We start from the raw sequence: 57,105 nt of genomic DNA on the forward strand, positions 1-57,105 counted from the left end.
CAGGTGCTGGCACCCGTGGTCCGCGGCCGCAAGGGCGAATTCGTGGACCTCTTCAAGGAACTCACCGCCAAGGGCTACTCGCGGGCCCGGGTGGACGGCGAGCTCGTCCACCTGAGTGATCCGCCGAAGCTGGGCAAGCAGTTCAAGCACACCATCGAAGTGGTGGTGGACCGCCTCGTGGTCAAGGAAGGTATCAGCCAGCGCCTGACCGACTCGGTCGAAACCGCCCTCGGACTGGCGGAGGGCCGCATATTGGCCGAATTCGTCGACCTCGAAGCAGACGATCCCGAGCGGATCAGGGCGTTCTCAGAACACCTCGCCTGCCCCAACGAGCACCCCCTGGCGATCGACGAGATCGAGCCCCGCTCCTTCTCATTCAACAACCCTTTCGGCGCCTGCAGCGCGTGCAGCGGCATCGGCACCAAGCTGGAGGTCGACGAGGAACTCCTCATCCCCAACCCGGAGCTCTCGCTCTCCGAGGGGGCCATTGCGCCGTGGTCCCTGGGCACCGCCACCACGGAGTACTGGAACCGGCTGCTGGCCGGTCTCGCCGAGGAACTCGGCTTCTCCATGACGACGGCGTGGGAGAAGCTCGACGCCGACGTCCGGCAGACCGTCCTGCACGGCAAGGACCACAAGGTGGTGGTGCAATACCGCAACCGCTTCGGCCGGGAACGCAAGTACAGCACCGGTTTTGAGGGCGTCGTGCAGTACGTCCACCGCAAGCATGGCGAGACCGATTCCGACTATGCGCGCGACCGCTACGAGGAATACATGCGCCAGGTCCCGTGCCCGGCCTGCAACGGTGCCCGGCTGAACCCTGCGTCGCTCTCGGTGCTGATCAACGGCAAGTCAATCGCCGAGGTCGCCGCGCTGCCCATGCGGGAATGCGCCGACTTCCTCGAAAACCTCGTCCTCACAGGTCGCGAGGCCCAGATCGCCCACCAGGTCCTCAAGGAGATCCAGGCCCGCCTGACCTTCCTCCTCGACGTCGGACTCGAGTACCTGAACCTGGAGCGGCCCTCCGGCACCCTGTCCGGCGGCGAAGCCCAGCGCATCCGTTTGGCCACCCAGATCGGCTCCGGCCTCGTGGGCGTGCTGTACGTCCTCGACGAGCCCTCGATTGGCCTGCACCAGCGGGACAACCGCCGCCTGATCGAGACACTCACCCGGCTCCGGGACCTCGGCAACACCCTGATCGTCGTGGAGCATGACGAGGACACCATCCACGAGGCCGACTGGGTGGTGGACATCGGACCGGGCGCCGGCGAGCACGGCGGCATGGTGGTCCATTCCGGGTCCTACCAGGAGCTGCTGGAAAACACGGATTCGCTCACCGGCGACTACCTCTCCGGCCGGCGGAAAATCGAGATCCCGAAGAAGCGGCGCAAATACGACAAGAAGCGCGAGCTCAAGGTGGTCGGGGCGAAGGAGAACAACCTCCTGAACATCGACGCCAGTTTCCCGCTGGGCCTCTTCACCGCCGTCACCGGCGTCAGCGGCTCGGGCAAGTCCACGCTGGTCAACGAGATCCTCTACAAGGTGCTCGCCAACAAGCTCAACGGCGCCAAGCAGGTGGCCGGCAGGCACAAGTCCGTCCAGGGCCTCGAACACCTGGACAAGGTGGTGCACGTCGACCAGAGCCCGATCGGCCGCACCCCGCGCTCGAACCCGGCCACTTACACCGGCGTGTTCGACAACATCCGCAAGCTCTTCGCCGAGACCACCGAGGCCAAGGTCCGCGGCTACCTCCCGGGCCGGTTCTCCTTCAACGTCAAGGGCGGCCGCTGCGAGGCCTGCTCCGGCGACGGCACCCTGAAGATCGAGATGAACTTCCTGCCGGACGTCTACGTTCCCTGCGAGGTCTGCCACGGCGCCCGGTACAACCGCGAAACCCTGGAGGTCCACTACAAGGGCAAGACCATCGCGGACGTGCTGAACATGCCCATCGAGGAAGGGGCCGAGTTCTTCGCGGCCTTCTCGCCGATCGCACGGCACCTCAACACGCTCGTCGACGTCGGCCTTGGCTACGTCCGGCTGGGCCAGCCCGCCACCACGCTCTCCGGCGGCGAGGCCCAGCGCGTGAAGCTCGCAGCCGAGCTTCAGAAACGCTCCAACGGCCGCAGCGTCTACGTCCTGGACGAGCCCACCACGGGCCTGCACTTCGAGGACATCCGCAAGCTCCTCATGGTGCTCCAGGGCCTCGTGGAGAAGGGCAACACGGTGATCACGATCGAACACAACCTCGACGTCATCAAGAGCGCCGACTGGATCGTGGACCTTGGCCCCGACGGCGGGTCCGGTGGCGGCCGTGTGGTCGCCTCCGGCACCCCCGAGCAGGTGGCCAAGTCGAGCGAGAGCCACACGGCCGCGTTCCTCGCCGAGCTCCTCGCCTGAACACCGGTCGCCAGGGACCGTGCGGCGGGCCCGGTAAGCTTCCGCCGCACGCGTCCCCGCCCGCAGGGACGTCTCCACCGGATGTATCCGCTGATGTATGGCGTGATGTAGTCCCTGATGTATTCCCGATGTATTCCTGAAGGAGCATGCGAATTTCTGGCAACCGCACACTCATGAGAAACTAAGCCGGTGACGCATACAACAGTGCCCGTAATCTTTGACCTTGACGGCACTCTTGTCGATCCCGCCGGGGGTATTACCGACGGTATCGCCGCGGCCCTCACCGAGCTTGGCCTGCCGGTTCCGGACAAGTCCCGGATGGACGCCATGATTGGGCCCAAGCTCAGCCATTCCCTGACGGAAATCGCCGGCGTTCCGGCCGCACAGCTGGAAGACGCCATTCGCATCTACCGTGCTCACTACGCATCCACGGGAATCGCGCAGAGCAGGCTGTACCCGGGAATCCGCGGCCTCCTCGAGGACTTCGTCGCCGCGGGGCGGCCCATCGCCGTCGCGACCCAGAAGCCGGAAGGGCTTGCCCGCACTGTCCTGGCGCACCACGGCATCGCCGGACTCTTCCACAGCATCCGTGGCTCCGCCGCGGACGAGGCCGCCAGCCCCGGAACGGGCTCCGTGCCCGACGGCTCTGTCCCCGAAGGCTCCGTTCCCGACGGCTCCGTTCCCGAAGGTAAGGCCGGCATCGTCGCCGCCGCGCTCTCGGACCTCGCTGCCGCGGACCCTGCGGCCGCCGGCCGGGCCGTGATGGTGGGGGACCGGGCACAGGACGTCGCCGGGGCCGCTGCGAACGGTCTGGACTGCATCGGCGTAGGCTGGGGGTTTGCGCCTGACGGCGAACTGCACGCGGCCGGTGCCGTCGAGATCGTGCACAACACCACGGCGCTCCACGCGACGATCAACCGGCTCTCCGAACGCCCGGGGACCACAGCCCTGAACGAGGTGCACACCGATGGCAATGTTTGACGCAATCCGCTGGACCACGCGGGGGCTTGTAACCACCACGTGCCGTCCCACGGTCATCGGCCTGGAAAACGTGCCCAAGGATGGGCCGTTCATTGTCGCCCCGAACCACCTCTCGTTCCTGGACAGCGTGATCGTCCAGGCCCTCATGCCGCGGCCCGTGGCCTTCTTCGCGAAGGCTGAATACTTCACCACCGGCGGCATCAAAGGCAAGGCCATGAAGTCCTTCTTCGAGGCCGTCGGCTCCATTCCGGTTGAACGCGGCGAGCAGGCGGCGAGCGTCCAGGCGCTGAAAACGCTGCTGGACATCCTCGACTCCGGCAAGGGCGTGGGCATCTATCCCGAAGGCACCCGCTCCCGCGACGGCATCCTGTACCGCGGCCGCACCGGCGTCGGCTGGCTGGCCCTCACCACCGGCGCGCCCGTAATCCCGGTGGGCCTGATCGGCACCGAACACTTGCAGCCCGCGGACAGCAAGTCCGTCAAACCGCAGCACTTCACCATGAAGGTCGGCGAGCCGCTGTACTTCGAGAAAACCGGACCGGACCATTCCCTGCCGGCCCGCCGCCAGGTCACGGACCGCATCATGGACGCAATCGCAGACCTGAGCGGCCAGGAACGCTCCAGCAGCTACAACCAGAGCAAGTCGGCCGAATAGCGCGCGGCTCCCGGCCCCCCGGGATCCGCCGGGCATGCGGCGGTGCACGTGCAACGGCACCGCCGGCGGCTCAGTAGACTTGATGTGTGGCAGATCCAGCGAGTTACCGACCCCAGACGGGTGAAATTCCGACCAATCCGGGCGTGTACCGCTTCCGCGATCCGCACGGCCGGGTCATCTACGTCGGCAAGGCCAAGAACCTCCGTGCCCGGCTGAACACCTATTTCGCCAACCCCGCCGGGCTCATGCCCAAAACCTATGCCATGGTCCACACGGCCAGCAGCGTCGAATGGACCGTGGTGGGCAGCGAACTCGAGTCGCTGCAGCTGGAATACACCTGGATCAAAGAATTCACGCCCCGCTTCAACGTGATGTTCAGGGACGACAAAAGTTACCCGTACCTCGCCGTGACGATGGGGGAGAAGTACCCGCGCGTCCAGGTGCTGCGCGGCGACCGGCGCAAGGGGACCCGGTACTTCGGCCCGTACACCGCCGGCGCGATCCGGGACACCATGGACACCCTGCTGCGGGTGTTCCCGGTCCGCAGCTGCAGCGCCGGGGTGTTGAAGCGCGCCGAAGCCAGCGGCCGGCCCTGCCTGCTCGGCTACATCGACAAATGTTCCGCGCCGTGCGTCGGCCGGATCTCCGCCGCGGACCACCGCGCCCTGGCCGAGGACTTCTGCACGTTCATGGGCGGCGAAGCCAAGCCTTTCGTCAACCGGCTGGAACGGGAGATGGCCGCGGCAGTTGCTGAGCTCGACTACGAACGCGCGGCCCGGCTCCGGGACGACATCGTGGCGCTTAAGAAGGTCTTCGAACGTAACGCCGTCGTCCTGGCCGAGGGCACGGACGCCGACGTCTTCGCCCTGCACGAAGACGAGCTCGAGGCCGCCGTGCAGGTCTTCCACGTCCGGGGCGGACGGATCCGCGGCCAGCGCGGCTGGGTGGTGGAAAAGGTCGAGGACTCCACCACCCCGGAACTGGTCGAACACCTGCTCCAGCAGGTCTACGGCGAGGAAGCCGGGCTCCAGGGCAGGTTGCCCCGGGAAGTGCTGGTGCCTGCCGAACCCAGCAACGCCCCGGAGCTCGCGCAATGGCTCAGCGGCCTGCGCGGGGCCCGGGTGGACATCCGCGTTCCCCAGCGCGGAGACAAGGCCGCCCTCCTGTCCACGGTCCGTGAAAACGCGGAGCACGCCCTCAAACTTCACAAATCCCGGCGCGCCGGCGACCTCACCATGCGCTCCCAGGCCCTGCAGGAAATCCAGGAAGCGCTCGAGCTTCCCGTGGCGCTGCTGCGGATCGAGTGCTTCGACATCTCACACGTCCAGGGCACCAACGTGGTCGGCTCCATGGTGGTGGTCGAGGACGGCCTGCCGAAAAAGTCCGACTACCGGAAGTTCGCCGTGACCGGCGCCGCGGCCACTGACGACACGGCGGCCATGCATGATGTGCTGACCCGCCGGTTCCGGCACTATCTTCAAGAAAAAGACGAGCAGGCGGCGGCCGCGGCCAAACCGGCGCACCAGGCCGCCCTGGACGCGGCAACCGCCGCGGCGGTCGCGGACTCCACGACGCCAACACCGCGGAGCAAATTCGCCTACCCGCCCAACCTCGTCGTCGTCGACGGCGGCAAACCGCAGGTCAATGCCGCCGCAAGGGCGCTGGAAGAGCTCGGCATCGAGGACGTGTATGTGGTCGGCCTGGCCAAACGGCTCGAAGAGGTGTGGCTGCCGGACAGCGATTTCCCGGTGATCCTGCCGCGCGCCTCGGCCGGCCTGTATCTGCTGCAGCGGATCCGCGATGAGGCCCACCGCTTCGCCATCACCTTCCACCGGCAAAAGCGCGGCAAGGCCATGACGGCCTCCGCCTTGGACAGCGTGCCCGGTCTGGGCGAGTCCAAGCGCAAGGCCCTCCTGGCGGAGTTCGGCTCCGTCAAGGGGATCAAAGCCGCGACGCAGGAGGAACTCACCGGCGCCAAGGGGATTGGCCCCTCCCTGGCCGCCGCGATCGTCCGGCACTTCGCTGGCGGCGGAGTCGAGGAAGCCGCCACGGTTCCTGCCGTCAACATGACCACCGGCGAAATTCTCGACGCTTAGCTAGTGCCGCCAAACTTAGCTAGGGTAAAGACTTGGGTACGGCACGGCAGCGGCATCACCGCGGCCCGCGCGCAAACCTGACAACAGCAAATCGCACAGGCAGAGATGGGGCTTCACTGATGGCAGAGTCGACGGCAGGATCCGAGACGGATGCGGACGGCATGACACCCGTCAAACCCGTCGAGGCTGAACTGCTCGTGGTGACCGGAATGTCGGGAGCCGGCCGCAGCACCGCCTCGGACGCCCTTGAGGACCATGGCTGGTACGTCGTGGAAAACCTGCCGCCGCAAATGCTCGGCACGCTCGCCGAACTGGTGTCCCGGACACCGCACTCCATGTCCAAGCTCGCCGTCGTGATGGACGTCCGGAGCAAGGAACTGTTCGTCGACATGCGCGCGGCGCTCCGCGCCCTGGAAGCCACCGGCGTGAGCTTCCGCGTCCTGTTCCTCGACGCCAACGACGACGTCCTGGTGCGCCGCTTCGAGCAGGGCCGCAGGCCCCACCCGCTCCAGGGCGGTGGCCGGATCCTCGACGGCATTGCCGCCGAACGCGAGCTGGTCCGTGAATTGAAGGACACCGCCGACATCGTCCTGGACACGTCCTCCCTCAACGTCCATGGCCTCGCCACCGCCATCACCGAACTCTTCAGCGAGACCGGGCCGGTGGCGCTGCGGCTGAACGTCATGAGCTTTGGCTTTAAGTACGGGCTGCCGGTGGACGCCAACTTCGTGGCCGATGCCCGCTTCATCCCCAACCCGCACTGGGTGCCGCAGTTGCGCCCGCACACCGGACTGGACAAGGACGTCAGCGACTACGTGCTGGAGGCCCAGGGCGTCAGCGACTTCGTGGAACGCTACGTCCTGGCCCTTGAACCTGTCCTGGACGGGTACCGCCGGGAGAACAAGCACTACGCCACCATCGCCGTGGGCTGCACCGGCGGCAAGCACCGCTCCGTGGCGGTCGCCGTCGAGCTCTCACGGAGGCTGGCGCAGTATCCGCGCGTCACGGTGACCACGACGCACCGGGACCTGGGCCGCGAGTAATGGCGCTGCTGACCGGTCCGCTGCCCCTTGTCCCGCCCGCCAGCGCGGCCTTCGCCAGCCAGCAGGACAAAGGCCCCTCCGTCGTCGCGCTCGGCGGCGGCCACGGCCTCTCCGCCTCGCTGTCGGCCCTGCGCCTGCTGACCTCCGAACTCACCGCGGTCGTCACGGTCGCGGACGACGGCGGATCCTCCGGCCGGCTCCGCGAAGAGTACGGCGTCCTGCCGCCCGGTGATCTCCGGATGGCCCTGTCCGCGCTGTGCGACGACACCGACTGGGGCCGCACGTGGCGCGATGTCATGCAGCACCGCTTCGCCCCCGGCAAAGGCCGCGGCGGCTCCCTCGATGAGCACGCGATGGGCAACCTCCTGATCGTCACGCTCTGGGAGCTCCTGGGCGACACCGTCGCAGGCCTGAAGTGGGCCGGCGCCCTGCTCGGCGCGCGCGGCGAAGTCCTGCCGATGTCCAGCGTCCCGCTGACCATCGAGGGCCAGGTCCGGGTCACCGCCCCGGACGGCGCGACGGCACTGCAGACCCTCACCGGCCAGGCCAAGTGCGCGGTGGCAGGGTCCCTGGAGCACGTCCGGCTCTTGCCTGAGAACGCTCCGGCCTGCACCGAGGCGCTGACGGCGATCGAGCTGGCCGACTGGGTGATCCTCGGGCCGGGCTCCTGGTACACGTCCGTGCTGCCGCACCTGTTGCTGCCCGAGATGCGCGAGGCCCTCGCCAACACCGCTGCCCGCCGGTGCCTGACCATGAACCTGGCCACAGATACCAAGGAGACGGCCGGCATGTCCGCCGCCGACCACCTCCGGGTGCTGCGCGAATACGCGCCGGAGTTCACGATCGACGTCATCCTGGCCGACCCGGCGTCGGTGCAGAACCTGCCCGACTTCGAGGCGGCGGCAGGAATGCTCGGTGCCGAGGTGGTCTTGGGTAAAGTGGGGGCGTCTGGTCGCCGTCCGGTCCACGATCCGTTGCGGCTGGCGACGGCGTATCACGATATTTTCGGGAATAGTTAGGAAAGGTGCCATGGCACTGACAGCATCAGTCAAGGAAGAACTTTCCCGTCTGGATATCAAGAAGTCCTCCGTCCGCAAGGCCGAGGTATCGGCGATGCTCCGCTTCGCCGGCGGGCTGCACATCATCTCGGGCCGGATTGTGATCGAGGCCGAAGTCGACCTCGCATCGACCGCCCGGCGGCTGCGCGCCGCCATCGCCGAGGTGTACGGCCACCAGAGCGAGATCATCGTCGTCTCCGGCGGCGGCCTGCGCCGCGGCAGCCGCTACGTGGTGCGGGTGGTGCGCGACGGTGAGGCCCTCGCCCGCCAGACCGGACTCCTGGACGCGCGGGGGCGCCCCGTGCGCGGCCTTCCGTCGGTAGTGGTGAACGGCTCCGCCGCGGACGCCGAAGCTGTCTGGCGCGGCGCGTTCCTGGTCCACGGCTCGCTCACCGAGCCCGGCCGCTCCTCGGCCATGGAAGTCACCTGCCCCGGCCCCGAATCAGCCCTGGCCCTCGTCGGCGCGGCCCGCCGCCTGGGCATCCAGGCCAAGGCCCGCGAGGTCAGGGGAGTGGACCGCGTGGTGATCCGCGACGGCGACACGATCGCCGCGCTGCTGACGCGCATGGGCGCCCACGACGCGCTGATGGTCTGGGAGGAACGCCGCATGCGCAAGGAAGTCCGCGCCACGGCCAACCGGCTCGCCAACTTCGATGACGCGAACCTGCGCCGTTCCGCGCAGGCCGCCGTGGCCGCCGGTGCCCGGGTGGACCGCGCCCTGGAAATCCTGGGCGACGACGTCCCGGACCACCTGAAGTATGCCGGTGAGCTCCGGGTCGCGCACAAACAGGCCAGCCTGGACGAGCTGGGCCGGCTCGCCGACCCCGTCATGACCAAAGACGCCATCGCCGGCCGGATCCGCCGGCTGCTGGCCATGGCGGACAAACGGGCCCAGGACCTCGGCATCCCGGGCACGGAAGCCAATGTGACGCCCGAAATGCTCGACGACTAGCCCGCCCCTAGAATCAACAGCAGGAATATCCCGGGGAATGAAATATCCGGGAGCCGCGGCTGGTTGTCGCCGTTGGATCCCACCGCAATTTTCCGGATGCCCCGCATCCGGATGCACAATCAAAAGAGTTACCGAACCGGACAACCCGTCCACGACATTGGAGGAATTTGTGACCGAGTACGTACTGCCCGAGCTCGACTATGACTACGCAGCGCTGGAACCGCACATCTCCGCGAAGATCATGGAGCTGCACCACAGCAAGCACCACGCCGCCTACGTGGCCGGCGCCAACAACGCCTTGGCCCAGCTGGCCGAGGCGCGCGAAAAGGGCGACTTCGCCAACATCAACCGCCTCTCCAAGGACCTCGCGTTCCACACCGGCGGCCACATCAACCACTCCGTCTTCTGGAAGAACCTCTCACCGGACGGTGGCGACAAGCCCGAGGGCGAGCTTGCGGCGGCCATTGACGACGCCTTCGGCTCGTTCGACGCGTTCCGTGCGCAGTTCAGCGCCGCGGCACTGGGCCTGCAGGGCTCCGGCTGGGGCTTCCTGGCCTACGAGCCCATCGGCGGCAACCTGGTCGTCGAGCAGCTCTACGATCAGCAGGGCAACGTCGCACTCGGCACCACCCCGCTGCTGATGCTGGACATGTGGGAGCACGCCTTCTACCTGGACTACGTCAACGTCAAGGCTGACTACGTCAAGGCCTTCTGGAACATCGTGAACTGGGCCGACGTCGCCAAGCGCTTCGACGCCGCCCGCAAAAACGCGACGGGTCTCATCACCCTCTAGGCAGGTCCCTTTACCCTGCACAGGGTGACGGAATCGACTTCCGTTTGTAACAAACCTCACATTACGGGCCCTTCGGCCCGAAATGTGGACGGACTGCCCCTGCACTTGCGGGGGCAGTCCCGGTTAAACGTAAGATGGATCACGGAAGGCGGTTAGCCTTCAGCAATGTGGCTGGTCGCCCTCCGATCTGGTAATTATCTCTGCCCAATGGCGTGCGGGATCTGTTAGTTGGCTTGAACGCCTTCTCAACTAGTCGTGCTCGCAAGAGCACCAAGGAGACTGAAAACGTGACGACCCGTATTGGCATCAACGGCTTTGGCCGTATCGGCCGCAACTACTTCCGCGCCGCCCTCGCACAGGGCGCAGACCTCGAGATCGTTGCGGTCAACGACCTCACCAGCCCGGAAGCCCTCGCTCACCTCTTCAAGTACGACTCCGTGGGCGGCCGCCTGGCCGAAACCATCGAGGTCAAAGACGGCAACATCGTCGTCGACGGCAACATCATCAAGGTCCTCGCCGAACGCGATCCCGCGAAGCTGCCCTGGGGCGAGCTCGGCGTCGACATCGTCATCGAGTCCACCGGCTTCTTCACGAAGGCCGCCGATGCGCAGAAGCACATCGACGCCGGCGCCAAGAAGGTCCTGATCTCCGCCCCCGCGTCGGATGAGGACATCACGATCGTGATGGGCGTCAATGACGGCCTGTACGACAACGCCACGCACCACATCATCTCCAACGCCTCCTGCACCACCAACTGCCTCGGCCCGCTGGCCAAGGTCATCAATGACGCCTTCGGCATCGAGCGTGGCCTGATGACCACCATCCACGCCTACACCGCCGACCAGAACCTGCAGGACGGCCCGCACAAGGACCTCCGCCGCGCCCGCGCCGCCGCCATCAACATGGTGCCCACCTCCACCGGTGCCGCCAAGGCAATCGGCCTGGTCCTGCCGGAGCTCAAGGGCAAGCTCGACGGCTACGCCATCCGCGTGCCCGTTCCCACCGGCTCCGCCACGGACCTGACCGTCACGGTTTCCCGCGAGACCACGGTCGCCGAAGTCAACGCCGCCCTCAAGGCAGCGTCGGAGACCGAGGAGCTCAGGGGCCTGCTGACCTACACCGACGAGCCGATCGTCTCCTCCGACATTGTCGGCGACCCGGCATCGTCCATTTTCGATTCCGGCCTGACCAAGGTGATCGGCGACCAGGTCAAGGTTGTGTCCTGGTATGACAACGAGTGGGGTTACTCCAACCGCCTCGTGGACCTCACGGAGCTTGTCGCGTCCAAGCTGGGCTAGGGTAAGACTCATGACATTTCACACCCTCAACGAACTGATCGCTGATGGTGTCCGCGGGCGGTACGTTCTGGTCAGAAGTGACCTGAACGTGCCGCTCGACGGCTCTACAGTGACTGACGACGGCCGCATCAAGGCCTCCCTGCCAGTGCTGGCGAAGCTCACGGACGCCGGTGCCCGCGTGCTGGTCACAGCACACCTCGGCCGCCCCAAGGGCGCGCCGGAGGAGAAGTACTCTCTCAAGCCCGCAGCCGCACGGCTGGCCGAGCTTGCCGGGTTCAAGGTCTCCCTTGCCGCCGACACGGTTGGCGAGTCGGCCAAGGAGCTCTCCGCGGCGCTGCAGGACGGCGAAGTGCTGGTCCTGGAAAACGTGCGCTTCGACGCGCGGGAGACCTCCAAGGACGACGCCGAGCGCGGCGCCTTCGCGGACGAGCTGGTCGCCCTCACCGGGGACAACGGCGCCTTCGTCGATGATGCCTTCGGTGCGGTGCACCGCAAGCACGCCAGCGTGTACGACGTCGCCACGCGGCTGCCGTCCTACCAGGGCGACCTTGTCCGCACCGAGGTCGAGGTGCTGCGCAAGCTCACCACCGACACCCAGCGGCCCTACGTCGTTGTCCTCGGCGGCTCCAAAGTCTCCGACAAGCTCGCTGTGATCGACAACCTCCTGGGCAAGGCGGACACCATCCTGGTGGGTGGCGGCATGCTGTTCACCTTCCTCGCCGCCTCGGGTCACAAGGTCGCGGGCAGCCTGCTCGAAGAGGACCAGATCCCGGTCGTCCAGGACTACCTGAAGCGCGCCGCCGACGCCGGTACCGAGTTCGTCGTGCCCACCGATGTTGTGGTGGCGGGCAAGTTCGCCGCCGACGCCGAGCACGAGACCGTTGCCGCCGACGCCATCGAGTCGGGCAGCTTCGGAGCCCAGGGCATCGGGCTGGACATCGGGCCGGTCTCGGCAGCGGCGTTCGCGGAACGGATCAAGGACGCCCGGACGGTGTTCTGGAACGGGCCCATGGGCGTGTTCGAATTCGCGGCCTTCGCCGGCGGTACCCGGGCCATCGCCCAGGCCCTGACCGAGACGGAGGCATTCACCGTGGTTGGCGGCGGCGACTCGGCGGCAGCGGTCCGGACACTCGGCTTCGCCGATGAGGCGTTCGGCCACATTTCCACCGGCGGCGGCGCAAGCCTGGAGTACCTTGAAGGCAAGGAACTCCCCGGCCTGAGCGTCCTCGACCGTTAGAAGCACTGACCGCTAAAAGCACCGGCATTTGAGCCGGCAGGGTGCCCTCCGCAGGGAACCGGGCGCCCTGCCGGCTGCTCCCACACACCAAGAACTCCTGGAGATCACGTGACCACGTCAACCAACGGTAAATTCGACCGCAAGCCCTTCATCGCCGGCAACTGGAAGATGAACATGGACCACGTCCAGGGCATCACCCTCCTGCAGAAGCTCGCGTGGACCCTGTCCGACGCCAAGCACGACTACAGCCGGGTGGAGGTCGCCGTCTTCCCGCCGTTCACGGATCTCCGCGGCGTCCAGACCCTGGTTCAAGGCGACGAGCTCGCCGTCGTCTATGGCGGCCAGGACCTTTCCCAGTTCGACTCCGGCGCCTACACGGGCGACATTTCCGGCCAGTTCCTCGCCAAGCTTGCCTGCAGCTACGTCCTGGTCGGCCACAGCGAACGCCGCACCATCCACAACGAGTCCGACGCCGTGCTCAACGCCAAGACCAAAGCCGCCTTCCGGCATGGCATTACCCCGGTCCTCTGCGTCGGTGAAGGCCTGGAGATCCGGCAGGCCGGCACCCACGTGGACCACACCCTCGCCCAGCTGCGCGCCGGCGTCGAGGGCCTCACCCCGGAGCAGGCCGCCGAGCTTGTAGTCGCCTACGAGCCCGTGTGGGCCATCGGCACCGGCGAGGTCGCAGGCCCGGAGGACGCGCAGGAAATGTGCGCCGCCATCCGTGCCGAACTGTCCACCCTCTTCGGAGCAGACGTCGCCGCCAAGACACGCCTGCTGTACGGCGGCTCCGTCAAGGCCAACAACGCGGCCTCGATCCTGAAGGAGCGCGACGTCGACGGCTTGCTGGTCGGCGGTGCCAGCCTGGACGCTGCCGAGTTTGCTAATATTGTCAGGTTCGAGAGTCACCTGTTGACGGATTAGTCCGGACACAGCCTGACCCCCGCAATCCAATCCTTCTGAAAGGCCGTCGTGGACGTTCTTCATGTCATTCTGCAGGTCCTCCTGGGCATCACCAGCCTCCTGCTGACGTTGCTCATCCTGCTCCATAAAGGACGCGGAGGCGGCCTGTCCGACATGTTCGGCGGCGGCATGAGCTCGGGCCTGAGCTCCTCCGGCGTCGCGGAACGGAACCTCAACCGGTTCACGGTCATCCTGGGAATCACCTGGGGCGTGGTGATCATCGCCCTCGGCCTGCTCATGCGGTTCAGCACAGGCGCCGATTCCTAGGACGCCCGTCCGACAACTTCATATGGGGTCCTTATGGCCCTCCCGGCATCGGGAACTCACGAACTACACTGTGGCTGTCGTCTTGCACTTCCACCAGCCAAGTAGCCAGGAGTTCCCGATGCTGCATTCTGCTTCCGGATTCAAAGGAATCCGTGTGGGCGCCACCGAGGGGGCAACTCCCCGCCACGAACCACTGAACGGGGCCGGCGTACGCCAGCCCCGTATTCGTGTATCGTTCCGGTGCGCCAAGGGCCATGAAACCTCGCTCGTGTTCGCACAGCTTCCGGAGGAACAGATCCCCGGAGTTTGGGACTGCCGGCGCTGCGGCGGCACCGCAACCCGCGACGAATCAAAGTTTGCCCTGGAGGAAACGCCAACAGAAGGCTTCAAGACGCATCTGGAATACGTTAAAGAGCGGCGCTCCAGCCAGGACGCCGAAGACGTGCTGGCTGGAGCGCTGGAACGTCTACGCTCCGGACGGACCCTTCCGGACGAGCTGCTCCGGGACCCGTGAGGCCGCGTCCTCGTCAATCAGCCACAGCGTTTCCCGGCGGCCGCGCGGCCCCGCGGCGGGCACCTGCACGGGATTGGCGCCGGCCAGGGCCAGCCCTACGGCGCCGGCCTTGTCATCACCGGCCACCACCATCCACACCTCGGATGCCGTGTTGATCGCCGGCAACGTCAGCGACACCCGCGCCGGCGGCGGCTTGGGGGAGCTGTGGACGCCCACGACAGTCAGTTCCTTCTCCCGGATGCCGGCCTGCTCCGGGAAGAGCGAGGCGACGTGCGCGTCCGGCCCCACGCCGAGGAGGACAATGTCCAGGCGGGGAAGCCGCGCCGGCTGTTCCGGCCTGTCGTCGGACATGTCCGCGGCGTGCTCACCGGCCGCCGCCTCGGCGAGCCGGCGGGCATAGTCGGCCGCGGCGTCGTCCGGGCTGTCGAAGTCATCGGTGGAACCGGGCACATGGACGCGCGCCGGATCAACATTGATGTGGGACAGGAGGGCGTCCTGGGCCTGGCGGGCGTTGCGCTCGGCGTCGCCGGCCGCCACGAAGCGCTCGTCACCCCACCAGAAGTTCACCTTGGACCAGTCGACGGCCCGCGCCGCGGGCGATTCGGCCACGGCCCTGAGCGAGCCGATGCCCATCGTTCCCCCGGTAAGCACCACCGTGGCCTCGCCGTGCCGGTCCTGGATATCCACCAGCTTGGTAATCAGGCGGGCTGCGATCGCCGCCATCAGAACGGTCGAGTCAGGATGGATGCTTACTCTCGGGTCAGCGCTCACTGGGACGGACACTCCTTAGATTGGTACGCGGCAGTCCCATAGTAATCACTTCACCGAAGACTTCGTCCGGATCCAGGCGGCGGAGTTCTTCGGCCAGGCAGTCCTTGAGGCTGCGGCGGGGCAGCGAGATCCGCTGGGCGGGCTGGCCGGGCTGGGTCAGTTCGGCGATGGTGAGCCCGGGCCGGAAGAGCTGGATGTCGCCGCCGGGCCGGGTCAGCCGGACGCGCCGGATGCCGGTTCCGGCCGGATCCGCCACGATCGTCACGGGAACGTCCAGGGCCAGGGTGAGCCAGGCTGCGAGAAGCACGGTGCTGGGTGAGTCCGAGGCGCCCTCGACGGCCACGGCCGTCACCGGCGAGTCGTCCACCTGGTCCAGGACCGCGGCCAGCTGGATGCGCCAGTTGGTCAGCCGGGTCCAGGCCAGGTCCGTGTCGCCGGCCTTGTACGTGCGGCGGATGTTCTCCAGCGCCGCGACCGGGTCCGCTTCATTGGCCGAGTCGGTGATCCGGCGGTGCGCGATGCCCCCGACCGAGGTCTGGCACGCGTTCCTGGGCGCGCCGTGCGGCCACCAGGCCACGATCGGGGCGTCCGGGAGCAGCAGGGCCGCGACGAGGGATTCGCTTTCCTCGGCGAGTTCGCCGTAGCCGCGCAACAGGATCACCTCGGAGGCGCCGGCGTCGCCGCCGACGCGGATCTGGGCGTCCAGCCGGGTTGGGGCCGAGGCCCCGGCGTCGGCGAGGACGATGATCCGGCACGGGTGTTCGCGGCTGGCCTCGTTGGCGGCCTCGATGGCCTCCTCTTCCAGCCCGGAGCGGGTGACGACCACGAGGGTCAGGACCCGGCCCAGGGCGATCACGCCGCCCTGCTCGCGCAGAGCCATGATCTTCTTGGAAATTTTGGAGGTGGTGGTATCGGGAAGATCTACGATCATGGCCTTCTCCAGGTTCGTCCGTCGCGGGCTAGGAGCTCATCGGCCGAGGCGGGGCCCCAACTGCCGGGAGCGTAGGGCTGGGGCTGTTCGTCCAGGCCGGCCCAGTATTCCTCGAAGGGATCCAGGATCTTCCAGGACAGCTCAACTTCCTGGTGCCGGGGGAACAGCGGCGGCTCGCCGAGGAGCACGTCCAGGATGAGGCGTTCGTAGGCTTCGGGACTGGACTCGGTGAAGGAGTGGCCGTAGCCGAAGTCCATGGTGACGTCGCGGACCTCCATCTGGGTGCCCGGAACCTTGGAACCGAACCGGATCGTGGCGCCCTCGTCAGGCTGGACCCGGATCACCACGGCGTTCTGGCCGAAGTCGTCCTCGCCGTGGTCCGTGAAGAGCAGGTTTGGTGCGCGCTTGAACACGACGGCGATCTCCGTCACCCGGCGCCCCAGCCGCTTGCCGGCGCGCAGGTAGAACGGCGCGCCGGACCAGCGGCGGGTGTTGATGTCCACCCGGATCGCGGCGAACGTCTCGGTCTTGGAATCGGCCGGGATGCCCTCCTCCTCCAGGTACCCGAGGACTTCCTCGCCGCCCTGCCAGCCGCCGGTGAATTGCCCGCGGGCAGAGTGGGAGGAGAGGTCCTCGGGGAGCCGGACGGCGGCGAGGACCTTTTCCTTCTCGGCACGCAGGTCGTCCGCGTTGAAGGAAATCGGTTCTTCCATCGCCGTCAGGGCCAGCAGCTGCAGCAGGTGGTTCTGGATGACGTCGCGGGCCGCGCCCACGCCGTCGTAGTAGCCTGCCCGGCCGCCGGTCCCGATGTCCTCGGCCATGGTGATCTGGACGTGGTCCACATAGTTGGCGTTCCAGAGCGGCTCGAAGAGCTGGTTGGCGAAGCGCAGTGCCAGGATGTTCTGCACCGTCTCCTTGCCCAGGTAGTGGTCGATCCGGAACACCGCGTCCGGCGGGAATACCGACTCGACGATGTCGTTGAGCTGCCGGGCCGACTCGAGGTCGTGTCCGAACGGCTTTTCGATCACCACGCGGCGCCAGTTGTCGCCCGCGGCCTGGGCCAGGCCGTGCTTGGAGAGCTGACGGCAGACCTGTTCGAAGGCCTTCGGCGGGATCGAGAGGTAGAACGCGTGGTTTCCCCGCGTCCCGCGCTGTTCGTCGAGCTCATCGATCGTGTCGGAGAGCCGCTTGAACGCCTCGTCGTCGTCGAACTCGCCCTGCACGAAGCGGATGCCCTCGGACAGCTGCTTCCAGACCGTTTCATCGAACGGGGTGCGGGCGTACGCCTTGACGGACTCCTTGACCTCCGCGGCGAAGTCCTCGTTCTCCCACTCGCGGCGGGCAAAGCCCACCAGCGCGAAGCTCGGCGGCAGCAGCCCGCGGTTGGCGAGGTCATACACGGCGGGCATGAGCTTCTTGCGGGCGAGGTCCCCGGTCACCCCGAACAGGACCAGCGACGCCGGTCCGGCAATACGGTTCAGACGGCGGTCACGGGGGTCCCGGAGCGGATTGCGCCCCCGGCCGGCCGTGTTCCTGCCGCCGTTGTAGGTTTCTGGCATGGTTGCGTGGGTGCCTTAGCTTTCAGTGGAGGATGCTGCCTGGCCGGCAAGGGAGGTGATGAGCTCCTGGAGCTGCTTCACACCCGCGGCGCGGTCGGCCAGGTGCAGCCGGAGGACCGGACGGCCGTGCTCGGACAGGACCTGGGCATCGCCCGCGGCCTGCGCCGAGATCAGCTCGCCGAACGTGAACGGCCGGTCCGGGATGGCCAGGTCAGCCGCGGATGCGGCCGTGACCTGCAGGAAGACGCCGATCGCGGGTCCGCCCTTGTGGAACTGGCCGGTGGAGTGCAGGAACCGCGGGCCCCAGCCAAAGGTGACCGGGCGTCCGCTGGCCGCGGCCAGTTCGTCCCGGACGCCCTCGAGGCTGGCATAGGCCAGCCGGTCGAAATAGGCCTGGACGCTGAGGTAGTTGTCCGGGCCGAGTTCGCCCAGCAGGGCGCTGACGGCCTCGGCCGCTGTGCCGGCGTTGCCGAGCCATTCCCCGCCGCGGACCTCGATGGCGCCGTCGGTGAAATTCGCCGGCGTCGGTGCGGGCTGTGCGTCCAGCAGGCCGCGGGCGGCGATCTTCGCTGCCTCGACGTCCGGCTGGTCGAACGGGTTGATGCCGAGCAGGCGGCCGGCCACGGCGGTGGCGAATTCCCACACCATCATCTGCGTGGCCAAGCCGCCGGCGATGGCGACCTCGTTCTCGCCGAGCTGCACGTCGGCATCCGCCGCGACGAGCCGGATGACCAGGACATCGGGGGCGCCCAGGGTGGCTTCCGGGGAGGCAGGACCGGCTACGACCGGCAGCACGCCGGTGCCGAGCTTGCCCGTGGATTCGGCGATGAGCTGCTCGGCCCAGTCGGCGAAGCCCACGATCCCGGATCCGTCCTCCGCGATGACGATCTTGTTGCGCAGCGGGGTGGTGCCGCCCAGGGCGGTGCCGAGGGCAAGGCCGATGTTGTCCTCCGAGTCCTCATTGAGGATCTCGGCGGCTTCTTCGGCCTCATCCAGGAAAGCCTGGATATCGACGCCGGCCAGCCCGCACGGGACCAGCCCGAAGGCGGTCAGGGCCGAGAAACGGCCGCCGACGTTCGGATCTGCATTGAAGACGGCGCGGTAGCCGGCCTCCCGGGAGGCCTTGTCCAGCGGCGACCCCGGGTCGGTGACGATGATAATGCGGCTCTTCGCATCGATCCCGGCATCGGTGAACGCCTGCTCGAAGATCCGGCGCTGGGAATCGGTTTCCACAGTGGAGCCGGACTTCGACGAAACCACGATCGCGGTTTCGTCCAGCCGGTCCGCCACCGCGGCACTGACCTGTTCGGGGTCGGTGCTGTCCAGAACAGTCAGCTCGACGCCAGCGGTGCCCGCGATGACTTCAGGCGCCAGCGAAGAGCCGCCCATGCCGCAGAGCACGATCCGCGTCACGCCCTCGGCCTTCAGCGCGTCGCGGAGTTCGAGAATGTCGCCGACCAGCGGCTGGGAGACGGAAGCCGCCTCGACCCAGCCCAGCCGGACAGCGGATTCCTGCTCTGCGTCCGGACCCCACAGGGTGTGGTCCTTCGCGAAGATCCGGGTGGCGATGCGGTCTTCCAGCAGTGCCGGGAGGTGCTGCTCATGTGCCTGGCGGGCTGCGCCGGTGGCGTCGTAGCTGAGTGTGCTCATGGTGGGTTAGGAAGCCTTCCGTGCAGAGGCCAGGGCGCCTTCGACGTCACCCAGCAGTTCCTTCCAGCTGGCCACGAACTTGTCCAGGCCTTCGGATTCGAGCAGGGCGACGACGTCGTTGTAGGAAATCCCCAGCGCGTCGAGGGAGTTCAGCGTGGCGTTGGCGTCGTCGTAGCCGCGGGAGACGGTGTCGCCCGTCACGGTGCCGTGGTCGAACGTCGCGTCGAGTGTCTTCTCCGGCATCGTGTTGACGACGCCGGGGGCGACGAGTTCGGTGACGTAGAGGGTGTCCGGGTAGGCCGGGTCCTTCACGCCGGTGGAGGCCCACAGCGGGCGCTGCGGCAGGGCGCCGGCCTCGGCCAGCAGGGCCCAGCGTTCGGTGGAGAAGAGCTCCTCGTAGACCTGGTAGGCCAGGCGCGCGTTGGCCAGGCCGGCCTTGCCCTTGAGTGCCTTGGCTTCCTCGGTGCCGATGGCGTTGAGGCGCTTGTCGATTTCGGCATCGACGCGGGAGACGAAGAAGGACGCGACCGAGTGGATCTTGGACAGGTCGTGGCCGTTGTCCTTGGCCTGCTCGAGCCCGGACTGGAAGGCGTTGATCACGGCGCGGTAGCGTTCCAGCGAGAAGATCAGGGTCACGTTGACGCTGATGCCCTCGGCCAGGGTGGCGGTGATGGCCTCGAGGCCTTCGAGAGTGGCCGGGATCTTGATCAGGACGTTGTCCTTGTTGACCTTCTTGTACAGGTGCTTCGCTTCGGCGATGGTGCCTGCGGTGTCCCAGGCCAGGCGGGGGTCGACCTCGATGGAGACACGGCCGTCGACGCCCTTGGTGGCCGCTGCGACGGGGGCGAACAGGTCGCAGGCGTCGGCGACGTCGGTGGTGGTGATTTCGAAGACGGTCTCTTCGACGGTGGCGCCGGCGGCGGCCTGGGCGGCGATCACGGCGTCGTAGTCGTGGCCGGCGGTGATGGCGGCGTGGAAGATCGACGGGTTGGTGGTGACGCCAACGACGTTCTTCTCTTCGATCAGCTTGCGCAGGGTGCCGGTCTGGAGGCGGCCGCGGGAGAGATCGTCGAGCCAGATCGAGACGCCGGCGTCGGAGAGCTGCTGGGTGGGGGTAGTCATTTCATAACTCCTGGAAATCATGGGTTCCGGGGGCACAGCGTCCCCCGGAACCGTGGTGGTGGATCAGTTGGTGAGGCCGGCGAGGGATTCCTTCGCGGCGGCGGCGACTGCTTCTGCCGTGATGCCGAATTCCTGGAAGAGGCGCTTGTAGTCCGCGGACGCTCCGAAGTGCTCCAGGGAGATGGAACGGCCGGCATCGCCGACGAATTCCTTCCAGCCCAGGGCCAGTCCGGCTTCGACCGAGACGCGTGCCTTCACGGCCGGGGGCAGCACGGCGTCGCGGTAGGCGGCGTCCTGCTTGTTGAACCATTCCACGCAGGGCATGGACACCACACGGGTGGGGATGCCCTCGGCCTGCAGCGCTTCGCGGGCGTTGACGGCGAGCTGGACCTCGGAGCCGGTGCCAATCAGGATGACCTGGGCTTCGACGGTGGAGCCGTCCTTCGACGCCTCGGCAAGGACGTAGCCGCCCTTCTCGACGCCGGCGGTGGAGCCGAAGGTGTCGCCGTCGGCCACGCCGGTGCCGCGGGCGTAGGTGGGGATGTTCTGCCGGGTCAGGACGATGCCGGCGGGGTTTTCGTGGTTTTCCAGCATGGCCTTCCAGGCCGCGGCCACCTCGTTCGCATCTCCCGGGCGGACGACGTCCAGGCCCGGGATGGCGCGGAGGGAGGCGAGCTGCTCAACGGGCTGGTGCGTGGGGCCGTCCTCGCCCAGGCCGATCGAGTCGTGCGTCCAGACATACAGCGACGGGACGCCCATGAGGGCGCCGAGCCGGATCGCGGGGCGCTGGTAGTCGGAGAAGATCAGGAACGTTCCGGAGAAAGCCCGGGTGCGCCCGTGCAGGGAGATGCCGTTCACGATCGACGCCGCGGCGTGCTCGCGGATGCCGAAGTGCAGGACCCGGCCGTAGGGGTTGCCCTTCCACGCCGCGGTGGACCGGGACGTGGGGATGAATGAGGGCGAGCCCTCGATCGTGGTGTTGTTCGACTCCGCGAGGTCGGCGGAGCCGCCCCAGAGTTCGGGCATGACCGGGCCGATCGCGTTCAGGACCTTCCCGGAGGCGGCCCGGGTGGAGACGTCCTTGCCGGCTTCGAAGACCGGCAGGGCGGCTTCGAAGTCGCCCGGGAGCTTCTTCGCCTCGACGCGTTCCAGCAGTGCAGCGGACTCGGGGTTGCCGGCCTGCCACGCCTCGAACGAGGCTTGCCAGTCGGCGCGGGCGGCCGCGCCGCGGTCCTGGACGGCACGGGCGTGGGCCAGGACGTCCTCGTCGACCTGGAAGGCACGTTCCGGGTCAAAGCCCAGGACCTTCTTCAGGGCTGCGACTTCCTCAGCGCCGAGGGCGGAGCCGTGGATCTTGCCGGTGTTCTGCTTCTTCGGCGCCGGGTACCCGATGATGGTCCGCAGGGAGATGATGGAGGGTTTGCCGGTTTCGGCCTTCGCGGCGAGCAGTGCGGCGTGCAGTTCCTGGACGTCTTCGACGTATTCGCCGGTCCGGGTCCAGTCGACCCGCTGGGTGTGCCATCCGTAGGCCTCGTAGCGGGCCAGGACGTCCTCGGTGAACGCCACATCGGTGTCGTCCTCGATCGAGATGTGGTTCTCGTCGTAGATCACCACGAGGTTGCCCAGTTCCTGGTGACCGGCGAGTGAGGACGCCTCGGAGGTGACGCCTTCCTGCAGGTCGCCGTCGGAGGCGATCACCCAGACGGTGTGGTCGAACGGGCTCGTGCCGGCGGGAGCGTCGGCGTCGAACAGGCCGCGCATCCGGCGCTGGGAATAGGCGAAGCCGACCGCGGAAGCCAGGCCCTGGCCCAGCGGGCCGGTGGTGATCTCCACACCCTTGGTGTGCTTGTACTCCGGGTGGCCCGGGGTCAGCGAGCCCCAGGTCCGCAGCGCCTCCAGGTCCTTCAGTTCCAGGCCGTAGCCGGAGAGGAACAGCTGGATGTACAGGGTCAGGGACGTGTGACCGGGGGACAGGACGAACCGGTCGCGGCCCAGCCAGTCCGGATTCGCCGGGTCGTGGCGCATCAGCTTCTGGAACAACAAATACGCGGCCGGAGCCAGGCTCATCGCCGTCCCCGGGTGGCCGTTTCCGACCTTCTCCACCGCATCAGCGGCCAGCACCCGGACGGTGTCCACTGCGCGCTGGTCCAAGTCAGTCCATGACAGTTCTTGCTCTTCCAAATGTGGCACGAAAACCGGGCCCCTCTCTGTGCTGACGGCCGGCGGTACGCTCTTTTCCCGCCCGGGCACAGTTCGGTGCCCGCTGCGGTTCGTACCAGCCGTTCACCATCGAAACGTTGATCTATCATTCAGACGCAGATGCAGAGCCGCGTGTTCCGGCAAGTGCCTAAATGCGTGCCCGTGTGCGCTGATCTAATGACAGCCTAGTCCCATTCCACTTTGTGGTCAGCGTATATCTCACCAATTGGACCTGATTTCGCTTATATGAATCACCGTCCGCCGCGGGGCCGGTGAGCCGGCGTTAACGCGCCGGAATCATGGCGCGGCATTCGGCGGCCCTCCGGCCCGGAGCTCCACGGTATGATGGGTGGTGGCCTTCGACTGGGGCAAGGACACGGGTGTGCGCCGAGCGCGGAGCCCGGTCTGCAGCACAGTGCGTTGCGAAATCCACCCGGGGCTGCCCAGCCAGACAGAACTGCACAGCCAGACAGAACAGAGTGACTGCCACCGTGAGCACAACTAATACGCCGCTGAACGCCTCCCCGGCCTCGGGAAGAATGGGCTTCGGCCGCAAAGCCAAGGCCTACCTGGCGCTCACGAAACCCCGCGTGATCGAGCTTCTGCTCGTCAGCACGCTCCCCACCATGATCTATGCCGAACGCGGCTTCCCGTCGATCGGCCTGATCCTGGCGACGCTGGTGGGCGGCGCGTTCGCGGCAGGTTCCGCAGGCGCCTTCAACTGTTACATCGACCGCGACATCGACAAGCTCATGCACCGCACGGAGAACCGGCCCCTGGTCACCGGTGAGGTCACACCCCGCGAAGCCCTCATCTTCTCCTGGCTGCTGGGCGCGGCGGCGATCGCCATCCTCTGGTTCGGGGCCAACCCGCTCGCCGCGTGGCTCGGACTCGGCGCCATCGTCTTCTACGTGGTCATCTACACCATGATCTTGAAGCGGCGCACGGCCCAGAACATTGTCTGGGGCGGCGCCGCCGGGTGCTTCCCGGTCCTGATCGCCTGGGCCGCCGTCACCAACACCGTCGAGTGGCCCGCCGTCGTACTGTTCATGGTGATTTTCCTCTGGACCCCGCCGCACTACTGGCCGCTGTCGATGCGCTACGGCGAGGACTACCGCAACGCCAACGTGCCGATGCTGGGCGCCATCGCCGGGGCGAAGGTGGTTTCGGTGCAGGTGGTCCTCTACGCCTGGGCCATGGTGGCGTGTTCGCTGCTGATGATCCCGGCCGGTGGTGCCGGCTGGGTCTACACGGTGACCGCCGTCGGCGCCGGTGCCTGGTTCCTGTACGAGTCGCACGCCCTGTACAACCGCGCCCAGGCCGGCGACGTATCCAACAAGGGAGCCATGAAGGTCTTCCACGGCTCCATCAGCTACCTGACCCTGCTCTTCATTGCCCTGGCCGTCGACCCGTTCGTCGGCTCGGCCATCATGGGCGGCTGATCCCCCGTTCATCTGCCTGACGCTCCCTCACCAGTGGTGGGGGAGCGTCAGCTGTATCAGGGGGACGGTCCTTTTCGGTCCCGGGGTATCCTTACGAACCGGCCAGGCGACACAACCCCAGGGGGAGCCCGTGATCAACCGCAGCGATGTACTTCAGGCACAGAACCGCATCAGTGGCCACGTGCGGCGCACACCGTTGCTCCGCGGGGGTACCGCTGCCGCCCCGCTCTGGTTCAAATGTGAGTTCCTGCAGCACACGGGCGTCTTCAAGGCACGCGGCGCCTTCAACCGCCAGCTCGCCGCCCGGGAGCGCGGGGAGCTTGAGCCGGCAGTCGGTGTGGTGGCGGCGTCGGGCGGCAACGCGGGTTTGGCGAACGCGTACGCCGCCGCGGTCCTGGGTGTGCCGGCGACGGTGTTCGTCCCGGAGAACGCCCCGCGGGTAAAGGTCGAGCGTCTCCTCGCGTACAACGCCACGGTCCGGCAGGTCGGCGCCGAGTACGCGGAGGCTTTCGCGGCCGCAATGCACTACGTGGAAGATACCGGCGCCCTGTTCTGCCATGCGTACGACCAGCTGGAAATTGCGGCAGGCGCAGGCACCCTGGCCGAGGAAATCCTCGAGGACGAGCCCGGCATCGACACGATCGTCGTCGCCGTCGGCGGCGGCGGACTCTATGCGGGCGTGGCGGCAGCTGCCGAGGGCCGGGCCCGCGTCGTCGCGGTCGAGCCCTACACCATCCCCACGCTGCACGCGGCCCTCGACGCCGGACGCCCGGTCGATGTGGCCGTTTCGGGCGTCGCCGCGGACTCCCTCGGGGCCAGGCGCGTGGGTGGGATCGCCTTCAGCATCGCCTCACGCGTCCCGCCGACCTCTGTGCTGGTGGACGACGCCGCCATCGTCGCCGCCCGGTCACAGTTGTGGAGCGATTACCGGATCCCCGCCGAATACGGGGCTGCGGCTGCGTTCGCGGCGCTCACGTCAGGGGCGTACACACCCGCCGAAGGGGAACGCGTCGCGGTGATCGTCTGCGGGGCGAACACCGATGCCTGCACGCTGGAGAACGACCCTGGCAGCGACTGAATAGCGCCGACTGCCGACTGAGGGGTGCCGACTGAACAGTGCCGACTAACCGTGCCGGGAAGCGGCGCTGCCGGCCTGCTGCCGGTCCGGATGGTAGCGGGCCGAATAGTGCTGGTCGAAGCGGGCCCGTGCGATCCGCCCGAGCCGTTCGACAGTGTGCCAGCTGATGACCGCAATGAGCAGGGTCACCACGATGGCCGACACCGCGATGAGCGGCGGCAGATCGGCCGTGGAGCCGCCGTTAAGCCAGAGAATGACGGCGTAGTTCCAGAGGTACGCGGCGTAGGAGACAGTGCCCAGCAGCTGCACCGGGCGCGTCCACTTCGGCATCACCGCGGTTCGGGAGGCGGCCAGTGCGACCAGGACGGCCGCGGCGGCCATGGCCAGCGGGCCGCCAATGAACATGAAGGCCGGCGTTTCGTTGGCCTTCGGGAAGTAGATCAGCGCGGCCAGGACGGCGACGGAACCGAGCAGGGCCGCGCGCCTGAGCCAACGGCCGGTGAACCAGTTGAACACATGGACCCTGTACAACCGCAAGGCCGAACCGATGATCAGGCCCAGGCCCCACGTGGTCGGCAGCGCGTAGACCAGGGAGTGAAGTTGCGGGGCCAGGGTCACCATTGCCAGCACACTGGCCGACATGAGGAACAGCGCGACGGCGGCGGACCAGCCAATCAGCTTTCCCTGGCGGTTGCGCCGCAGGGCGAGCACCAGCAGCGCGGGCCAGATCAGGTAGAACTGTTCTTCCACCGCCAGCGTCCAGAGCGGTCCGATCGCCATGCTGACGTCGAACGGCAGGGGGAGGTCTTTGAGGTAGCCAAGACCGGCGAGGACGGTGTAGCCCACGATTCCCTTGGACCGGTCACCGAGGACGTCGGTGGCCAATTCGACGATCGCGTAGACGCCCAGGAGAGAAACCAGCGCCGGCACCAGCCGGAAGGCCCTGTGCGCATAGAAGCGCCCGTAACGAATCTTACGGTGCCGTTCGATATCGCCGACCAGCACGTTGGTGATCAGGTAACCGCTCAACACGAAGAAGGCAATGACACCCACGATGCCGGCGCCCTGGAATATGCCGGGCCAGGAATGACCGAGCAGGACGGCGCCCACGGCGGCACCGCGAAGAACGTCCAGGCCGTCCAGCCGCGGGCGCTTTGCAGTATGTTGGACCGTCTGTGCGGGCCTTTCGCCGACTAGTAACGCCACATAACCTCCGGTGCCTCTGTCTGGCCGGTTCCGATTCCAGCTGCATCAAGGCAAAACCGCGCCGTCCGTCTATCCATGGATGCGATTGCGGCGCCAGTCCTGCGCCCTATCCAAGTATTCCCGCCTTGGCTGGACGAAACCTGACGCCGGTTCTGCGGCTGCCCGGCTCTGCGGTTGGTTGTAGGGCGGGCCCGAAAAGGGGCCACAGCATCCAGTATTCCGAAATCTTTCCCGTTTGGACAAGTGACCGGCCGGTAACCGGGCGTCGAGGGGGACGCCTTTAGGCCTCTTTAGAGATTGTGGGCCACCAGCTCCAGCCCGATTACCAGCAGGCTCAACACGACTTCGGCGAACATGATGGCGGCCTTGTGACGCAGCGGGATCTCGAGGCGGCGGATCGCGAGGAACCCGACGATGCCGAGCGAAACAACCAGAACAGCGACTGCCCACCCGAGGGCAACGGCCGTCGACCACAGACCGAGGCCGGCTGCCGTGAGGAGGAGCAGCGGGGTGACCAGGACGCCGAGGCCGCCCGCGCTGACCGCGATCATGTGGTGCAGCTCCTCACCGGTGGGAAGCTTCGAATGAACAGTCAGGTGGCTCAGGAGGTCGGCGACGAAAATCCCCAGCAGGGAGCCGATCACCACGATGCTGAGCGTCGCCGCCGCTGCCAGCGGCGTGGTCTCGTCCGCGTGACTCCGAAGCGCCAACACCACGGCCAGGCTCGTGAAGATGATGTATACACGTTCTTTGAGGCTCGCCGCGCGTTGGCGGGCTGAGGGTGAAGGAGGCACGGTCGGTTCTGTCGCTTGCATCAGAGAAGGCCTTCCGGTCAGCGTCACGGGAACGAACGAGGAAAGCCCACGGCCGCGACGATCCATATCCATGCCATCCCATAGTCCACCCGGAAATCCCGTCAAGGCCAGCCCCCGGGAGGTGAATGCGCTACTGGTCATTGTTGCCGCAGCGCCCGTTCGAGGGCCCAGACAGCAACAGACAGCAAACGCGGGGCCACTTACGGCCCGTCCGGACGTGCCGGAAGGGCGGTAAGTGACCCCGCGATGCTTTGTTCAGGGGTGCTGCGGCTGATTAGTCCACCGGTTAGTCCACCGGGCTGTAGCGGGCGAGGTCCGCGGCGTTGGTCGCCGCGCTCATCAGCAGTGCCGCCGCCAGCATGTGAGCGCCGACGAGCAGCGCCGGGATGCCGTTGTAGTACTGCGTGAAGCCGATTGCGGCCTGCAGCACCGTGACGCCCAGGAGCATGAACACCGCGGAGCGGAACGGCCCCTGAATCCGCCCGCGGACCACAAGGACCAGCGCGAACAGCGCGCCGGCGGTCACCAGGTAGGCGGGCACGGCGTGGATGTGCGCGAACAGGTCCCAGTCGAGGTCGTTGCGCGGGGCGTTCGCGTCCCCGGCATGCGGACCGGCGCCGGTCACCACCACACCGAGGCAGACCGCGACGGCGGAGAGGACCGCGACGGCGGTCATCACCGGGCGGGCAACGCCCGGCAGGGCGGGAAGCTGCACGGTCCGGGCCTTGCCCGTGCGGCCGTACGCCCGGTTCACCAGAAGGGTCGCCAGGACAACGAGGGCCATGGACACGAGGAAGTGCAGGCCCACGACCCACGGGTTCAGCTGGGTCAGCACCGTGATGCCGCCGATGACGGCCTGGGCCGGGATGCTGGCGAGCAGGCCGAGGGCCAGCAGGAAGAGGCCGCGGCGCTCCTTGCGGAGGTTCCACAGATAGACCAGCATCATCACGGCGACAGCCGCCAGCGCAAACGTCAGGAGCCGGTTGCCGAATTCGATGATTCCGTGGATCCCCATTTCCGGGGTGGTCGCCAGGGACCCCTCCGTGCAGCGCGGCCACGTGGGGCAGCCAAGGCCAGAGGCCGTCAGGCGGACGGCGCCGCCGGTCACCACCAGGACGATCTGGCCAATGAGGGACAGCACGGCCAGCCGCCTGACCGTCTTATCGACTCGGACAGGCAGCCGGGAGGTGATTCCGGAGACAATCCGGGGAGTTCGTGACGCCGTGCTCACAGTTTTCTCAATTCCACTTAAACCAACGGGTTGCTGCGCCGCCGGCGATCGCCGTCCAGAGCAGCAGGACAAGAACGGCGGCACCATTGACGCTGCCGTACAGGAAAGCATCCCTCAGCGCCTGGCCCAGCGCGCCGGAGGGGAGGAAATGCACCACAGCCTGGGCCAGCGCCGGGAGCCGTTCGGCCGGAATCACGATTCCGCCCAGCGCGCCGAGCAGGATCCAGAGCAGGTTGGTGATGGCCAGGGTCGCCTCCGGCCGGACCGTCCCGGCGACCAGCAGCCCGAGTGCCGTGAAGGCGGCGGCGCCGAGGATCAGGATGGCCAGTCCGGGCAGCCAGCCCGCGGGATTGGGCTGCCAGCCCAGCAGCACGGCCACCGCGGTCACGATGAGCACCTGCAGGAACAGCACCGCCAGGACGGCCAGGACCTTCCCCGCAATCAGGCCGGTGCGGCCCAGGGGTGTCGTGGAAAGAAAGCGCAGGACGCCGTAGCGGCGATCGAAGCCGGTGGAGATGCCCTGCCCGGTGAAGGCCGTGGACATGGCGCACAGGGCCAGGATGCCGGGGACGGCGACATTGATGCGGCTCGAACCGAGCCCGTCCAGCAGCGGCGTCACGGTCAGCCCGACCATGGCCAGCAGCGGCAGCACGATCGCGAGGATCAGCTGCTCGCCGTTCCTGAGCATGGTGACTGTCTCGTACTGCCCCTGCAGCAGGATGCGGCGCAGCAGGGAAGCGGGCGCGCTGCCATGCGCGGCGGGGGGCGCGCCGGCACGGCGTGCGCTCTCCAGCGGGGCACCACCTGTTACGCGGTTCATCGGATCTCCCTTCCGGAGATGTCCAGGAAGACGTCCTCGAGGCTGCGCGCTTCAAGGCTCAGGGAGCTGGGCATGATCCCGCGCTGGGCCCACCACGCGGTGATCGCGGCGAGGTCGGCGGGGGTCAGGGCTCCGGTCACGGCGTAACTGCCGGCCCGCGCCTCGGTGACGTCGACGCCGTCGGGCAGCACGCCGGCGAAGTCCAGGCCTGGTTCGGTTTCGAACAACAAGGTGCGGATGTGCTGCGACGCGTCGCCCGCCGGGAGCTGGTGGCGCAGGAGCTGGGCGACGGTGCCCTCGGCGACATTGCGGCCGGCGTCGATGATGTAGACGTAGTCCGCCAGCCGTTGGGCGTCGTCCATCAGGTGCGTCGTCAGGATGATGCCCATGCCGCTGTTCCGCAGTTCGGATATGAGATCGAAGACCATTTGACGGGACTGCGGGTCGAGGCCCGCGCTGGGCTCGTCGAGGAACAGGACCTCCGGATTGCCGACCAGCGCCGCGGCCAGGGCGAGGCGCTGTTTCTGCCCGCCGGACAGGCGCCGCACGTTGGTGCGGCTGAAGGAGTCGATGCCCAGGCGGCCGATGAGTTCATCCACCGGCCACGGGTCCTGGTACATGCCGGCGATGTGCCGCAGCAGGGGGATGGGCCGGGCCGACGGCGGCAGGCCGCCGTCCTGCAGCATCACGCCCACCCGGGCGCGGAGGCCCGCGCCGGCCGAATCCGGATCGTGGCCGAGTAGGCTGATGGCGCCGGCGGTGCGCTTTTGCAGCCCCTGGGCGCATTCGATGGTGGTGGTCTTGCCCGCGCCATTGGCGCCGAGCAGGGCCGTGACTTGGCCGCGTTCGGCGATGAGGGAAAGGCCGCTGACCACGCGCAGCATCTTGCCGTCGAGGGTGGGCAGTGGACCAACATCCTTGACAAGCCCGCTGATGGTCAGAACGGGGGATTCGGGAGATCGCACCACAGCATTCTACGCGATGTAGTACGTCGGCTCCCCGGAGGGGGCGTCCCGCAGGCAAGCCATGCCTTACTGGAATGCCGGACTAAATTACGACATGATTGTGTTGTGTATTCCATGAGCCCCCTTGTGTCCGGAGCCGCTGTGTCTGGAGCAGCTGTGTCCGGAGGCCCTGTGTCCGGAGCCGCTGCGTCCGCAGCCCCGTCCGCGCGCGGCGCCGCGCGCGTCAGGCCTGCCCGGGTACACGTGGCGGCCGTTCCGGACGCAGTTCCCGCGGCTGCCGGCACCCACACGCACGACGCCGAAGAGCGCACGCGCGACCGCGTCCTGAACGCGGTCCTGGAACACGGACCCATCAGCGCAGCCGAACTCGGCGACCTCCTGGGCTTCACTCCGGCCGCCGTGCGCCGCCACCTGGACCACCTCGCGCGCACCGGAGTGATTGAGGTCAAGCGGGTTGCCCGCGCCGGTGCCGGCGCCGGACGGCCCGCCCGCCGCTACGTCCTGAGCTCCCAGGGCCAGTCGAACCTGGGCAACGACTACCTCGACATCGCCTCCGTGGCGCTGCGCCGGCTCGGCGAGGCGGCCGGCCCCGAGGCCGTACGGCAGTTCGCCGTCGAGCGGTTCGCCGACATGGAGCGCCGCTACGCACCGGAGATCGAGCAGGCCGGACCGGACATCACGGCCCGCGCCCAGGCTCTCTCAGCGGCGCTGAGCCGCGACGGGTTCGTCGCCTCGGCGCAGTCGATCGAAGCCAAGGCCCCGCTCCCGGCGGCGCTCTCCAGCGTCCAGCTCTGCCAGGGGCACTGCCCCATCCAGCACCTGGCTGCCCAGTTCCCCGTGTTCTGCGACGTGGAGACCGAAGTGTTCTCCCGGCTGGTCGGCGTCGATGTGCGCCGGCTGTCCACCCTGGCGCGCGGCGGGCACGTCTGCACCACCCACATACCTACGGGCCGTCCGGCCGCCGTCGGGACTCCCAGTCCCGTTGCACCGGTCAACCCGGACGAAGTATCCAAACCATCTCCAAGAAAGGCCGTGATGACGGACCAACTATCAGAGAAGAAGGTTGCTGACTCTACTGTGATTTCGGAGATTCTGGAAAAGAATCCCGAGCTCCACGGAATTGGCACCTATGAGTACGGCTGGGCCGACAAGAACGACGTCGGGGCCAACGCCCGCCGCGGCATCAATGAGGACGTTGTTCGCGATATTTCGGCCAAGAAGAACGAGCCGGAATGGATGCTCGACCTCCGGCTCAAGGGCCTGAAGTACTTCGACCGCAAGCCCATGCCCACCTGGGGCGCGGACCTGTCCGGCATCGACTTCGACAACATCAAGTACTTCGTGCGCTCCACCGAGAAGCAGGCCGCCACCTGGGAGGACCTGCCCGAGGACATCCGGAACACCTACGAGAAGCTGGGCATCCCGGAAGCCGAGCGCAGCCGCCTCGTCTCCGGCGTCGCCGCCCAGTACGAGTCTGAAGTGGTCTACCACCAGATCCGCGAGGACCTGGAAGCCCAGGGCGTCATCTTCCTGGACACCGACACCGCGCTGCGCGAACACCCGGAGATCTTCCAGGAGTACTTCGGCACCATCATCCCGGTGGGCGATAACAAGTTCGCGTCGCTGAACACTGCCGTCTGGTCCGGCGGTTCCTTCGTGTACGTGCCCAAGGGCGTCCACGTGGACATCCCGCTGCAGGCCTACTTCCGCATCAACACGGAAAACATGGGCCAGTTCGAGCGCACGCTGATCATCGCCGACGAGGACTCCTACGTCCACTACATCGAAGGCTGCACCGCGCCGATCTACACCTCGGACTCGCTGCACTCCGCCGTCGTGGAAATCATCGTCAAGAAGGGCGCCCGCGTCCGCTACACGACCATCCAGAACTGGTCCACCAACGTGTACAACCTGGTCACCAAGCGCGCCATCTGCGAAGAGGGCGCCACCATGGAGTGGATCGATGGCAACATCGGCTCCAAGGTCACCATGAAGTACCCGGCCGTCTACCTCGTGGGCGAAGGCGCCAAGGGCGAGACCCTGTCCATCGCGTTCGCCGGCGAAGGCCAGCACCAGGACACCGGCTCCAAGATGGTCCACATCGCGCCCAACACCAAGAGCTCGATCATCTCCAAGTCCGTGGCCCGCGGCGGCGGCCGTGCTGCCTACCGCGGCCTGGTCCAGGTCCGCGAAGGCGCCAAGCACTCGGCCAACACGGTCCGCTGCGACGCCCTCCTGGTGGACACCATCAGCCGGTCGGATACCTACCCGTACATCGACATCCGCGAGGACGACGTCACGATGGGCCACGAGGCCACGGTCTCGCGGGTCAGCGAAGAGCAGCTGTTCTACCTGATGTCCCGCGGCATGCGCGAAGACGAGGCCATGGCGATGATCGTCCGCGGCTTCATCGAGCCGATTGCCCGCGAACTGCCGATGGAATACGCCCTCGAGCTGAACCGACTGATTGAACTGCAGATGGAAGGATCGGTCGGTTAATGACTGACATCACTACTGAAAAGGCCCGCATCGGCGCGCCCTCAGCCCAGCCGTTCATCAACGGCTTCACCGAGGAAGGCGAAAGCCTCTCACCGCTGAACGCCGCGGAGTCCAAGGCGCCGCTGGCCGGCGAAGCCGTCAAGCGCCACTCGCACGGCGGCGGCGTCGGCGTACCGGACAGCTCACGCGCCGGCCGCCTGACCTCCTACAAGCTGGCGGACTTCAAACCGCTGACCGGCATGGAGGAGGACTGGCGCTTCACCCCGCTCAAGCGCCTCCGCGGCCTGCACACCGAGGTCCTCACCGGTGCGGCGCCGGCCGTGAGCGTCACCGCTCCGGACAGCGTCAGGGTCGAGACTGTCGGCCGTGACGACCGCCGGATCGGCTCCGCCGCCATCCCCGAGGACCGCGTCTCCGCGAACGCCTGGGAGAACTTCGCCGAGGCCACCGTCATCACGGTCCCGTCCGAGGTCGAGGTGGAGGGCGAGGTCAGCGTGCTGCTGACCGGCCAGGGCACCGAAGCTTCCGCGCAGCACGTCGTGATCGTCGCGGAAAAGTTCTCCAAGTCCGTCGTCGTCCTGGACCACCAGGGCACCGCCGTCGTCTCGGAAAACATCGAAATCCTCGTCGAGGACGGCGCGCAGCTGACCGTCATCTCGCTCCAGGAATGGAACGACGACGCCGTCCACGCCTCCTCCCAGCAGGCGAAGCTCGGCCGCGACGCGAAGTTCAAGCACATTGTGGTCAGCCTCGGCGGCGACCTTGTGCGGGTCACGCCTTCGGCACGCTTCACCGCCCCGGGCGCCGAAGTGGAACTGTTCGGCCTGTACTTCGCCGACGCCGGCCAGCACCTCGAGCAGCGCCTGTTCGTTGACCACGCCGTGGCCAACTGCAAGTCCAACGTCCTGTACAAGGGCGCCCTGCAGGGCCGCAACGCGCACACCGTGTGGGTCGGTGACGTTCTGATCCGCAAGGAAGCAGAAGGCACCGACACCTACGAGGCCAACCGCAACCTGGTCCTGACCGACGGTGCCCGCGCCGATTCCGTGCCGAACCTTGAGATTGAGACCGGCCTGATCGCCGGCGCCGGCCACGCCAGCGCCACCGGACGATTCGATGATCAGCACCTGTTCTACCTGATGGCCCGTGGCATCCCGGAAGAGGTGGCCCGCCGCCTGGTGGTCCGCGGGTTCCTGAACGAGATCATCCAGAAGATCAACGTTCCGGCCATCGAAGAGCGCCTCACGGAAGCCGTCGAGCGCGAACTCGCGGCGACCAACCACTAGTGCGCAGCACCAGAGAACACGGACGACATCAATGACTGAACAGCCAAAGGGCGAGCTAGTCTGCAACGCCAGCGAGATCCAACTCAAGCAGGCGCTGCGGATCCTGATCGACGACTACCCGGTAGCGATCGTGAAGGACTCGATGGGGGAGATCCACGCCATCGGCGACACCTGCTCGCACGCGGACATTTCGCTCTCCGAAGGAGAAGTCGAAGGCTGCAAGATCGAGTGCTGGGGCCACGGCTCCCAGTTCGACCTGCGCAGCGGCGAGCCGCTCCAGCTGCCGGCCTATGATCCCGTTCCCGTGTTTGCCGTGACCGTCATGGATGACGAGGTCTACGTGGACTTCACCAACGTCCTGAACGGCGCCGAGGCTCCCAACTTCAGCTAGCTGCCTGCAGCCGGCAACCCGCACAAGAAAACTTATCGCCAAGAAAACGCACAGTGCCGAGGGCACGGTGCAGAGGAGAACAAGACACATGTCGACTCTTGAGATCAAGGACCTGCACGTCAGCATTGACACCGAGCAGGGCACCAAGGAAATCCTGAAGGGCGTCAGCCTGACCATCAGGACCGGCGAGACGCACGCCATCATGGGCCCCAACGGCTCCGGCAAGTCCACGCTGGCGTCCACCATCGCCGGGCACCCGCGCTACAACGTCACCTCCGGCACGATCACCCTCGACGGTGAAGACGTCCTCGCCATGAGCGTCGACGAGCGCGCCCGCGCCGGCCTGTTCCTCGCCATGCAGTACCCCGTCGAGGTCCCGGGCGTGAGCATGACCAACTTCCTGCGCACCGCCAAGACCGCGATCGACGGCGAAGCCCCCAAGCTGCGCACGTGGACCAAGGACGTCAAGGCCGCCATGGCGCAGCTGCGCATCGACGCCGACTTCACCCAGCGCAACGTCAACGAAGGCTTCTCCGGCGGCGAGAAGAAGCGCGTCGAGATCCTCCAGCTCGAGCTCTTCAAGCCGAAGTTCGCCATCCTCGACGAGACCGACTCCGGCCTGGACGTCGACGCGCTCAAGGTTGTCTCCGAGGGCGTCAACCGCGCCCACGGCGAAGGCAACATGGGCACCCTGCTCATCACGCACTACACCCGGATCCTGCGCTACATCAAGCCGGACTTCGTGCACGTGTTCGTCGATGGCCAGGTTGTGGAAGAGGGCGGCCCGGAGCTCGCCGACCGCCTCGAAGACGAAGGCTACGACCGCTACGCCACCGGCGCAGGGGCGGCCACCATCGCTGCCGCCACGGCTGCAGCCCAGGCGTAGTTAGGACTCCGCAATGACCGAACTCAATGTGGCCCGCACGGGCCTCGAGGATGTCGAAGAGGCGCTCAAGGATGTGATCGACCCGGAACTCGGGGTGAACATCGTTGATCTGGGCCTGCTGTACGGTCTGAAGTACTCGGACGACGACGGCGCCCTGCTGATCGACATGACGCTCACCACCGCTGCCTGCCCGCTCACCGACGTGATCGAGGAGCAGGTCGGCAAGGCCCTGGACGGGATCGTCGACGACTGGCGGCTCAACTGGGTGTGGATGCCGCCATGGGGTCCGGAACGGATCACCGAGGACGGCCGCGACCAGATGCGCGCCCTGGGCTTCAACATCTAGGTCCCCACCGCCTCCCTAATTACGCCGACGGCGGCCCCACCTCATTGAGGCGGGGCCGCCGTCGTCATTTCGTTCCGGCGTTCCCGCCGCCGTTCCCATATCGTCCCGGCGGTGGTCTGATAAAGACAACGGGTCCACACGCTTCGGGCCGGGCACGCCGTCGAACAGGAGGCACACGGGAATGGATGCCACGCCACCGCCGCGGCCCTCCGATGCGGGCAAGGACTTCGTGGTTGTCGAGGACAGCGGCGAGTTCTCCTACTACCGGTCCCGGGAAGCCCTGCTGGCCGACTTCGAATATGTCGGTGAAGCTCCGTGCATCATGGACCGCAGCGCCACTACCTACCGGCTGGAGCTGGACGAGAACCGCCACCTGCGCATGGGACCGCCCCTGGGATCGGTGGAGTTCCACTGGCTGCGCCAGGCCCTCGCCGAGGCGCGTGACGTGCATCCCGAGTCCCTCCGGCTGCAACGGGTTGACCCCGTCGGGCTCGCCGGGCTCGTGGCCGGACTGTTCGAGACGCTGCAGCTGGAACGCGGAACCGATGCTGAGCTGGGGCTTTGGAGCCTGGACATCGACGGTCTGGCGACGCGGCGCAATGCGCTGGCCGACGTCGACCGCCTCCTGGCCGGAAACGACCGGCTGGAATCGGTCCTCGTGACCGACCCCTTCGGGCACCAATACCGGCCCGTGTGGCACGCAAAGCACCGGCACCTGGGCCACGCCGGATTCCTCAGCTACGTCGAGGTCCCGGTCCGGCGCCGGCCGCGCGGGTGAGGCCTCGGGTTTAGGCCCGAGAGTTGGGCCCAAGGGTTGGCGCCAGGGGGCTGGGGCTAAGGGGTGGGGCTAAGGCGTTGCCACCGCGAACGTGTCGCACTTGTTGATGTCCCCGGTGGTGTACCCCTGGTAGAACCACTTCTGCCGCTGGGCACTTGAGCCATGGGTCCATGCCTCCGGTGAGACGCGGCCCGTGGCGGCCTTCTGGATGCGGTCATCACCGACGGCGGAGGCCGCCGACAGGGCGTCCTTCACGTCCTGGTCAGTGAAGGGGTCGAGATAGGGCTGGCCGGTCTTGGGATCCGCCTGCGTCGTTGCATAGTGGGCCCACAGCCCTGCGTAGCAGTCTGCCTGGAGCTCAACCCGGACACCCCCGGAGCCGGGGCCCTGCGGATCCTGTTGCGCCCGGTCGAGGTCGCCAAGCAGGTTCTGGACGTGGTGGCCGAATTCGTGGGCCACCACATATTCCTGCGCCAGGGGGCCGCCTGAGGAGCCAAACCGGTCCACAAGCTCCTGGAAGAAGCCGGGATCGAAGTACGCCGTGGTGTCAACGGGGCAGTAGAACGGCCCCACGTCCGAGGTGGCGGCGCCGCAGCCGGTGTTGGTTCCGCCGGTGAAGATCACGGCCTTCGGCCGCGGGTACTTGGTGTTGTACTGCGACAGATAGGCCGGCCAGAAGGCGTTCAGGCTGTTGACCGTGCCGGTGATCCTGCAGTCGAGGCGGGCGTCGGCGTCGGCGCCGGTCTGGCAGGCGGGGGCAGAGCCCTGGCTCTGCGACTGGGGCTCCTGGACGGTGCCGGCCAGACCCTCGAGAAGCTGGGGGTTGATGCCAAAGAGGGCTGCCAGCAGCAGGATGATGCCACCGCCGATCCCGCCGCCGATCATCGGGCCGCGGCCCATCCCGCGACGGTCCTGGACTTGTGACGGGTCCAGCGGGGCGTTGTCGTTAAAGCTCATGGAGTCACAATATCCCGCACACGCAGCCGCGGCGCCCGGCAACGCTAAAGTTGGTTCGATGCCTTTTCTCGACAGACTCCAGCGCTGGGCCGATGACCGTCCCGACGAGACAGCCGTCGTCGTGTCCGGAGAGCACCTCAGCTGGTCGGCCCTGCGGGACAAAGCGGCGGCCCTGGTGCCTTCGGCGCCGGCCATCACTGTGCTGTCCGAACAAAATTCAACCCACTTCGCCATAGCGTTCGCCGCGGCCGTGGCTGGTGAGCGTCAGTGCGCCGTGTTGGACCCGGCCTGGCCCCAGCAACTCCAGGACGGCATCACCGCCCGCATCGCCGGGACGGAAACGGGTCCGGCGCGTGCAGCTCCCGGGCCGGACCCGTTCCTGGTCGACGGGCCGCCGGAGACCTCGTTCCTGGTCGGCCTGACGTCCGGCACCACCTCGGTGCCCAAGGCGTTCACCCGCTCGCGGCGGTCCTGGCAGGAATCCTTCGAGGCCTCCATCGAATTCTTCGCACTGACGCAGGACGACAAGTCCCTGGCTCCCGGGCCGCTCGCGGCAAGCCTGAACCTCTATGCCCTCGCCGAATGCCTGTATGCCGGCGCCGAGTTCCACAGCCTGGACCACTTCGACGTCGGTGCCGCCCACGCGGCCGTCAGCCACGACGGCATTACCCGCCTGGTCCTGGTGCCCACCATGCTCCGGCTGCTCAGCGAGCGGGGCCTTACCGGCGGTGTCGATGCCTCCGGCATCCGCAGCATCATCTGCGCCGGTTCCAAGCTGGACGCCCGGACGCTGGAGGCGGCCCGGCGCTGGGCCCCCAACGCGACCATTTTCGAGTACTACGGCGCCTCCGAGCTCAGCTTCGTCTCGGGCGCCGGGTTGCGCCCGGGCGAGCCCGTCGAGCCGGGCGGGACCGGCATCGGGAAGCCCTTTCCCGGCGTCGAAATCCGCATCCTCGGCGACGACGGCGCCGAACTCCCGGACGGCAGCGACGGCAACATCTGCGTCCGCAGCGGCATGGTCAGCAACGGCTACCTGTGGGGTGACGACGGCCAGGCGCTGCGCTGTTTCGACGGCTGGTACACCGTGGGGGACCAGGGCTACCTCTCCGACGGGACCCTGCACATGCTGGGCCGCCGCTCCGACATGATCATCACCGCCGGCACCAACGTCTACCCGCATGAGGTCGAGATGGCGCTGGCCTCCGTCCCGGGCGTCGCGGCGGCCGTGGCGGCCGGCATGCTTGACGATCTTCGCGGCCAGCGCGTCGTGGCCGGCGTCGTGCCCTCGCACGGGGCGGTCACCGCCACCCAGCTGCGGTCCGGGATCGACGATGTGCTGGCCCGGAACAAGCGCCCCCTGGAGTACTTCGTGCTGACTGAGCTGCCCCTGACGGACCGCGGCAAAATCAGCCGGCAGCTGCTGCTGGACTGGGTGGCCCGGAACGATCCCAGGATCCGGCGTCTTGACTGAGCCGCGCGCGGGCAGCGGGCCGGCAGCACCCGGGCGGCCGACCCGCGGGACGTCGTTCCCCGGGCGGTCTGTTCCCGGGCTGTCTTTCCCGGGGCTGCTGCCTGAGGACAGGCAGCCGGTGATCATCGCCGCGCGCCGGACGCCGCTGTGCCGGGCCAACGGGGCCCTGAAGAAGCTGCGCGCTCACGAACTCCTGGCTCCGGTGCTCCGCAGCCTGCTCGCCGATGCCGGCGCCGGCGCAACCGCAGAGGCCGTGACCGACGTCGTGATCGGCAACGCCGTGGGCGGCGGCGGGAACGTTGCCCGGCTCGCCGCGCTGGAGGCGGGCCTGCCGGTCACCGTCCCCGGCGTCACCGTGGACCGGCAATGCGGCTCCGGTCTGGACGCGATCGTCCTGGCCTCCCGGCTGGTCGCGGCGGGCGGCGGCGGCCTGTACCTTGCAGGCGGCGTCGAGAGCATCAGCACAGCTCCGCTCCGCGCCCACCGCAACGACGACGGCAGCCCGGACTTCTACAGCCGGGCCCAGTTCGCGCCGCTGAGCTTCGGCGACCCCGACATGGGGGTGGCGGCCGAAAACGTCGCCGCCCACTTCGGCATCAGCCGGCAACGCCAGGACGCTTTCGCGCTCCGCAGCCACCAACGCGCCTTGGCAGCCGCGGCCGCCGGGACGTTCGACGCCGAAATCGTGCCCCTCGCCGCCGGCTCCGGGGGGTCCGCGGCAGCCGACGACGGTCCGCGGCCGAGTCTTGGCCCGGCCCTGATGGCCCGTTTCCCGCCTGTATTTGCCAGCGGCGGCACGGTCACGGCCGGTAACTCCTGTTTCGACGCCGACGGTGCCGCCGCCGTCGTTGTCACGTCCATGGAGCGGGCCCGGCAGCTGGGCGCCGCCGACGGGCTGCTGGTCCTGGGAACCGACACTGCCGGGGTGGCGCCGCAGCTCCTCGGCATCGGCGCGGCCGCGGCGGCCGAACGGCTCCTCGCGGCACACGGACTGACGGCCGCGGACGTGGGCCTGGTGGAATTCAACGAGGCCTTCGCGGCCCAGACGCTCGCGTGCTTTGACCAGTTGGGAATCGACCCGGACCAGGCCAACCTCGACGGCGGCGCCCTGGCCCTCGGTCACGCCTATGGAGCCTCGGGCGCGGTGCTGGTCACCCGGCTGCTCGCACAAGCACGCAGGTCCGCCGAGCCGGGCCAGCTAGCCCTGGCGATGATCAGCATCGCAGGCGGCATGGGCACGGCCGCGCTGCTGGGGTACGCGCGCCTGACCTGACCCCGGGAGGGGGACATGTGCGTGGCAGGTGCCGGCGGGGGACATGCCCAGTCCTGGGCACGAGGAGTGGACATATGGGCCACATGTTCACTGGCTGCGGGCAGGGGAGGGCATGCCCATTCTTCGCCTGGACACCGGGGGGACATGCCCATTCTTCGCGGCGCAGGGTGGACATATAGGCCAAATCTCCACTTGCGGCGGTGAACTGCTCCCCGGAAGTTGGACTGAGATATTCAGTTCCGACTCCCGGGGAGCAGTTCGCGGCCGGGGGAGGGCATGTCCACCGGGGGAGGCAGGGGAGCCGCGGGCCGGGCGTCCGGGCGGCCTAGTCTTCCGGGTCCTCCGGCTCGCCCAGCCCACGGGCGGCGAGGGCTTCGCCGGTCTGCCGGGCGAAGGCCACCGTGCTGATGAAGACGGGCAACACCAGGGCCCGCGGGTTGCGTTCGAGCCCGCGCGCCCGGGCCGAGTCGCGCACGTCCGTGTAGGCCCCGGCAACGAACGGGATGCTGCGGAGCATGATGGCGATGGTCAGGGCGAAGCGTTCCGGGTCCGCACCGAAGCGCCGGAACGGCCGGGCAAGCGACGCCACGCCGTCGAGGAGTGCCTGCACGGGAGTGGTGGCGGTCAGGATTGACGCCGCGACGACGCAGACCAGGACGTTCAGGACGATCCGGGCGGCGGTCGGTGCGCCCAGCTGCCACCACTGGAAAAGCCCGATCGCCACGAGTACCGGAAGAACCGGACGCACCGCGCGGAACAGCCGGGCCGGGCCGGCCCCGCTGAGCAGGAACAGTCCGCAGAGCAGCACCAGCATGACAGCCGACACGGCCCAGTCCGCGATCAGGAACGACGTCATTCCGCACCCAACGACCAGCAGGAACTTCAGCCACAGCGGCGCACGGTGGATCAGGGACGAGCCCGGCACATACGCCGCCAGCAGGAAGCCGTGGCCGCTCACGCCTGCTCCCGCCGGGCCTGGTCGGGCACGGCCCGCTCCAGCCGGCCGCCGGCTACGCCGCCGAGCCCACCGCCGGCTGGGATGCCGTCAGCCGCTGGCAGGCCCGCCGCGCTCAGGGCGCGGTAACGGGCGACGGCGGCCGCCGGTTCGCCGTCGAACACCACCTTCCCGGCGTCCACCACCAGGACGCGGTCCATGTCCAGGGCCAGCTCGAGGTCGTGGGTGGACAGAATCACCTGCTGGCGGAGCCCGGCGAGGGTGCGCCGCAGGAGTTCGCGGTTCCGCAGATCCAGCAGCGTGGACGGCTCGTCCAGGACCAGCACCTCCGGATCGACGGCCAGGACCGCGGCCAGCGCCAGGAGCTGGCGTTCGCCGCCGGAGAGCTCATAGATGCTTTGGTCCGCCAGCGGCAGGAGGCCGAAGCGTTCCAGGACCGACTCCGCGTGGGCCCTGCGCTCGGTGGCGTTGCGGATGGAGCGGCGCAGGGACAGTTCCACATCCTCGCGTCCGGTGGGCATGACGAGCTGGGAGAGCGGGTCGGTGAACACGAAGCCCACGCGGCGGCGGACCTCACGGACGGCCCGGACGGTATCGGCGCCGTCGACTCTCACGGTGCCGTCGCTGGGTGCCACGAGGCCGTTCAGGAGCCTCAGGAGGGTGGACTTGCCCGAGCCGTTGGCCCCGATAACCCCGATTCGCCGTTCCGTCAGGTCGAGCGAAAACTCCTGGAGCAGCGTCTTGGGTGCGGGGCGGCCGTCAACCGGCACCCGCACCGAAACCCGGTCCAGGACGATGATGCTCACGGGCGGGTGTCAACCGTCCGGACACGGCGCAGCAGCAGGTCCGGGAAGGCCTTGTGCAGGGCCAAGGCGATGCTGACGGCCAGGACGTTCTTGATGATGTCGCCGGGGTAGAACACGAGATCGGCCAGGAAGGCTTTGGAGAAGTCCAGCTTGGCGTTGACCATCATGCCCAGGATGCCCAGGCCGTGGATGAAGACGATGCTGCTCACCATGGCGGCGGCGAACAAGAGGATGGCACGCAGTCTGCCTTTGCGGTTGGCGGTGCGCTTGAGCACGACGACGGTCAGCCAGCCGACGGCCGTGGCGGCCAGCAGGAACCCGATGATGTAGCCGGCGGAGGGTCCGGCGAGGACGCCCAGCCCGCTGCGGCCGCCACTGAAGATCGGCAAGCCGGCGAAGCCCAGGAGCAGGTACAGGCCGACGGCGGCGAAGGCCCGGCCAGGGCCCAGGGCCAGGCCCGTGAGCATGACGGCTAGGGTCTGCAGCGTGATGGGCACGCCGAGGCCGCCTACGGGAATGGCGGCGATCAGTGCCGAAGCGGCCACCAGGGCGGCGAAGACGGCGATGAGGCCAAGGTCGGTGGCATTCCAGCGGACCCGGCGGCGCGGGGTCCTGGCTGCGGCGGGACGGTCGGTTTGCGTCATGATGTTCCTGTCGGGGTGCTGCGGCGGAAATATGGATTGTGATATCGACTGTACGGTCGCGGCGGGGACTGTTTTTTGTAGGCGCCCCACTAACGCGCGGCCCGGTTGCTGGAGGGCACCGCCAATGAACACGGCCAGCCGGCCGGGCCAGCATCGCGACGGCGGCTGCCTACTGCCATTCGTGCCAATGTCATGGAGCCGGGGTGGTGCCGGTAGACTTGCAGAGGCCGTGCTCTCGCATCGCCCTGCCCCGGCCCCGCCCAGACTCCACCCGTCGTGCCGCGGTATTCCCTGTTGTGAAAGGCCTTAGCTGCATTGATTACCGTCCAGGATCTCGAACTGCGCGCCGGCGCCCGCCTCCTCATGGACCAGGTGAGCTTCCGGATCGACAAGGGAGACAAGATCGGTCTGGTCGGCCGTAACGGTGCAGGCAAGACAACGCTGACCCGGGTGCTCGCGGGCGAGGGCCTGCCCGCCGCCGGCAAGGTAACCCGCACCGGCGAAATCGGTTACCTGCCGCAGGATCCGCGCACCCCGGACATGGAGCAGCTCGCGCGGGACCGGATCCTGTCCGTCCGCGGCCTGGACATTGCCGTGGGCAAGCTCCGCCTGGCGCACGAAGAGATGGCCAGCGAGGACGCTACGGTCCAGCGCAAGGCGATGAACCGCTATGACCGGCTTGAATCCGAATTCCTGGCCGCCGGCGGCTATGCCGCCGAAGCCGAGGCGGCAGCGATCTGCTCGAACCTCGCCCTGCCGGACCGGCTGCTGAACCAGCCGCTCAAGACCCTGTCCGGTGGACAACGGCGCCGCGTCGAGCTTGCGCGCATCCTGTACTCGGACGCCGAAACCATGCTCCTCGATGAGCCCACCAACCACCTCGACGCCGATTCCATCTCCTGGCTCCGTGAGTTCCTCAAGAACCACCAGGGCGGGCTGATTGTCATCAGCCACGACACCGAACTGCTTGAAGCGACCGTCAACAAGGTCTTCCTCCTCGACCCCAACCGCGCGCAGATCGACTTCTACAACATGGACTGGAAGCGCTACCTCAACCAGCGCGAAACGGACGAGCGCGCCCGCAAGCGTGAACGGGCCAATGCGGAGAAGAAGGCCCAGGTCCTCATCGACCAGGCCAACAAAATGCGCGCCAAGGCCACAAAAGCCGTCGCCGCCCAGAACATGGCCAAGCGCGCCGAGCGCCTGCTCGGCGGCCTCGAAGCCGTCCGCGCGACCGACCGCGTGGCAGCACTGCGCTTCCCGGATCCGTCCCCCTGCGGCAAGACCCCGCTCACCGCGGACGGCCTCAGCAAGTCTTACGGCTCGCTGGAGATCTTCACCGACGTCGACCTTGCCATTGACCGCGGGTCCAAGGTGGTCATCCTGGGCCTCAACGGCGCCGGCAAGACCACGCTGCTGCGGATGCTGGCCGGCGTCGACAAGCCGGACACCGGCGAAGTCGTTGCGGGCCACGGCCTGAAGGTGGGCTACTACGCGCAGGAGCACGAGACGCTCGACGTGGACCGCACTGTCCTGCAGAACATGCGCTCCTCCGCCCCGGACATGAACGACGCGGAAGTCCGCAACATCCTGGGCTCATTCCTGTTCTCCGGCGACGACGTCGACAAGCCCGCCGGTGTGCTCTCCGGCGGCGAGAAGACCCGGCTGGCGCTGGCCACCATCGTGGCCTCGAGCGCGAACGTGCTGCTCCTCGACGAACCCACCAACAACCTGGACCCCGCCAGCCGCGCCGAAATCCTCGGGGCCCTGAGCAACTACACCGGCGCCGTCGTCCTCGTGAGCCACGATGAGGGCGCCGTCGAGGCGCTCAACCCGGAGCGTGTCGTCCTGCTTCCCGACGGCATCGAGGACCACTGGAACGAAGACTACCTGGACCTCATCACGCTGGCGTAAGTCACCCAACCGACCCGAAGCGGGGGCCGTTCCCGGCACGGAAAACGGCCCCAGCAGCGAGGCAGCCGGGTCAGCGGACCGGCATCTCTTCCGCGCCTGTGATCCGGTGCAGGTCCGCGTAGCTGATCGAGAACATCGAGTTGTGATCCCCTGCCCCCGCCCAGAGCACGCGGTGGGCCGACAACGACTCATCCAGCAGAGTCCGGATCTTCTCCGGGTGGCCTACCGGGGCGACGCCGCCCACCTCCTGGCCGGTGTGGGCCAGGACGAACTCGGGGGAGGCACGACGGATCTTGCCCGTGCCCAGCCGGTCCGCGACCTTGCGGACGTCCACCTTGGCCGCGCCGCTGGCCAGGATGAGCAGCGGGGTGCCCCCGAGCTCAAACACCAGGCTGTTGGTGATCGCCGCGACATCGCAGCCCAGCGCCGCGGCGGCCGCTGCCGCCGTCGGCACCTTCGCGTCGAACACCGTCACGGTGTCCTGGGCGCCCAGGGCGGTGAGGGCACGCTTGACGTTGGCCACCGGCCCGGGAAAGGCGTCAGGGCTCATCGCTCAGAACCCCTGGGCGTCGAGGATGGCGTCTTCCTCTTCTTCCGCCGTCGCGTTCTTGCGCTTCCGCGGAGCAGGACGACGGCGGGCCACCGGGCCGCTGGAGTGCAGGAACACGCCCTCGGCGGCCTCCGCTTCGGCGTCCTCCGCGTCGATCGCGGCGTTGCGGGCCTGCTGCCTGGCCGCGTAGCCGAACCCGACGAACATCAGCACGCCGAACGCGAACCACTGCAGGGAGTAGGACAGGTGGGTGCCTTCATCAGTGGTCGGTTTAGGGAACGGGAACGGCATGTCCTGAACCGACGGCGACTCGGAGGCCAGCTGTCCGTAGGCGCCCGTCAGCAGCGGATAGCCCAGCTGCCCGGAATAGGCGGAGAGGTCGATCGAGGCCAGCTGTCCGTCAGGGGCGCCGCGCTGCAGCTCGGGCTCGGCCGGCTTGAGGCGGGCAACCACCGTCACCGGCCCCTGCGGCGGGGCAGGCACTGAGTCGGGCCGTCCCGGGGTGTTGTTGCCGATGGGCAGCCAGCCACGGTCGATCACCACGGTTTCGCCGGACTGAAGCTTGAAGGGAACCACCACCTCGTAGCCGGGCTGGCCGTTGAGCGGGCGGTTGCGGACAATGCGCTGGCCGGCGGCGTCGTAGCTGCCCTTCAGTTCCACCTGGGTCCACTCCCGCTCCGGATTCAGCCGGCCGAACTGGTCCCGGACATCGGCGAACGGGACAGGGGTGGCCGAGTAGTTGGAGACCACCCGGTTGATTTCGGCCAGGGTCTCGGCGCGGCGGTCCATCTGCCACCGGCCCAGCCCAACGCAGCCGGCAGCGAAGATCGCGGCCAGCAACAAGTACCCCAGCCATTTACTGGAGAAGAGAAAGCGGTACATTCAGCCGATCCTGCCTGACGGGTCGAGAGGGGCGGTCACTGCCGGGAGGGGGACGTTCTCTGTGCCGAGGACCACAGTCTCTTTCCACAGTCCGCGCGTCTGGAGGTAGTCCTCAAGCCACGCGCGGTGCTCCCCGCACGCCAGCCAGATCTTGCGCCGCTCCGGGGTGTGGATCTTGGGATTGTTCCACAGCAGCTGCCATTCCGCCGCCGCGCGGCAGGCTTTCCGCGAGCAGACGGTGCCGGGGGCCGCGGCCTTGTCCCCACCGGTCCCGGCCAGGTCAAAGAGATTCATGAAGCTGCCCGTCCGTGGTCGTCGTCGTTCTCATCTTCGATCAGCTCACCCTGCAGCAGCGTCCCTGCACCGTCTGCGCCGTCGCTCAGATCCTGCCCGTTTGGATCCTGCCCGGCGGGGCCCGCGGTTTCCGGTGCGTCCAGCTCTGCGAGCGGAGCATAGTCCAGGAGCGAGTCACTGTGGATTTCCGCCTTGTCGCTGCCGTTGGCGATCACCACCGCCACCCAGGGCAGGAAGACGGCGCCGGCAATCGGCAGGAGCTTGAACCAACCATCCACGACAAAAATCAGGATCAGGCAGACCATGCGGATGCCCATGGCGATGGCATACTTCACCATCCGCTGGTGCATCTCGTCCGAGTGCGCAGCAGCAGCGTCGGTGATGCTGTGCACCTCGGTACCGCCGGACTCGGAGTCCGGCCTCCCGGGCACATGAGCACCGGGTCGGTTTTTGAGTGTCACGGCTGTCAGATCACGCTCCCAAGGCTTACTTCGATTCTCTCACCATCGGCGGAGCCGCCCAAACGGAAGCGAACCGGGCGCTAAGATCGGAGGCAGGAAAATTCCAGCCCCCAGCGCGGCCCTCCCTGCCGCAGAATCCCGGAGCCCCATATGACTGACACATCCACCACTGGCCGCAGCGTTCTGATCACCGGCGGAAACCGCGGGATCGGCCTGGCCATCGCCGAGTCCTTCCTGGCCAACGGCGACAAGGTGGCCGTGACCTTCCGCAGCGAATCGTCGCTGCCCGAGGGCATCCTCGGCGTCAAGGCGGACGTCACGGACGAAGCGTCGGTGGACGCCGCGTTCGCGGAAGTCGAAGCCGCCCACGGCCCGGTGGAAGTCCTTGTGGCCAATGCCGGCATCACCAAGGACACGCTCCTGATGCGGATGAGCGAAGACGACTTCACCTCGGTGATCGACACGAACCTCACGGGCGCCTTCCGGGTGATCAAGCGCGCATCCAAGGGCATGATCCGGGCGCGCAAGGGCCGCGTGGTGCTGATTTCCTCCGTCTCCGGCCTCTACGGCGCGCCGGGCCAGATCAACTACTCCGCCTCCAAGGCAGGCCTGGTGGGCATCGCCCGGTCGCTCACCCGCGAGCTCGGCGCACGCGGGATCACCGCGAATGTCGTCGCGCCCGGCTTCATCAACACCGACATGACGGCCGAGCTGCCCGAGGCCACGCAGAAGGACTACCTGACCAAGGTTCCCGCCGGCCGCTTCGCCGAGGCCTCCGAGGTCGCCAACGTCGTGCGCTGGATCGCCAGCGACGAGGCGTCGTACATTTCCGGTGCGGTCATTCCGGTCGACGGCGGCCTCGGAATGGGCCACTAGCCCCTGACACAGCAGGACGACGCAGGACTCCTGCGGAGCACAGCGGACGACGGCGGATTCCGCCCTCGTCCGCTGTGCTGTGTCCGCTTGTTCTGTGTCCGCTTGTTCTGAGTCCGCTGTCTATTGCAACCCGGACCGGGCCACTGGAGACGCATACTTTTCCGTGCCGGGGTCCGCGGCGGGCCTTTTTGCCCTTGGCTCCGGGGCTCCTGGAGCGTGTAATGGGCTCACAGCCCCTGACCATGCCGCGGCAGGGGCGTGGACGCAGGAGGAAATCATGAGTGATCTCAGCAAATGGACGCCCTCGGACATGCTGGAACCGGTCCGCCGCTTCCTTGACGGTGATCTGTCCATAGCGCCAGGGATCAAGATCGAACAGTTCCAGGAGGGCACCACCCTGGTGGTGCGGGCGGAAGCGCCGGGGATCGACCCGGACCGGGACGTCGACGTCTCGGTCGGCGAGGGCGTGCTAAATATTGCGGTGGAGCGGCGGGAGTCGTCCGAGCACAAGAGCAAGGACGGTTACCGCTCGGAGTTCCGCTACGGCCGGGCCGCCCGGAGCATCGCGCTGCCCGCAGGGGTGAGGGAAGAAGACATCACCGCCACGTACAAGGACGGCGTCCTGGAAGTCCGCGCACCGGCGCCCAAGGTTGTGACCGGTGAAGCGACGACGAAGATCCGGATCGACCGCGGCTGACCCACCCCCGGCATGTTCAAGCCACGTGACGACGGAACTACGCCGCCGGGGCTTCTTTGTGGATGCTGAACAACTGTAATGGCGCGGTCCGCTGGCATGATGGATTGCAGACCCACAGTATTTGGACGTTTGGAACAAAGGAGCTCGTATGGGACTGCTGGAGAACAAGACTGCGATCGTGACCGGTTCGTCGCGCGGAATCGGCGCCGAAGTGGCCAAAATCCTCGCCGCCGAGGGTGCGGCCGTCGTCGTCAACTACCGCCAGAAGGCGCCGCGCGCCAACAAGGTCGTCGCCGAGATCGAAGCCGACGGCGGCCGTGCCGCGGCCGTCGGGGCGGACCTCACCACCCAGGAAGGCGTCCAGGCCCTCGCCAGCGCCGCGATGGAGAACTTCGGCTCGCTCGACCTCCTGGTCCTCAACGCCTCCGGCGGCATGGAGACCGGCATGGAAGAGGGCTACGCGCTGAAGCTGAACCGCGACGCCCAGGTGAACATGCTCAACGCCGCCGTCGCGCTCATGCCCCACGGCTCGCGCGTGGTCTTCGTGACCAGCCACCAGGCCCACTTCATCGACACGGTGCCCACCATGCCCGAGTACGAGCCCGTGGCCCGCAGCAAGCGCGCCGGCGAGGATGCACTCCGGGCACTGGTCCCGAACCTGGCCGAGAAGGGGATCACGCTCGTGGTCGTCTCCGGCGACATGATCGAGGGCACCGTCACGGCCACCCTGCTTGACCGGTCCAACCCCGGCGCCATCGAGGCCCGCCGCGCAGAAGCCGGCAAGCTGTACTCGGTCAAGGAGTTTGCAGCGGAGGTCGCCAAGATGGCCTCGGCCGACGTCGAAACCGGCCACACGGAATACGTTGGCGGTGCGGATTATTTCGGTAAGACCGCGGACCAGGCAGCGGATAAGAGCTCCAGCTAGGCGCAGGCCGCCACGCGCGCCGGGATGGCGCGTAGAGAAGGCACGTCCCGGCAATGTTTGACTAAACATTGCCGGAACGTGCCTTCCCGGTTAATGCATCAGACTCCGGCGATATACCGGACGGCGTCAAGATAGGGAAGGTTGACGACGGCGTCCGCGGCAGCGCGGACGGCCGGCTTCGCGTTGAAGGCGATGCCGATCCCGGCGGCGCCCAGCATGTCGAGGTCGTTCGCGCCGTCGCCCACGGCGATCGTGTGTTCCATCGGGATGCCCTCGGCCGCAGCCCATTCGCGCAGGTACTTCTCCTTGGCCGCCCGGTCGATCACGTCGCCGAGCACCTTGCCGGTCAAAGCGCCGTCGACGATTTCGAGTTCGTTCGCGATCCAGTAGTGCAGCCCCAGGTCTTCGGCGATCGGCTGGAGGATCTGGTTGAAGCCGCCGGACACGACGGCCACGGCATGGCCGGCAGCCTGGAACGCCGCCACCAGCTCGGCGGCGCCCTCGGTCAGCCTGACCTCGGCGCGGACCGACTCGACGACGTCCGCGGGCAGCCCCGCGAGGACCGCCACCCGGGCGTGCAGGCTCTGGGCGAAGTCCAGCTCGCCGCGCATGGCCGCCTCGGTCACCGCCGTCACTTCCTCGCGCTTGCCGGCGTAGGCGGCCAGCAGCTCGATTACTTCCTGCTGGATGAGGGTGGAGTCCACGTCCATGATGAGGAACTTCCGGGGCGCGCTGCGCAGTGCTGCCGGAACCAGGGCCGTGTCGACGCCCTCGATGCCGGCGGCCGCCAGCGCACGGCGCGCACCGTCCAGGCGGGCTTCCGCAACCGCGGCGGCTGTGGCGGCGTCGGCAGTCCGTCCGTCCCGTCCGGTGTCCGGGCGGCTGTCCACTCCGCCGGCCTGGGAGTCGCCCCGGGAGGAGTCCAGTGAGTCGTCCTGCACACTGTCCAGGGCGCAGTCGACGGCGTACACCTCGAAGCGGGCGTCGCCGGTCCGGGTTTCCGCCCCGACGCCCAGCCCGGCGGCCGTCAGGAGCGAACGCAGCCGCTGGATGTCGGGAAGGGACAGTTTCAGGCCGTAGCTCACTGCGGTCACGTTCGAACTCATGGCCTCAATCCTAGCGAGCGGGCGGCGGGCGGCCCGAATTCGTTGCGCCCGGGCGGGCGCCGCGTGACGCTCCACGGCAGGGCGCGGCGCCGGTTATCAGTCACCCGCTTTTTTGTCCTAGTGTCTACTCCTATGAGTGATGTTCTTGAAATGGCCGGGGTCAGTGTTGTACGTGGGGCGAAGACGCTCCTGGACAAGGTCGACTGGCAGGTCAAAGAGGGCGAACGCTGGGTGATCCTGGGCCCCAACGGCGCCGGCAAGACCACGCTCCTCCAGCTGGCCGCGGCCCGCATCCACCCGACCTCCGGAATGGCGGGCATCCTCGAGGAAGTCCTCGGCGCCGTCGACGTCTTCGAGCTCCGCCCCCGGATCGGGCTGTCCTCCGCTGCGCTGGCCAGCCAGATCCCCGAGCACGAGAAGGTCCTCAACGTGGTGGTCACCGCCGCGTACGGCGTGACCGGCCGCTGGCGCGAGGGCTACGAGAAGGACGACGAGCGGCGCGCCTTCGGGCTGCTGAACGAGTGGGGGATGGGCCCGCTGCTCAACCGCCCCTTCGCCTCGCTTTCCGAGGGGGAGCGCAAGCGCGTCCAGATTGCCCGCGCCCTCATGACCGATCCCGAGCTCCTGCTCCTGGACGAGCCGGCCGCGGGGCTCGACCTCGGCGGCCGCGAGGACCTGGTCCAGCGCCTGAGCGAACTCGCCCGCGACGACGCCGCCCCGGCGATCGTCCTGGTCACCCACCACCTCGAAGAAGTGCCGCCAGGCTTCACGCACGCGATGCTCATGCGCGACGGCGGCGTCGTGGCTTCCGGCCCGCTGCGGGAGGTCCTCACGGCGGAAAACCTGAGCGAAACGTTCGGCCTGCCGCTGGACGTCAGCGTCAACGCGGGCCGGTACACCGCGACCGCCAGCCGCTGACGGGGCCGCTGACCGCGCGTGGAGCTCCTCAATAGCGCCCTCATATTCTTCGCCGGGCTGTGGGCGGGCACCATCAACAGCGTCGTCGGATCCGGCACCCTGGTCACGTTCCCGGTGCTGATCGCCCTGGGCTACGCCCCCGTCACGGCCTCCATCAGCAACGCCATGGGGCTCGTGGCCGGCAACGCCACCGGCGCCTGGGGCTACCGGAAAGAACTCGAGGGCCGCGGCAAGCAGCTGCTCCGGCTCCTGCCGGCCTCCCTGCTGGGTGCCGTCACCGGCGCTTATCTGCTGTTGCACCTGCCCGAGAAAGTCTTCTACTACGCCGCCCCCGTCCTGATCGTGCTGGCCCTGCTGATGGTGGTCTTCCAGCCGCGGCTGCAGCGGTGGGTGAGGAACCGCGAGGAGAACCCCGAGCACGCGATCCGGGACCGCCGCCACGGTGTCCTGCTCGTGGTGCTGGTGTACCTCGCCGGCGTCTACGGCGGCTACTTCGTCGCGGCCCAAGGCATTCTGCTAGTCGGCATCCTGGGCGTGTTCATGACCGGGACCATCCAGAACGCCAACGCGATGAAGAACTTCCTGGTCCTGGGCGTGAACGTGGTGGCCGCAGCCTCCTACCTCCTGTTCGCCTTCGACCGGATCGACTGGGGTGTGGTCGGGCTGATCGCCGTGAGCTCCCTGATCGGCGGCGTGATTGGCTCCAGGGTGGGGCGCCGGCTCTCCCCGGCGGTCCTGCGCGGGGTCATCTTCACCCTGGGCCTGGTGGCGCTGGGGTTCATGACCGCCAACCTGTTCAAATAGCCCTTCCAACAGCCTCCCAGGAATGACCTGCCCGTGACCTTTCACTTTCTTGAATCCGCCGACGACCCGCGGGTTGCGGACTACACGCAGCTCACGGACGTGCACCTGCGCAAAATCCGGGAACCCGCCGAGGGCCTGTACATCGCCGAGTCCTCCCGCGTCCTGCGCCGGGCCCTGGCCGCAGGGCACCGGCCGCGGTCCTTTTTCCTGGCCGAGAAGTGGGCCGGGGACCTCGCCGACGTCTTTGAGCAGTACCCGGACGTCCCGGCCTACATCGGCCCCGCGGCTCTGCTGGAGCAAATCACCGGTTTCCATCTGCACCGCGGCGCCATGGCCGCCATGCACCGGCCCGCCCCGGTGCCGCTGGCGGACCTGCTCGCCGGGGCCCGCCGGGTTGCGGTGCTGGAGGACATCGTGGACCACACGAACGTCGGGGCCATTTTCCGCTCGGCCGCGGCCTTGGGCGTGGATGCCGTCCTGGTCTCGCCGCGCTGCGGGGATCCGCTCTACCGCCGCAGCGTGCGGGTCAGCATGGGCACCGTGTTCCAGGTTCCGTGGGCCCGGCTGGAGGACTGGGCGGAAGGCCTGGCCGCGCTGCAGGAGCAAGGCTTCACGGTGGCGGCCATGGAACTCACGGATGACGCGGTGGACCTCGACGTGCTCGCGGCGCGCCGCCCGGAGCGGCTGGCCCTGGTGCTGGGCACGGAAGGCGCGGGCATGAGCGAAGGAACCCTGGCCGCCGTCGACCTCGCAGTGAAAATCCCGATGCGCCCGGGCGTCGATTCGCTCAACGTCGCCGCGGCGTCGGCGGTGGCGTTCTGGGAGCTCCGCCCGAAGGACTGAGGCCCCTGCATCGTGCGGCGGCCGCGCCGCGCTGACGTGCGCCAATGGTGTTCGTCAGCGGTCCGGGGATCGGCTATCATTGATAGCTGGCCGTCCGGTGCTTTCCGCCGGCCATCCCATTCATACCTGGCAACTGGCAAAATCCAGTTGTGCGAACAAAGGTCCAATTATGAAGTCTAATACTCACCCGAAGTACGAAGCTGTTGTTTTCAACGACCTGGCTTCCGGCGTCAAGTTCCTGACCAAGTCCACCGTGTCTTCTTCGAAGACCATCGAGTGGGAAGACGGCAACACCTACCCGGTCATCGACGTCGAAATCTCCTCCGAGTCCCACCCGTTCTACACGGGCAAGCAGCGCATCATGGACTCCGCAGGCCGCGTCGAGCGCTTCAACGCTCGCTTCAAGGGCTTCGGCGGCAAGAAGTAACTTTCTTCCCCAAGGTCTTATGGAAAGCCCGCACCGGCAACGGTGCGGGCTTTCTGCGTCTCTGCTGCCGTTCCGGCTAAACGGGTGACCCGGGTTCCCGGGTTCCCGGACGCATGCGGCAGGATGGAGGTCATGACATCCCATCCCGCGGCCACCGCCCCCACCCCCGACGACGACGACGGCGGCCGTCACCACGGCGAGTACAAGGTCCCGGGCGGCAAGCTCGTGGTCGCCGACTTTGACGTCGTCGACGGCGTCCTGGCCCACGTCTCGCTGAGCGGGGACTTCTTCCTCGAACCCGACGAGGCGCTGCCGGAGATTAACCGGGCGCTCACCGGGCTGCCCGTCGAGACCAGTGCCGCGGACATCGCGGACGCCGTGACGGCGGCGCTGCCCGAAGGCACCGTGCTGTTCGGTTTTTCCGCCGACGCCGTCGCCGTCACCGTCCGCCGCGCCCTGGCGAAGGCCACCGGCTGGGCGGACCACCACTGGAACATCATCGCCCCGTCCGTCCTCCCCACCCACGTCAACGTCGCCCTGGATGAGGTCCTCACCGAGGAAGTCGGCGCCGGGCGGCGCAATCCCACCCTGCGGTTCTGGGACTGGGAGGAGCCCTCCGTGGTGATCGGCAGCTTCCAGTCCGTCCGCAACGAACTCCATCCCGAGGGCGTGGCCCGGCACGGCATCAGCGTGGTCCGGCGGATCAGCGGCGGGGGAGCAATGTTCATGGAGGCCGGGAACTGCATCACCTACTCGCTGTACCTGCCGCAGACCCTCGTGGACGGCATCAGCTTCGCGGACTCGTACCGTTTCCTCGACGCCTGGGTGATGGCGGCCCTGGAAAAGGTCGGCATCAGCGCCTTCTACGTGCCGCTCAACGACATCGCCACGGAGCACGGCAAGATCGGCGGGGCGGCGCAGAAGCGGCTCGCCAACGGAGGGATGCTCCACCACGTCACCATGAGCTACGACATCGACGCCGGGAAGATGGTGGAGGTCCTGCGGATCGGCAAGGAGAAACTGTCCGACAAGGGCACCAGGAGCGCCAAGAAGCGCGTGGATCCGCTCCGCCGCCAGACCGGCCTGGCCCGCGCCGAAATCGTTGCAGCGATGATGGACGTCTTCGCCGAACGCTACGGCGCTACACCGTCCGTCCTCACCGACGCCGAGCTGGAGGCCGCCCGCCGCCGCGTGGAGACCAAGTTCGGCACCACGGAGTGGCTGCACCGGGTCCCGTAGGAGCCTGTTCTTTAAGAAGCCCGCTCCCTAACAGCCTTCATCCCCATCGGCTGCTCCCCACCGGCACCCTCGCCTCGCAAGCTCGGCCAGGGAACCCTGCCGGCGTGGGCCCAGCCGCCGATTTCAGCCGTCAAAAGGGCCGTTACGGAGCAGTCGATGGTGCCTGGGCCGGTGCTGTCAGTGCCTGCGCCCTGAGGGAACGGTGCAGCTGGCTGCGCTGTTCGATGATGATCCGGCGCAGGGCACGCGGCGCATCAGGGTGGGCGGCCAGCCACTGGTCGGTGCGGACAATCACGGCGTGGGTTTCGGGCGTTCCGCCGTCCAGGTCCTGTGCCGCGGGGTAGAAGCCGCGGATAATCCGGCTGGCGATCTCGATGCTCCGGTCCGCCCAGACGTCCTCGAGGGATTCGAAGTACGGGTCGATGAACCCGGCCAGCAGGGAGGCCGCGCCGGTGTTGAACCCGGCAATCGTGGCGCCGAGGAGCTGGTTGGACAGGCCGGTGCCGTGGACGGCGGCCTCCCAGGCGGCCGCCTTGACGGATGCCTCGGGGCGCGCGGCGAGGGCCGTGGCGTGCCCGGACTTGCCTGCCGCCGTGTTGTCCCGGGCGAGCTCCTGGTCGAGCTGCTCCTGCGGGGCCTGGCCGTTGGCCGCCAGGGCATGCCAGAGATTCCAGCGCAGTTCGGCGTCCACGGCGAGGCCATCGATCACCGTGCTGCCGTCCAGGATGCCCCTGAGCAGGTCCAGCCGGCCGGCGTCGTAGCGGCTGGTTGCGGCAAGGGTCCGGGCCCAGGCCAATTGCTGGTCGGAACCCGGCGCTGCCGCGTGCAGCTGTTCGGCGGCCGTGGTGAGGAAGCCGTGGCGCACGGCATCGCGCTGGCCCCGGGGCACGTAGCGTTCCACCGCCGTCGAGGCATTGCCCAGCACATTGAGGAGGACGCCGATGCCCGGCTCGGCGGGCCCGAAGCGCTCGACGGCGTCGACGTAGAGTGCGGCCGGTGTGACGGCATCCCGGGCCGAGTCCCACAGCGCCGTCCAGCACAGCGCCCGCGCCATGGGGTCGTCCAGCTTGTCCAGGGAGCCGCGGACAGTCGCCTCGGAATGCGGGTCCAGCCGGACCTTGGCGTAGCTGAGGTCCTCGTCATTGACCAGCAGCAGCGCAGGGCGCGGTTTGCCGGCCAGCGCGGTCACATCGGTCCGGGCGCCGCGGACATCGGTCTCGACGCTGTCAGTGCGGACCAAGGCGCCGGCGTCGTCGAAATCGTAGAGGCCGATCCGCAGCCGGTGCGGGCGGGGCTCCTGCCGGCCGGTGGTGGGATCCACGGCGTCCTGCAGGACGGCGACGGAGCTGAGCGCGCTGCTGTCTTCGGTGGATTCGGTGATCTCGCTGGACAGGGTGGAGATGCCGGAGGTCTGGAGCCATTGGCGGGCCCATTCGCTGAGGTCGCGGCCGGACGCGGCGCTGAGGGCGGCCAGCAGTTCGGCGAGGGTGGTGTTGCCGTAGGCGTGGTCCCGGAAGTACTGGCGGGAGCCGGCGATGAAGGCTTCGAAGCCGACGTAGGCCACCAGCTGCTTGAGCACCGAGGCGCCCTTGGCGTAGGTGATGCCGTCGAAGTTCTGCTTCGCGGCTTCCAGGTCCGGGATGTCGGCGACGATCGGGTGGGTGGTGGGCAGCTGGTCCTGGACGTACGCCCACGCCTTGCGGTTGTTGGCGAAGTTCACCCAGGCCGTGTCCCAGTCCGTGGTCCGGTCCACGCCGAGGGTGCCCATGTAATCCGCGAAGGATTCCTTGAGCCACAAATCATCCCACCACTTCATGGTGACGAGGTCCCCGAACCACATGTGCGCCATCTCGTGCAGGAGCGTGTTGGCGCGGGCCTGGTACTGCGAATCGGCGGCCCGGGAGGTGAAGACGTAGCTTTCGGTGAAGGTCACCAGGCCCGGGTTTTCCATGGCGCCGAGGTTGTACTCGGGGACGAACGCCTGCTCGTATTTGCCCCACGGGTAAGGGAAATCAAAGAGCTCGTTGAAGAAGGACAGCCCGTTCCTGGTGAGGCGGAACAGGGCGTCGGTGTCGAAGGACGCGGCCATGGAGGCTCGGCAGTAGAGCGCCAGCGGTACGTCCAGAACGGTGCCGTCGGCGAGCGTGCCGCGCCAGGCGTCCTCGGCCTTGAAGTACGGTCCGGCGAGGACGGTGGTGATGTAGGTGGACATCGCCTTGGTGGGCGCGAAGTCCCAGCGGCTCGTGGCGGGATCACTCGTCAGTTGGGTGCGCAGCACCTCGGCGCCGTTGGAGGACACCTGCCAGTCGGAGGGGGCCATGACGTGGAAGGTGAACTCGGCCTTCAGGTCAGGCTGTTCGAAGTTCGCGAACACCCGGCGGGCGTCGGCGGGTTCATACTGCGTGTAGAGGTAGCACTGGCCGTCGGCGGGATCGACGAAGCGGTGCATGCCTTCACCGGAGGTGCTGTACAGGGCGGTTCCCGTGATGGTGACCTGGTTCTCCGGCTGCAGGTTTTCGAGCCGGATCCGGGAACCGTCCACGACGTCGGCGACGGCGAGTCCCTTGCCGTTGAGGAAGACGCTGTGCACGCTGCCGGCGATGAAATCGACGAAGGTCGTCGCGCCGGGTTCGCTGGCCGAGAAGGAGATGATGCTGCGGCTCGTGTAGCCGGCGACGTTCGGGTCGGCCGCCTGCCGGACGTCGAGGGAGACATCGTAGCTGTGAGTGGTGATGAGGGCGGCGCGGTCCGCGGCCTCGTCGCGGCTCAGATTCTGGTTTGACACCCCGCTATCTAATCACGGGAGCGTGTGTGCCCGGTCACGCCGGCGGGAA

Annotated in this window: 54 protein-coding genes and 1 pseudogene (2 of these 55 running past the window's edge); 33 read left to right on the top strand and 22 right to left on the bottom strand. The window is 67.8% G+C overall.

All coding sequences use genetic code 11. The features are described from left to right. The 13 genes from uvrA to AC1DDH_RS06650 all read left to right on the top strand — a co-directional run. A protein-coding gene (gene uvrA, locus AC1DDH_RS06590; protein WP_476955088.1) for an excinuclease ABC subunit UvrA crosses the window boundary here: on the top strand, positions 1–2,397 show its 3' portion. Its footprint begins 552 nt before the window's first position; the window shows 2,397 of its 2,949 coding nt (coding positions 553–2,949); its start codon lies beyond the left edge, outside the window; the stop codon is at positions 2,395–2,397. 189 nt (positions 2,398–2,586) lie between these two features. Beyond that, on the top strand, positions 2,587–3,378 hold the full coding sequence (locus AC1DDH_RS06595) for an HAD hydrolase-like protein (RefSeq protein ID WP_476955089.1): 792 nt from the start codon (positions 2,587–2,589) through the stop codon (positions 3,376–3,378). Beyond that, positions 3,365–4,033 carry a lysophospholipid acyltransferase family protein gene (locus AC1DDH_RS06600; protein ID WP_476955090.1) on the top strand — a complete coding sequence of 223 codons (669 nt, stop codon included), beginning with the start codon at positions 3,365–3,367 and terminating at the stop codon, positions 4,031–4,033. The genes AC1DDH_RS06595 and AC1DDH_RS06600 overlap by 14 nt, the downstream gene beginning before the upstream one ends. Before the next feature lie 86 nt (positions 4,034–4,119). Continuing rightward, on the top strand, positions 4,120–6,129 hold the full coding sequence (gene uvrC, locus AC1DDH_RS06605) for an excinuclease ABC subunit UvrC (protein WP_476849615.1): 2,010 nt from the start codon (positions 4,120–4,122) through the stop codon (positions 6,127–6,129). A 119-nt stretch (positions 6,130–6,248) separates the two neighbouring features. Further along, the gene (rapZ, locus tag AC1DDH_RS06610) at positions 6,249–7,172 is read left to right on the top strand and encodes an RNase adapter RapZ (protein ID WP_018773001.1); all 924 of its coding nucleotides are present in this window, start codon (positions 6,249–6,251) and stop codon (positions 7,170–7,172) included. Then, positions 7,172–8,191, top strand: a complete 1,020-nt coding sequence (locus tag AC1DDH_RS06615; protein WP_028276839.1) for a gluconeogenesis factor YvcK family protein — start codon at positions 7,172–7,174, stop codon at positions 8,189–8,191. Before rapZ ends, AC1DDH_RS06615 begins: the two co-directional genes overlap by 1 nt. Before the next feature lie 10 nt (positions 8,192–8,201). Further along, a complete protein-coding gene (whiA, locus tag AC1DDH_RS06620) occupies positions 8,202–9,182 on the top strand; it encodes a DNA-binding protein WhiA (RefSeq protein WP_018772999.1) in 981 nt (326 codons plus the stop codon). 169 nt (positions 9,183–9,351) lie between these two features. Continuing rightward, the gene (locus tag AC1DDH_RS06625; protein WP_476849616.1) at positions 9,352–9,975 is read left to right on the top strand and encodes a superoxide dismutase; all 624 of its coding nucleotides are present in this window, start codon (positions 9,352–9,354) and stop codon (positions 9,973–9,975) included. A 287-nt stretch (positions 9,976–10,262) separates the two neighbouring features. Next, positions 10,263–11,273, top strand: coding sequence for a type I glyceraldehyde-3-phosphate dehydrogenase (gene gap / locus AC1DDH_RS06630; protein WP_028276841.1), 1,011 nt, complete (start codon positions 10,263–10,265; stop codon positions 11,271–11,273). A gap of 10 nt (positions 11,274–11,283) precedes the next feature. Then, positions 11,284–12,510 (top strand): phosphoglycerate kinase, encoded by a 1,227-nt coding sequence (locus tag AC1DDH_RS06635; RefSeq protein ID WP_476948019.1) that lies wholly within the window; start codon positions 11,284–11,286, stop codon positions 12,508–12,510. Positions 12,511–12,618: 108 nt separating this feature from the next. Further along, entirely contained in the window at positions 12,619–13,434 is an 816-nt protein-coding gene (gene tpiA, locus AC1DDH_RS06640; protein ID WP_018772995.1) for a triose-phosphate isomerase, read from the top strand. A gap of 48 nt (positions 13,435–13,482) precedes the next feature. Then, on the top strand, positions 13,483–13,740 hold the full coding sequence (gene secG / locus AC1DDH_RS06645) for a preprotein translocase subunit SecG (RefSeq protein ID WP_018772994.1): 258 nt from the start codon (positions 13,483–13,485) through the stop codon (positions 13,738–13,740). 154 nt (positions 13,741–13,894) lie between these two features. Continuing rightward, entirely contained in the window at positions 13,895–14,254 is a 360-nt protein-coding gene (locus AC1DDH_RS06650) for an RNA polymerase-binding protein RbpA (RefSeq protein ID WP_306292809.1), read from the top strand. Here the strand turns inward: AC1DDH_RS06650 and pgl are convergent. From pgl to tkt, 6 genes are all read right to left on the bottom strand, one after another. After that, positions 14,207–15,025: a 6-phosphogluconolactonase gene (gene pgl / locus AC1DDH_RS06655; RefSeq protein WP_476955091.1), complete on the bottom strand. Its 819-nt coding sequence runs from the start codon at positions 15,023–15,025 to the stop codon at positions 14,207–14,209. The genes AC1DDH_RS06650 and pgl overlap by 48 nt on opposite strands. After that, a complete protein-coding gene (locus tag AC1DDH_RS06660; RefSeq protein ID WP_028275501.1) occupies positions 15,015–15,956 on the bottom strand; it encodes a glucose-6-phosphate dehydrogenase assembly protein OpcA in 942 nt (313 codons plus the stop codon). Before AC1DDH_RS06660 ends, pgl begins: the two co-directional genes overlap by 11 nt. Then, entirely contained in the window at positions 15,953–17,515 is a 1,563-nt protein-coding gene (gene zwf, locus AC1DDH_RS06665; RefSeq protein ID WP_476849618.1) for a glucose-6-phosphate dehydrogenase, read from the bottom strand. The genes AC1DDH_RS06660 and zwf overlap by 4 nt, the downstream gene beginning before the upstream one ends. 15 nt (positions 17,516–17,530) lie before the next feature. Beyond that, positions 17,531–19,165 (bottom strand): glucose-6-phosphate isomerase, encoded by a 1,635-nt coding sequence (locus AC1DDH_RS06670; protein ID WP_476955092.1) that lies wholly within the window; start codon positions 19,163–19,165, stop codon positions 17,531–17,533. A gap of 6 nt (positions 19,166–19,171) precedes the next feature. Then, on the bottom strand, positions 19,172–20,287 hold the full coding sequence (gene tal / locus AC1DDH_RS06675) for a transaldolase (RefSeq protein WP_476886574.1): 1,116 nt from the start codon (positions 20,285–20,287) through the stop codon (positions 19,172–19,174). Positions 20,288–20,350: 63 nt separating this feature from the next. Further along, a complete protein-coding gene (gene tkt, locus AC1DDH_RS06680) occupies positions 20,351–22,468 on the bottom strand; it encodes a transketolase (RefSeq protein WP_223917422.1) in 2,118 nt (705 codons plus the stop codon). 497 nt (positions 22,469–22,965) lie between these two features. Between tkt and AC1DDH_RS06685 the strand changes: the two genes are divergently transcribed. Both AC1DDH_RS06685 and AC1DDH_RS06690 read left to right on the top strand, forming a co-directional pair. Then, complete coding sequence (locus AC1DDH_RS06685) at positions 22,966–23,928, top strand: heme o synthase (RefSeq protein ID WP_026266346.1); 963 nt, start codon at positions 22,966–22,968, stop codon at positions 23,926–23,928. 130 nt (positions 23,929–24,058) lie between these two features. Then, on the top strand, positions 24,059–25,006 hold the full coding sequence (locus AC1DDH_RS06690) for a threonine/serine dehydratase (RefSeq protein WP_476955093.1): 948 nt from the start codon (positions 24,059–24,061) through the stop codon (positions 25,004–25,006). 45 nt (positions 25,007–25,051) lie between these two features. On the opposite strand, the gene AC1DDH_RS06695 is transcribed toward AC1DDH_RS06690, so the two are convergent. The 5 genes from AC1DDH_RS06695 to AC1DDH_RS06715 form a co-directional block, all read right to left on the bottom strand. Further along, entirely contained in the window at positions 25,052–26,212 is a 1,161-nt protein-coding gene (locus tag AC1DDH_RS06695) for an acyltransferase family protein (protein ID WP_476955094.1), read from the bottom strand. 290 nt (positions 26,213–26,502) lie between these two features. Then, positions 26,503–27,006: a hypothetical protein gene (locus AC1DDH_RS06700; protein WP_476855930.1), complete on the bottom strand. Its 504-nt coding sequence runs from the start codon at positions 27,004–27,006 to the stop codon at positions 26,503–26,505. Between the two features lie 307 nt (positions 27,007–27,313). Beyond that, entirely contained in the window at positions 27,314–28,258 is a 945-nt protein-coding gene (locus AC1DDH_RS06705) for a COX15/CtaA family protein (RefSeq protein WP_476955095.1), read from the bottom strand. 7 nt (positions 28,259–28,265) lie between these two features. Then, entirely contained in the window at positions 28,266–29,078 is an 813-nt protein-coding gene (locus AC1DDH_RS06710; RefSeq protein ID WP_230008147.1) for an ABC transporter permease, read from the bottom strand. Next, positions 29,075–30,043: an ABC transporter ATP-binding protein gene (locus tag AC1DDH_RS06715; protein WP_028275511.1), complete on the bottom strand. Its 969-nt coding sequence runs from the start codon at positions 30,041–30,043 to the stop codon at positions 29,075–29,077. The genes AC1DDH_RS06710 and AC1DDH_RS06715 overlap by 4 nt, the downstream gene beginning before the upstream one ends. A 114-nt stretch (positions 30,044–30,157) precedes the next feature. Between AC1DDH_RS06715 and AC1DDH_RS06720 the strand changes: the two are divergent. From AC1DDH_RS06720 to AC1DDH_RS06750, 7 genes and pseudogenes are all read left to right on the top strand, one after another. After that, positions 30,158–31,079, top strand: a pseudogene (locus AC1DDH_RS06720) (helix-turn-helix transcriptional regulator). Next, on the top strand, positions 31,079–32,542 hold the full coding sequence (gene sufB, locus AC1DDH_RS06725) for a Fe-S cluster assembly protein SufB (RefSeq protein ID WP_223917411.1): 1,464 nt from the start codon (positions 31,079–31,081) through the stop codon (positions 32,540–32,542). The pseudogene AC1DDH_RS06720 and the gene sufB overlap by 1 nt, the downstream one beginning before the upstream one ends. Beyond that, positions 32,542–33,828: a Fe-S cluster assembly protein SufD gene (gene sufD / locus AC1DDH_RS06730; RefSeq protein WP_476855926.1), complete on the top strand. Its 1,287-nt coding sequence runs from the start codon at positions 32,542–32,544 to the stop codon at positions 33,826–33,828. The genes sufB and sufD overlap by 1 nt, the downstream gene beginning before the upstream one ends. Before the next feature lie 31 nt (positions 33,829–33,859). Beyond that, positions 33,860–34,219: a non-heme iron oxygenase ferredoxin subunit gene (locus tag AC1DDH_RS06735; protein ID WP_476955096.1), complete on the top strand. Its 360-nt coding sequence runs from the start codon at positions 33,860–33,862 to the stop codon at positions 34,217–34,219. A gap of 88 nt (positions 34,220–34,307) precedes the next feature. Next, complete coding sequence (gene sufC, locus AC1DDH_RS06740) at positions 34,308–35,105, top strand: Fe-S cluster assembly ATPase SufC (RefSeq protein WP_476858597.1); 798 nt, start codon at positions 34,308–34,310, stop codon at positions 35,103–35,105. Between the two features lie 13 nt (positions 35,106–35,118). Continuing rightward, positions 35,119–35,451 carry a metal-sulfur cluster assembly factor gene (locus tag AC1DDH_RS06745; protein WP_018772973.1) on the top strand — a complete coding sequence of 111 codons (333 nt, stop codon included), beginning with the start codon at positions 35,119–35,121 and terminating at the stop codon, positions 35,449–35,451. A gap of 181 nt (positions 35,452–35,632) precedes the next feature. Next, positions 35,633–36,229: a hypothetical protein gene (locus AC1DDH_RS06750; RefSeq protein ID WP_476872554.1), complete on the top strand. Its 597-nt coding sequence runs from the start codon at positions 35,633–35,635 to the stop codon at positions 36,227–36,229. A 69-nt stretch (positions 36,230–36,298) separates the two neighbouring features. Here the strand turns inward: AC1DDH_RS06750 and ypfJ are convergent, their stop codons facing one another. Continuing rightward, entirely contained in the window at positions 36,299–37,186 is an 888-nt protein-coding gene (gene ypfJ, locus AC1DDH_RS06755; RefSeq protein ID WP_476849629.1) for a KPN_02809 family neutral zinc metallopeptidase, read from the bottom strand. A 58-nt stretch (positions 37,187–37,244) separates the two neighbouring features. Here ypfJ and AC1DDH_RS06760 point away from each other — a divergent pair, with 58 nt between their 5' ends. Next, positions 37,245–38,657 (top strand): class I adenylate-forming enzyme family protein, encoded by a 1,413-nt coding sequence (locus AC1DDH_RS06760; protein WP_476955097.1) that lies wholly within the window; start codon positions 37,245–37,247, stop codon positions 38,655–38,657. Positions 38,658–38,736: 79 nt separating this feature from the next. Continuing rightward, complete coding sequence (locus tag AC1DDH_RS06765) at positions 38,737–39,930, top strand: thiolase family protein (RefSeq protein ID WP_476955163.1); 1,194 nt, start codon at positions 38,737–38,739, stop codon at positions 39,928–39,930. Positions 39,931–40,255: 325 nt separating this feature from the next. Here the strand turns inward: AC1DDH_RS06765 and AC1DDH_RS06770 are convergent, their stop codons facing one another. Genes AC1DDH_RS06770 through AC1DDH_RS06780 form a run of 3 tightly spaced genes read right to left on the bottom strand, consistent with a single transcriptional unit; the run spans position 40,256 to position 42,335 of the window. Next, the gene (locus AC1DDH_RS06770) at positions 40,256–40,888 is read right to left on the bottom strand and encodes an energy-coupling factor transporter transmembrane component T family protein (RefSeq protein ID WP_476955098.1); all 633 of its coding nucleotides are present in this window, start codon (positions 40,886–40,888) and stop codon (positions 40,256–40,258) included. Then, on the bottom strand, positions 40,885–41,691 hold the full coding sequence (locus tag AC1DDH_RS06775) for an energy-coupling factor ABC transporter ATP-binding protein (protein WP_476955099.1): 807 nt from the start codon (positions 41,689–41,691) through the stop codon (positions 40,885–40,887). The genes AC1DDH_RS06770 and AC1DDH_RS06775 overlap by 4 nt, the downstream gene beginning before the upstream one ends. Further along, positions 41,688–42,335 carry a biotin transporter BioY gene (locus tag AC1DDH_RS06780; protein WP_476849634.1) on the bottom strand — a complete coding sequence of 216 codons (648 nt, stop codon included), beginning with the start codon at positions 42,333–42,335 and terminating at the stop codon, positions 41,688–41,690. The genes AC1DDH_RS06775 and AC1DDH_RS06780 overlap by 4 nt, the downstream gene beginning before the upstream one ends. A 315-nt stretch (positions 42,336–42,650) precedes the next feature. Here AC1DDH_RS06780 and AC1DDH_RS06785 point away from each other — a divergent pair, with 315 nt between their 5' ends. Then, on the top strand, positions 42,651–44,249 hold the full coding sequence (locus tag AC1DDH_RS06785; RefSeq protein WP_476855914.1) for an ABC-F family ATP-binding cassette domain-containing protein: 1,599 nt from the start codon (positions 42,651–42,653) through the stop codon (positions 44,247–44,249). A 70-nt stretch (positions 44,250–44,319) separates the two neighbouring features. On the opposite strand, the gene AC1DDH_RS06790 is transcribed toward AC1DDH_RS06785, so the two are convergent. The 4 genes from AC1DDH_RS06790 to AC1DDH_RS06805 are packed head-to-tail and all read right to left on the bottom strand — an operon-like array spanning position 44,320 to position 46,436. After that, positions 44,320–44,799 (bottom strand): YbaK/EbsC family protein, encoded by a 480-nt coding sequence (locus AC1DDH_RS06790; RefSeq protein ID WP_476948035.1) that lies wholly within the window; start codon positions 44,797–44,799, stop codon positions 44,320–44,322. 3 nt (positions 44,800–44,802) lie between these two features. Beyond that, positions 44,803–45,681, bottom strand: a complete 879-nt coding sequence (locus AC1DDH_RS06795) for an SURF1 family cytochrome oxidase biogenesis protein (RefSeq protein ID WP_476955100.1) — start codon at positions 45,679–45,681, stop codon at positions 44,803–44,805. Continuing rightward, positions 45,682–45,975, bottom strand: a complete 294-nt coding sequence (locus tag AC1DDH_RS06800) for a hypothetical protein (protein ID WP_476955101.1) — start codon at positions 45,973–45,975, stop codon at positions 45,682–45,684. Then, positions 45,972–46,436, bottom strand: a complete 465-nt coding sequence (locus AC1DDH_RS06805; RefSeq protein WP_476955102.1) for a DUF3099 domain-containing protein — start codon at positions 46,434–46,436, stop codon at positions 45,972–45,974. The genes AC1DDH_RS06800 and AC1DDH_RS06805 overlap by 4 nt, the downstream gene beginning before the upstream one ends. 150 nt (positions 46,437–46,586) lie before the next feature. On the opposite strand from AC1DDH_RS06805, the gene AC1DDH_RS06810 reads away from it, so the two are divergent. From AC1DDH_RS06810 to AC1DDH_RS06820, 3 genes are all read left to right on the top strand, one after another. After that, the gene (locus AC1DDH_RS06810; RefSeq protein WP_230008961.1) at positions 46,587–47,312 is read left to right on the top strand and encodes a beta-ketoacyl-ACP reductase; all 726 of its coding nucleotides are present in this window, start codon (positions 46,587–46,589) and stop codon (positions 47,310–47,312) included. A gap of 277 nt (positions 47,313–47,589) precedes the next feature. Beyond that, positions 47,590–48,009, top strand: a complete 420-nt coding sequence (locus tag AC1DDH_RS06815) for an Hsp20/alpha crystallin family protein (RefSeq protein WP_028275538.1) — start codon at positions 47,590–47,592, stop codon at positions 48,007–48,009. 148 nt (positions 48,010–48,157) lie between these two features. Further along, entirely contained in the window at positions 48,158–48,934 is a 777-nt protein-coding gene (locus AC1DDH_RS06820) for an SDR family oxidoreductase (protein WP_476849639.1), read from the top strand. Between the two features lie 98 nt (positions 48,935–49,032). Here the strand turns inward: AC1DDH_RS06820 and serB are convergent, their stop codons facing one another. Continuing rightward, complete coding sequence (serB, locus tag AC1DDH_RS06825; protein ID WP_476955103.1) at positions 49,033–50,040, bottom strand: phosphoserine phosphatase SerB; 1,008 nt, start codon at positions 50,038–50,040, stop codon at positions 49,033–49,035. Between the two features lie 132 nt (positions 50,041–50,172). On the opposite strand from serB, the gene AC1DDH_RS06830 reads away from it, so the two are divergent. The 5 genes from AC1DDH_RS06830 to AC1DDH_RS06850 all read left to right on the top strand — a co-directional run bounded on the left by AC1DDH_RS06830 (position 50,173) and on the right by AC1DDH_RS06850 (position 54,271). After that, a complete protein-coding gene (locus tag AC1DDH_RS06830) occupies positions 50,173–50,958 on the top strand; it encodes an ABC transporter ATP-binding protein (protein WP_476955104.1) in 786 nt (261 codons plus the stop codon). An 18-nt stretch (positions 50,959–50,976) separates the two neighbouring features. After that, positions 50,977–51,762: a sulfite exporter TauE/SafE family protein gene (locus AC1DDH_RS06835; RefSeq protein WP_476849642.1), complete on the top strand. Its 786-nt coding sequence runs from the start codon at positions 50,977–50,979 to the stop codon at positions 51,760–51,762. A gap of 33 nt (positions 51,763–51,795) precedes the next feature. Beyond that, positions 51,796–52,605, top strand: coding sequence for a TrmH family RNA methyltransferase (locus tag AC1DDH_RS06840; RefSeq protein WP_476886565.1), 810 nt, complete (start codon positions 51,796–51,798; stop codon positions 52,603–52,605). A gap of 169 nt (positions 52,606–52,774) precedes the next feature. Further along, positions 52,775–53,032, top strand: coding sequence for a type B 50S ribosomal protein L31 (locus tag AC1DDH_RS06845; RefSeq protein ID WP_018772953.1), 258 nt, complete (start codon positions 52,775–52,777; stop codon positions 53,030–53,032). Between the two features lie 132 nt (positions 53,033–53,164). Beyond that, the gene (locus tag AC1DDH_RS06850; protein ID WP_476955105.1) at positions 53,165–54,271 is read left to right on the top strand and encodes a lipoate--protein ligase family protein; all 1,107 of its coding nucleotides are present in this window, start codon (positions 53,165–53,167) and stop codon (positions 54,269–54,271) included. Between the two features lie 142 nt (positions 54,272–54,413). Here the strand turns inward: AC1DDH_RS06850 and pepN are convergent, their stop codons facing one another. Together pepN and AC1DDH_RS06860 are read right to left on the bottom strand one after the other, a co-directional pair. Then, positions 54,414–57,056, bottom strand: a complete 2,643-nt coding sequence (pepN, locus tag AC1DDH_RS06855; protein WP_476955106.1) for an aminopeptidase N — start codon at positions 57,054–57,056, stop codon at positions 54,414–54,416. Positions 57,057–57,090: 34 nt separating this feature from the next. Further along, positions 57,091–57,105, bottom strand: the end of a protein-coding gene (locus AC1DDH_RS06860; protein WP_476955107.1) for a YeiH family protein. Its footprint extends 1,011 nt past the window's final position; 15 of the gene's 1,026 nt are visible here — the last part of the coding sequence; the start codon falls outside the window, past its right edge; it ends in the stop codon at positions 57,091–57,093.

The sequence above is a fragment of the Arthrobacter sp. 10T425 genome (assembly GCF_056393985.1).

What these genes read in the sequence shown, in the direction of transcription:
- ypfJ (WP_476849629.1), bottom strand. Translation starts at nt 37,186, where the DNA reads ATGAGCTTTAACGACAACGCCCCGCTGGACCCGTCACAAGTCCAGGAC.
- AC1DDH_RS06815 (WP_028275538.1), top strand. Translation starts at nt 47,590, where the DNA reads ATGAGTGATCTCAGCAAATGGACGCCCTCGGACATGCTGGAACCGGTC.
- AC1DDH_RS06710 (WP_230008147.1), bottom strand. Translation starts at nt 29,078, where the DNA reads ATGAACCGCGTAACAGGTGGTGCCCCGCTGGAGAGCGCACGCCGTGCC.
- AC1DDH_RS06790 (WP_476948035.1), bottom strand. Translation starts at nt 44,799, where the DNA reads ATGAGCCCTGACGCCTTTCCCGGGCCGGTGGCCAACGTCAAGCGTGCC.
- zwf (WP_476849618.1), bottom strand. Translation starts at nt 17,515, where the DNA reads ATGCCAGAAACCTACAACGGCGGCAGGAACACGGCCGGCCGGGGGCGC.
- sufB (WP_223917411.1), top strand. Translation starts at nt 31,079, where the DNA reads ATGACGGACCAACTATCAGAGAAGAAGGTTGCTGACTCTACTGTGATT.
- AC1DDH_RS06660 (WP_028275501.1), bottom strand. Translation starts at nt 15,956, where the DNA reads ATGATCGTAGATCTTCCCGATACCACCACCTCCAAAATTTCCAAGAAG.
- AC1DDH_RS06795 (WP_476955100.1), bottom strand. Translation starts at nt 45,681, where the DNA reads ATGTACCGCTTTCTCTTCTCCAGTAAATGGCTGGGGTACTTGTTGCTG.
- rapZ (WP_018773001.1), top strand. Translation starts at nt 6,249, where the DNA reads ATGGCAGAGTCGACGGCAGGATCCGAGACGGATGCGGACGGCATGACA.
- AC1DDH_RS06845 (WP_018772953.1), top strand. Translation starts at nt 52,775, where the DNA reads ATGAAGTCTAATACTCACCCGAAGTACGAAGCTGTTGTTTTCAACGAC.
- AC1DDH_RS06780 (WP_476849634.1), bottom strand. Translation starts at nt 42,335, where the DNA reads ATGACGCAAACCGACCGTCCCGCCGCAGCCAGGACCCCGCGCCGCCGG.
- AC1DDH_RS06850 (WP_476955105.1), top strand. Translation starts at nt 53,165, where the DNA reads ATGACATCCCATCCCGCGGCCACCGCCCCCACCCCCGACGACGACGAC.
- AC1DDH_RS06750 (WP_476872554.1), top strand. Translation starts at nt 35,633, where the DNA reads ATGGATGCCACGCCACCGCCGCGGCCCTCCGATGCGGGCAAGGACTTC.
- AC1DDH_RS06635 (WP_476948019.1), top strand. Translation starts at nt 11,284, where the DNA reads ATGACATTTCACACCCTCAACGAACTGATCGCTGATGGTGTCCGCGGG.
- AC1DDH_RS06735 (WP_476955096.1), top strand. Translation starts at nt 33,860, where the DNA reads ATGACTGAACAGCCAAAGGGCGAGCTAGTCTGCAACGCCAGCGAGATC.
- AC1DDH_RS06830 (WP_476955104.1), top strand. Translation starts at nt 50,173, where the DNA reads ATGAGTGATGTTCTTGAAATGGCCGGGGTCAGTGTTGTACGTGGGGCG.
- AC1DDH_RS06615 (WP_028276839.1), top strand. Translation starts at nt 7,172, where the DNA reads ATGGCGCTGCTGACCGGTCCGCTGCCCCTTGTCCCGCCCGCCAGCGCG.
- AC1DDH_RS06820 (WP_476849639.1), top strand. Translation starts at nt 48,158, where the DNA reads ATGGGACTGCTGGAGAACAAGACTGCGATCGTGACCGGTTCGTCGCGC.
- serB (WP_476955103.1), bottom strand. Translation starts at nt 50,040, where the DNA reads ATGAGTTCGAACGTGACCGCAGTGAGCTACGGCCTGAAACTGTCCCTT.
- sufD (WP_476855926.1), top strand. Translation starts at nt 32,542, where the DNA reads ATGACTGACATCACTACTGAAAAGGCCCGCATCGGCGCGCCCTCAGCC.
- AC1DDH_RS06745 (WP_018772973.1), top strand. Translation starts at nt 35,119, where the DNA reads ATGACCGAACTCAATGTGGCCCGCACGGGCCTCGAGGATGTCGAAGAG.
- whiA (WP_018772999.1), top strand. Translation starts at nt 8,202, where the DNA reads ATGGCACTGACAGCATCAGTCAAGGAAGAACTTTCCCGTCTGGATATC.
- AC1DDH_RS06810 (WP_230008961.1), top strand. Translation starts at nt 46,587, where the DNA reads ATGACTGACACATCCACCACTGGCCGCAGCGTTCTGATCACCGGCGGA.
- tal (WP_476886574.1), bottom strand. Translation starts at nt 20,287, where the DNA reads ATGACTACCCCCACCCAGCAGCTCTCCGACGCCGGCGTCTCGATCTGG.
- AC1DDH_RS06760 (WP_476955097.1), top strand. Translation starts at nt 37,245, where the DNA reads ATGCCTTTTCTCGACAGACTCCAGCGCTGGGCCGATGACCGTCCCGAC.
- AC1DDH_RS06600 (WP_476955090.1), top strand. Translation starts at nt 3,365, where the DNA reads ATGGCAATGTTTGACGCAATCCGCTGGACCACGCGGGGGCTTGTAACC.
- AC1DDH_RS06800 (WP_476955101.1), bottom strand. Translation starts at nt 45,975, where the DNA reads ATGAATCTCTTTGACCTGGCCGGGACCGGTGGGGACAAGGCCGCGGCC.
- sufC (WP_476858597.1), top strand. Translation starts at nt 34,308, where the DNA reads ATGTCGACTCTTGAGATCAAGGACCTGCACGTCAGCATTGACACCGAG.
- AC1DDH_RS06670 (WP_476955092.1), bottom strand. Translation starts at nt 19,165, where the DNA reads ATGAGCACACTCAGCTACGACGCCACCGGCGCAGCCCGCCAGGCACAT.